Origin of the sequence: Collinsella sp. TM05-38, from assembly GCF_003466445.1 — a bacterium.
Taxonomy (GTDB): Bacteria; Actinomycetota; Coriobacteriia; order Coriobacteriales; family Coriobacteriaceae; genus Collinsella.
Map to the genome: position 1 here is coordinate 252 of NZ_QSPM01000006.1, position 57,671 is coordinate 57,922.

Here is a 57,671-nt window from a genome sequence, read left to right on the forward strand (position 1 = left end):
GCCGCCTCTCGGCGGCCTTGCGAAAAACAAATCCAAGTCAGACCATTTCAAATGGTTCGATGTCTGCCCGGATGCGACACTGAATGTGTCCATCCTCGCAGTATCCGGTTCTCAAGGTGCACGCTTAGCGGCTGATCCGGTCCGACCGGGCCGCGCGGCAAGGAGATATATTGCCAGACCGGAGGGGCCTGTGGAACGTCAAGTCCACTCTTCACAAGTCCTACACAATATATCGCCTTCTATAGCTAATAGAAAGACTGGTGCGAATCTTCCGCACGTATCAGATGATGACCCTTTGGTTCAGGAATATATAGAGATCGGTCACCTGTAGGTGTCTATCTACCCGCGCTTTTAGCAATGTAAACCGCGCTTCAGATAAAAAGAGGGAGCGCCGCGCACAACGCGACACTCCCCTAGCGATTCAAGAGAATCTATTAGGCCTCGAGAGCCTTCTTGGCAATGGTGGCCAGCTCGTTGAAGGACTCGATGTCCTCGTAAGCCATCTGAGCCAGGACCTTGCGGTCGAGCTCAATGCCGGCAACCTTCAGGCCGTGCATGAACTGAGAATAAGAAATGTCGTTCAGGCGAGCGGCAGCGTTGATACGGGTGATCCAGAGAGAACGGATCTCGCGCTTCTTGTTGCGGCGATCACGATACTGATACTGCAGGGAGTGCTGGACCTGCTCTTTAGCATGCTTGTAAGTACGCGAAGCGGCACCGTAGTAACCCTTCGCACGGTGCATAACGGTACGGCGCTTCTTCTTGGCGGCAACAGCGCGCTTAATACGTGCCATGTTCTATCAACTCCTAGACGGTAAGACGAAAAAAGGGAACGCGAACTTAGGCGAGACGCGACTTGATGACCTTGCGGTCGGCAGCGGCGATCTCGGTCTCCTTGCGGAAGCCACGCTTACGCTTGGTGGACTTCTTGCTCAGGATGTGGCTCTTGAAAGCCTTGGCGCGCATGAGCTTGCCGGTACCAGTCTTGCGGAAACGCTTCTTGGTGCCGCTGTGGGACTTCATCTTAGGCATGAAATACTCCTTAATCGGTTACAGAACACTAGTTACTTAGTATCGTTTGCCGCTTTTTCCTCATCGAAAGCGCCCTTAATCGGGGCGAGCAGCATAAGCATGTTACGGCCCTCCATCTTAGGCTTGGACTCGACCGTAGCGTAAGGCTTGAGATCCTCGGCGAGACGCTCGAGAACGTTAAGACCCTGCTCCGGGTGAGCCATCTCACGGCCGCGGAACATGATGGTGATCTTAACGCGTGCGCCCTTCTTGAGGAAACGCAGAACGTGGCCCTTCTTGGTCTCGTAGTCGCCAACATCGATCTTGGGTCGGAACTTCATTTCCTTGACCTCGACCTTAGACTGGTTCTTACGAGCGGCCTTGGCCTTCATGGCCTGCTGGTACTTGAACTTACCGTAGTCCATGACCTTACAGACCGGCGGCTCCGCGTTGGGAGCGATCTCGACCAAGTCGAGACCCTGATCGTCGGCGACGCGCTGGGCATCGCGGATGGCGAACAGGCCGAGCTGAGAGCCATCGACGCCAATCAAACGGCACGAAGATGCAGTGATCTCGTCGTTGATGCGGGTGTCATCAGACTTAGCTATTTTCCCTACCTCCATTCATAAAAAAATAACCCGGCGCTTCTCAGCAACCAGGTCGTACACATAGACATCCTCGAAATGAGGAAGTAAATCTAAGTTGTATGACCAGTCAGCTGCTCATTGGCGCCAAAAGGTGGGAACCCTCGGGTTCCTCTTTAGGGCATTGCGGGAACAACGCCTTGGCGATAATAACACGTACAGCGCGCTATCACATTACGTACACGAAAAAGGGGCCTTGGCCCCCTTGAAGCGCAGGTGCATGCATGGTGCCCGAGGCGAGACTCGAAGGGCTTTCGCTTTGCGAAACCCCGGGCTTCGGGCGCATAGCGCCCTCGCCACGCTCCGCTACAAACAGGCCGCCGGCCTGTTTGCTTAACGTTTCGCGCGCTCACGCGAGTTCGGCACGAAAAAGGGGGCCTTGACCCCCTTGAACGCTCAGCTGCATGTATGGTGCCCGAGGCGAGACTCGAACTCGCACGTTGTTGCCAACGGTGGATTTTGAGTCCACTGCGTCTGCCAATTCCGCCACTCGGGCACGTAATGCGTGAGTTAGTTTATCACAGCTTTCTGTTGATTAGTCCGAAAATGGAACTTCGAGCATTTCGATGAGCTCGACCGAACGGAGCATCTCGCGCCGACGGCATCCACGACCGTCGACCGAGACCTCCCCCATCTGGTTGTCATAGGGATCCTCGCGCATACCGTCGAAGACGGGTTCAAACCCTGCCTGGAACCGGGAATTTGCCACCATGCGCCACGGATCGAGGTTACCAAAATAGTGGCGGCGGCGCCATTCCTCCCCCATCCTACGCGCCGAGGAACCAAACGAGACATCGGCGTTGAGCCAGCCAGTCTGCGGCGTATAAAACTCCGCCCAGTCATGCGGCCCCACCGAGTCGGGCGCAACGTACAGGCCGCTCTGCCAGCGGGCGGGCACACCGGCAATGCGGCACATGGTGATAAACGTGAGCGCCATAACGCCACAATCACCGCGAAGCGAATGCGCACAGTCATCGGCGATGGAGCCCAAAAGCAGATACGGCGGCTGATAGCGATAGTCGATATGCAGCGTCAAGTAATCATAGATAGCCCGAGCTCGATCGAGCTGGTCCTCGAGCCCGTCAACGACACGCTCAGTCAGCTGCTGCAGATACGGCGTGAACGCAATGTGTGGACGGTCCTCGGAAATGTCCTCGGGCAGCGATGTGTCCATACACGGATGCGCTGGAAGCGCACCCCCATAGATATCGTGATAAGCGGCATCGATTTGATAACGATAGATCACCGAGAACGAGCGATCGGTCGAGGAGACCCACGAAGCGGTACGCGCCAAGGCGTTCGCAGGGGCAATGACCCCCTCCGGCGTCATATCAAGAATCTCGATCTGAGACTGCTGGCGGCAGGCAGCGGCAACGGGAAGCCACGCGCGAACGGCCTCTCCTTCCAAAGCCCCGGGGACAGACACGCACGCCTTAAGCGTAATGGTACGAGACAGCCCGCCCTGCGTTTCCATCTCCTCGAGCATCTGGTTGCGCAGCGCAATGCTATCCGTAGGATCGGGGCGCAGGCCCGGAACCTCCTTGGGATACACGCGCAAGGAATCAAGGAAATTGTCGAGGACAAATAGCTCGCCATCGATAAAACGCCAATCGATACGCTTGCGGTCAATCAGGTCGTCAAACTGCTTATCGGTAAACTCGGGCCATTCCTCGCGGATCATCTCAATAGCCCGATCACGCGACACCGAAAAATGAAGCGGCGTCTCGATCATGCGATACCGCTCGGCACGAACGCAGGCGGCAAACGAGGGATCAGGATTCTGCTTCAAAAGACGATCGCAAGCCGCAACCGCCTGTGTCAGATATCCAGCATCCTTGAGACGAAGAATCTCAGGCGGCAATCCGATATCGAGATGACGGAAATCATCGTCGCAAACCTCAACAGAGCACCCAACGGGACCCTCGGCAACAACCTTCCCGTCAGCAGGCAAAATATCAATAACAGCCATAACCACTCCCAAGTAGTACGACAACCTGAGCCCATTGTACCGACATAAAAACAAAGCCCCCAACCAAGGAGCCCTCAACACCGATAAACGGTATCAATTCAATTATCTCAGCCCAGTAACCCTGTAGCGAGTTAACGAAGGAGGCCCCGTTCGCCCGGAGCTTTTCCCATTGCGCGACTTCTGGCAAAGCCAGGCGAGCGCAAGGGAAAAGCGTAGGGCGAACGGGGCCTCCGGCGGGAAAGTTAAACCGCTACTTACGCCTTGTTGACGGAGCCAAACTCCTCCATGAGCTCCCTGGTGCGAGCAACGATGTTATCGCGACCAGGCTTGAGGAGCTTGCGGGGATCGAAGCCCTTGCCCTGCTGATCCTTGCCAGCCTCGATGTACTCGCGGACGCCCTTGGCGAAGACGAGCTGCAGGTCGGTGTTGACGTTGATCTTGGAAATGCCCAGGGAGATGGCCTTCTTGATCTGATCCTCGGGGATGCCGGTACCACCGTGCAGGACGAGGGGCAGGTCACCGGTCTGGGCCTTGATCTCGCCCAGACGCTCGAAGGAAAGGCCAGCCCAGTCGGCGGGATACACGCCGTGGATGTTGCCGATGCCGCAGGCGAGGAAGTCAACGCCCAGGTCGGCAATCTGCTTGCACTCAGCGGGGTCAGCGAGCTCGCCGTTGGAGGTCACGCCGTCCTCGGTGCCGCCGATGCCGCCGACCTCGGCCTCGATGGACATGCCCTTGGAGTGGGCAAGCTCAACGAGCTCCTTGGTGCGGTCGAGGTTAAGCTGGAAGGTCTCCTCGTGAGAGCCGTCATACATGATGGACGTGAAGCCGGCCTCGATGCACTTGAAGCAGTCCTCGTAAGAACCGTGATCGAGGTGAAGGGCGACGGGAACGGTAACGCCCGTGGCCTCGACGGCAGCCTTGACCATGTCGGCGCAGACCTTGAAACCGCCCATCCACTTAGCGGCACCAGCGGTGCACTGAAGGATCAGCGGAGACTTGGCCTCCTCGGCGGCCTGGAGAATGGCCAGGGTCCACTCGAGGTTGTTGGTGTTGAAGGCACCGAGAGCGTACTTGCCGGCCTCGGCCTTCTTGAGCATGTCTGCTGCGTTGACGAGCATAAAAGAAACCTCCTGTAAGGTTGCTCCAATAACGCCTGTGATTTTACCACGGCACACCCAAGCATATACGTTCGTTTGTTCATGAATATGGGTACTTTAGCGAGTTTTTATACCGTTTGCCGCCCCAGAACGGCCGTTAACGAGTTTAGGGGTTGACGTAATTGTCAACCCCTAAATACCAACTGGCTATACGATCACCAAAGATGCGAGTTCAAGCATAATGGGCATGGTGATGAGCGACAAAATCGTCGACAGCGTTACCAAGCCGATTCCAAATTTATAGTTGCCACCGTATTTCTCGGACAAGATGGCCGCGAACGATGCGACGGGTGCACCGAGAGCGATGAGCATCGTGAGGCGGATCTTGGCATCAATCCACGGGAAGAGCGCCAAGATGCCGACAACGATCGCCGGGATGATGACAAGTCGCACCAAGCTGACGAGATAGGCCTTTTTGCTCGTAAGGACAGCGCGCATATCGCTCTGCGCCAAATAGGCTCCAAGCACAAGCATCACAAGGCCCGTATTGAGCGAACCCAGGTCATCGAGAATCGTCGCCATCAACGCAGGCGGATGGATTGAAAAGAAAAAGCAAACAAGACCAATCAAGATCATGATGAGATTGGGGTTAGTAATGCAGTTCTTAAACGACATCTGGCTCTTATCGCCCGAAACCAACCATACGCCATACGTCCAAATGAAAAACGTGAGACATGAGACTCCGATGGAGAGGTAGAAGACGTATTCGGACCCGAACACGCCCATAACAATGGGAACCCCGATAAAGCCGCTGTTGGAGAAGATGGCGCCGTAACGGGCGACGCCATCCTCCTTTTTAAAGAACAGACGCGTGAGCGGAATCGAAATGAGCGTGACCACAACGGTAAGCACAAAGCAAAATCCCGCGTCGCGGATCATGTTGGGGTCGAAGTCGACCATAAGAGTTCTCAGCGTAATGCAGGGATACGCCACGTAGATGACCACATTGGCCATCTGGCTCGTGCCCTTACGGTCGATAATCTTCATGCGGTAGAGAGCATAGCCGATCGCCATCAGGATAAACATGATGACGATCTGGTTGATAAGCGCGGCAACCGCTCCTCCCATTACAGCTCCTCGCCGTTGGTCTCGATAACCTTCTTGTACCAGTAGAAGCTCTTTTTACGCGAGCGCTCCATAGTGCCGGTGCCGTCATCGTGCTTATCGACGTAAACAAACCCGTAGCGCTTGGCCATCTCTCCATCGGCATTGCTCACCAGGTCGATGCAGCCCCAAGGTGTGTAGCCCCAGACCTCAACACCATCCTTGATGGCCTCGGCCATAGCCTTGATGTGATCGCGCAGGTACTCGATACGATAGTCGTCGTCGATAGATCCATCCGGGTTGACCTCATCGCAGCAGCCGAGGCCGTTCTCAACCACCATAATGGGGATTTGATAACGCTCGTACACCTGGTTGAGCATGATGCGCAGACCCATAGGGTCGATAGGCCACTCCCACGCAGTCTCCTTGAGGTAAGGATTCTTGGCGCCCCCGAGAAGGTTGCCGCTCGTCTCCTCAGCAGGGTCAGTGCTTGCGCACTGGCTCTGATAATAGCTGTGCGTATAGAAATCGACTGTACCCTCTTTGAGAACCTTACGGTCCTCGTCGGTGATATCGAGCGTCACGCCTTCCTCATCCCAGATACGCTGGGCAAAGTAGGGGTACTCGCCGCGCACTTGAACATCGGAACAGTAGTAGTTGCGATATTGATTGCGCTCGCGGGCGAGCTCGACGTCGGCAGGATTGGGCGTGAGTGGATAGGCCAGCATGTAGGCGATCATACAACCCATCTTGTTGTCGGGGTCGATCTCATGCCCCGCCTTGACCGCAAGAGCGCTTGCCACAAACTGATGGTGCAGCGCCTGCAAACGCTTCTGCGGGTTGTCTTTCTGATGGCGCAGGTCAAAGGAGCCCGGATTCAGAATGCCGAGACTCATATAGTTGCCAAGGGACATCATGCCGCAATTGATCTCGTTGAACGTAAGCCAGTAGCGGCACTTGCCCTTGAAATGCTCCATGACGGTCTTGGCATACTTCACGTAGCAGTCAATAGCCTCGCGCGAAGCCCAGCCATCGACTTTCTGGCACATGGCAAAAGGCATCTCATAATGACTCAGCGTTACGAGCGGTTCGATGCCGTACTTATGGCACTCGTCCATCACGCGATCGTAAAACGCAAGACCAGCCTCGTTGGGCTCATCTTCGAATCCCGTTGGGAAGATGCGAGGCCAGTTCATCGAGAAACGAAAGACCTTGAATCCCATCTCGGCGAGCAAGGCGATGTCCTCTTTGTAGTGATGGTAGAAATCGACACCATCGTGACAGGGATAGAGCTTGTTGGGGTCGAGCTCGGGCGTGATCTCGCGCGGGTGGTGATGGTTGCCGTTAGTGGCCATATCCATGCAACTCGGACCCTTGCCGTCTACGTCCCAGGCTCCCTCGAACTGATTGGCGGCAGTCGCGCCGCCCCAAAGAAAGTCTTTAGGAAAAACACCCATGGTCGTCCTCTTTTCTATAGGAAACGTGCCGTCATCGCGACGGCCCTCACACTTGTTGAACGAAAGCTAGTCGAGGTCAGCACCGTTGGTGGCAATAACCTTCTGATACCAATCGAAGCTCTTCTTCTTAGAGCGTGCATAGGTACCGTTGCCCTCATTGTCGAGGTCGACATAGATAAAGCCGTACCGTTTGTCCATTTCGCACGTCGACATCGAAACCAAATCGATGCATCCCCACGGGGTATAGCCCATCACGTCGACGCCCTCCTCGATAGCGGCGCCGATGGCCTTGATATGCTCACGGAAGTAATCAATGCGATAGTCATCGTCAATCGTGCCGTCTTCGTTGACTTTGTCGTAGGCGCCAAGGCCGTTCTCGACGATAAAGAGCGGCTTATGGTAGCGGTCCTGCATATCGATCAACGCGTAGGTGAGACCATCGGGGTCGACCTGCCAGCCCCAGTCAGAAATGGGCAGGAAGGGGTTCTTAACGCCGGTAGCAAGGTTTCCGCCAACCTTCTCGCGCTTGTCCGCATCGATAGAGTCAACCATCGACATGTAATAAGAGAAGGAGACGAAGTCGACCGGATACTGCTTGAGAATAGCCTCGTCACCCATGCCGAACTCGACGTGGATGCCCTTGCGCTTCCAATAGTTGAGCACATGCTGCGGATACTCGCCGAGTACCTGGACATCGCTATAGAAGTAGTTATCGCGGTTGTCCTTCTGCGCGAGCAGCATGTTTTTGGGATTGCAGTTCTCGGGATAGGTGAGGGTGCGCGTGACCATGCAGCCCATCTGAGCACTGGGAACCATCTCGTGCAGCATCTTGGTGGCAAGGGCGCTCGCTACAAACTGATTGTGCACGCACTGGTAGATAAGCTCCTCGCGCTTATCCTCGGGATAGCGCTCGGTGCAAACGCCAATCGTGGTCCAGGGGTGACGGAACACAGAGTCGATCTCGTTGAACGTGAGCCAATAGGTCACGTACTTGCCGAACTCACGGAAGCAGACCTCGCAGAAGCGCAAGAAGAAGTCGATGACCTCGCGCTTGCCCCAACCGTCGTAATGGTTTGCCAAATAGAGCGGCATCTCGTAGTGATGAAGCGTCACAAGTGGCTCAATGCCCGCATCTTTCATGGTACGGAACAGATCGCGATAGTAGTCGATGCCGGCCTGGAGCGGCTCTTCCTCTGTACCCGTGGGGAACAGGCGAGTCCATTGGATGGAAACGCGCAGCGTCTTGAAGCCCATCTCCTGGAAAAGCGCAATGTCCTCCTTGTAGCGATGGAAGAAGTCGATGCCGTGACGCTTGGGATACATATGGGTATCGGTCGAAGCCTCGGCCTCCTTGATCTGCTCATCGGTGATCCCGTGCAACGCCGCGTAGTCCTTTTTGTCGACCTTGGGCTTATAAGTGGTGCAATCGGCGACCGAAAGGCCCTTGCCATCCACATCCCAAGCTCCCTCGCACTGGTTAGCAGCGGTGGCGCCGCCCCACAAAAAGCCTTCGGGGAACACGTAGCTCATGGTTATCTCCTTAGGTAGAAAAAGAGGGACGCAGCGCTCCCGTGCACCGCGCCCCTCGAAGTTACAGGCAGTTTATCGAATAATCAATACGCAGAGCCATTAGGCCTCGGCAGCCTCTTCCAGCTCCTTCTTGGCCAGCTTGCTGTTGGCGATCACGAAGGGAATCCAGATGAGCACGCCGACGACAAGCTCGACGACCTGGACTACAACACCCTGCCAGCCATGGCCAACAAAGGCATTGAGAAGGATGGGCACACCAAAGGGAACGTCAACGGTGTTGCAGGGAAGGAAGCCGATAGAGGTGGCGAACATGGCGATGGCGACGCAGATGCCGGAACCAAAGGCAAACGGAATCGCGTAAATCGGGTTAAGAACCAGCGGGATACCGAAGACGACGGGCTCGGAGATGCCGCAGATGCCAGGCAGGAAGCCGAGCTTAGCGATAGCCTTTTCCTCATCGCGCTTGGAGCACAGGATAATAGCAATGATGAGGCAGAGGGTCATACCAGCGCCACCGGGGGCGACGAAGCAGTTCCAGAAGCCCATGGTGAACGGGGAATCGGGCATGGTGCCAGCGGCAAGGGCAGCGGTGTTGGCAGCGATTGCCGCATTGAACATGGGGTTGCGCACCGGGGAAACGATGAGACCACCATGGATACCGAGAACCCAGAAGAGCTGAGACACGACAACGATGATGATAACGCCAGCGGGAGTCTTGAAGGCCGCCTCGAGCGGAGCCTGCATAAGCCCGTAGATCCAGTCGTTGATGTAGGAGCCGGTAAGGGCCTGGAAGCCAAGGCCGAAGACGGCACTCGCGACGAGGACGATAAAGACCGGAATCATAACGTTAAAAGACTGGGAGATACCAGAAGGAACCGAAGGAGGCATCTTGATCTTGATCTGATCGATCGTAGACAGCCAGCAGAAGAGCGAGCCGAACACAACGGCCGTAATCATGCCGACGAAAAGACCCTGGGCGCCCATCTGGGTGGTAAGCAGACCAGACACCGGAGCCTCGAGAGCCGTGCCGGCACCGTCGACCTTGATGGAGGTGCAAATCATGGAGATGTAGGCCGCCACGGAAACGAGCGCCGTCGGATACTCCGGAGCCTTCTTGGCACGGGCCAGGTAAAGGCCAATCAGGAAGGTGATGGGCACCGTCATGAAGGACATGGTGCAGTAGTTGATAGCGGAAAATGCCGGCTCAAGCCCCGCGAGCGCGGGCACCCATTGTGCAAGCCCCGTCGTGGTGGAAGAGACCAACGTCTTGAGCAGCGTGCCCATAGAGCCCACGATAACGAAAGGCATAAACGCGGTAAAGGCATCCTTAATTGCGGAGAGATATACGTTGTCGCCTACTTTTTCTGCGACAACCATCATCACATCTTCGAATTTCTCGGAGAAAGCCATATGATGTACCTGCTTTCGAAAGTTAATGACGTGCTTTCGGATGTAGACCGCTGTCGAGTGCTAGTCGCACAGCGGCGATTTTGGGCTATTGAGCCCTTATGCCTTGGCGACCAGGTCCTCCGCCTGCTTGAGGACCTTGGCGCCATCGCAGCTGCCGTAGGCAACCGGATCGATTACGGCAACGGGAGCTTTGCCGTCAACGACTTTGGTGAGCTTGCGCTGAAGATGGCGGACCTGCGGGCCAAGCAGCAAAACGTCAAAGTTTCCGAGTTCCTCGGCAACCTGGCCTTGCTCGACGGCCCAAATTTTGTAATCATCCTTGCCCTGGGCCTTAGCGGCCTCCTCCATCTTGCTCACAACGAGCGAGGTGCTCATACCAGCGCAGCAAGCCAACATGATGTTCATAACGGACTCCTTTCAAAAGCGCTCATCTTGGGCGCTTGATTGACCAAACTCGATATTTTGGGGCTACTTGCCCTCGTACTTGTCGCGATAAAGCTCGATGAAGCGCTCGGCAAAATCACTCGCCATGATGGCCATCGTCAGATGGTCCTCGGCATGGATCAAGATGATGTTGATATCGACCTCGTTGCCGTTTGCCTCGGCCTGAGTGAGCTCGAACTGCATCTTGTGGGCTGCGCTCATCTCGGACTGCGCCTCGGCGAGCTGCTTCTCGGCCTCTTCGAAATCGCCATCATGGGCAGCGTCGATCGCCATGAGCGCGGCGGACTTGGCGTTGCCCGCATGCAAAATGATCTGAAGGGCATTTTCATATTTGCTCTCGTCCATCGGTGTCTCCTTCTACTCGTTGTCGTCTGTTTTTCCATACATATTCAAAAGCTTGACGACGGTATCCCATCGCTGGTTGTCGACAAGCTCCTGGATAGCCTCTTTGCTGGTAAGCATCTTGGCCATACTGCGGTAGAAACGGTCAAGCTTCTTGTTCTTAGCCTTTGAAACCGATACGAGAAAGACCGCCCGTACCGCCTGCCCGTTCCATTCGACCGGCTCGCGCAGTAGTCCAACGCAAACAAACGTCTCGTCCGTCACGGCCTTGACCGAATGGGGCATGGCGACCTGATTGCCAAAACTCGTTTGCGCGAGTTCCTCACGACGCATGACCAGCTGCTTAAACTCATCAGGCACGTTACGCATGGCAGCGACCTGCTCGCATAGAATTGAGATGACCTCGTTCTTGTCCGCAGCGACTATATCGGAGACAAATAGGTCAGCCGAAAAATAAGGTGCAAGATCACCGGTGACATTTGCACCGGCAAGAATCTCCCGAACATCGTGCATGTCGTCGGCATCGAGAAAGAAACTCACCTCACGCACGGGCACCGGAAGCGCTCTATGCAGGGGCACCGTAGTAAATACGTAATCGATACCCGTCATATCGATACTGTCGATATGGGAAGCATCACAGGTCACGATCTTGTCCACGAGGGCACCGAACTCCTGGCGGTATCGGTACTCGAGAAGCTTGGCGCTTCCCTGTCCGCTTGCGCATACCACGAGGATATTTTTACGCGGAGCCTCGCTCTTCTGGCGCTCAAGCGCCAGGGCAAAGGCAAGTGCGATATAGCCGATCTCGTCATCCGAAAGACGGCTACCGTAGTGCTCGGCAAGGATGACCGACGAATCGAGTGCCATCGAATACGCGAGCGCGAATCGCTTCTTGATATCGGCAAGCAGCGGGTTATCGATATGCATGCGATATTTGAGGCGCACGGCAAGCGGAACGATATGACGCGCGAGGTTCATGCGAAGCTCAAGATCGCCGCGAAAATCAAAGTGATAGGAATCCCAGATGCACTCGAGCATCTCGGTGACCACATCCCAGACTTCGTCGGAAATTACGAGACCTTCATCGGCACCATCAGGGCTAGCATACAGAGACTGCTTTCCCGCAAGGTGAATGGCGATATAGGCAACTTCCTCCTCTGGGAGTCGAATGTCGAAAGCCTTCTCGATACCCAAAGCCACACACCCGGCCACCGCAAACTCGCGCGCCGTACGTAACTTCTCAATATGTTCGGCTTCGAGCGGGACATAGCACTGCTCGCGGATTCGCCAAATGGCGACCGCGATATGAACCAGCAGGTTTTGATAGGCCGCTGAGTTGATTTGGAAGCCTTCCTCGGCAATGACTTCATTAACACAGGCGGCAATCGTGTCGAGGGTCACCTGATTCTGAGAATCGCTCTCACGATGCTCTGCAAGCTTGTCGAGCGTAATGTTTGCCAGGCAGAGACGGCGCGACATCTCCGAGCCGCTCACGCGAATCCCGTAATGAGGACGCCGCTCAAGTTTAAGATCGAACTTAGCAAGCTGCGCCTCGACGCGCTTAAGATCGCCTGAAATAGCGTTGCGGGATACATAGAGGATCTCCGAAAGATCGTCCAAAGTGATCCAGTCAACGCGACTCAACAGGTCGTTCAGCAAGTAATCAACGCGTCCCTCGCTCGTAGAGGGAATTGACTTGAGCCCTCCGTTGGATGCATCGTCCTTAATCGAGCAGTACGCATCGTAATCGATGATATTAAGGGCATAACCCCCGCCACGACGTTTATGGATATAGGCGTCTGGCTCGAGGGCGGCGTTGAGCTTCTTGACGTACGTGCGAATCGTGCGATCACTCACGCCAAACTCTTCGCAAAGACGAGCGGGCGAAACATCGGGATTGACCTCGATATAGCCAAGTACTTTTTGAACCTGCGAATCCAACACCAACGTTCCACCTCCCCGCGCTCATCTGACAATAAAAAAGATACAAGGTTTATGGAGAGGGTTCCACATTCTCGATTTCCCCAGAAGTCGGAAGTCTGTTGGGTGGAAACGGAAAAACCGATTAGAGCATAAACGGGTTGTGCTCAAGCTCTGCTTGCATGGTGGTTGAGGGCCCATGGCCAACGAGGCAAGTCGTGTCGGCCGGAAGCAACCGAGCGAGCTTGGAGAGCGAGCGCATAATTGCCGCCTCGTCGCCGCCGGCAAGATCGGTACGGCCGTGGCTGCCCGGGAACAGGGTGTCGCCAACAAAGGCAATGTTTCCCTGCTTGGTCGCAGCGAACAGGACAATGCCGCCCGGTGTATGTCCAGGCACTTCGATAACCTGCAGGCAAATGTCGCCGAGCTCAACGGTATCGCCCTCGGCAAGCAGACGCGTCGGATCGCCCGGATCGGGCGTCTCGATGCCCCACATCGCTCGCTGTTCCTCGATATTCGCATGCGGCACCGCTGCGTCCTTGTCACACAGCTCGTACAGGGCGCCAGCGCCAATGGCGGCCCGAACTCCTGCGATACCGCCGACATGATCGGCATGACCATGCGTGCAAACGGCACCGAGTACATGCACATCAGGGTATTCTGCTCGAATATGCTCAACGAGACTCTCGCCCTCCCAGGCGGGATCAACAATCAGACACTCGCCGTTCGAAATCACGGCATAACTATTGGTCTGGACGGGACCGTTTACAAGGGTTTCGATTGAGACCGAGCCCCGAGGAGTTAAATCCAAAGCCGTAGCGTCCATACGCGTGCCTCCTTCTATACACGTCGAGGCACCATACGATGCCTCGAACGCAGCCAATATCAATAATGTCGTAAGTCAGCCTACACACGACGCTTGAGCTGAGCTCCACCCTCGCCAGGCATCAAACGACGTGCATCGTAGACCGAGTCAACGCTGCTGATGGAGGCCAGCAGCGGATCCAGACCACTCGCGTCCGAGATCTCGACCATAAAGCGCAGGGTTGCAATACCCTCGCGGTTGGTCGACGTGGCGGCAGAAAGGATATTGCCGCCCGCATCGCCAATGGCAATGGTGACATCCTTGAGAAGGCCCATGCGGTCCAGGCACTCGACCACGATCTCAACCTGGAACAGGGTATCGGCAGCGCCGTCCCACTCCACTTCGATCATGCGCTCGGGATGCTCCATAAGACCCTTGACGTTGGGGCAATTGGCGCGATGCACCGAAACGCCACGACCGCGCGTGATGAAGCCGACGATGTCGTCGCCCGTCACCGGATTGCAGCAATGCGCCAAACGGACCAGCAGACCGCTGTTGCTCTCGCCCTTGACGATGATACCGTTGCTGGCGCTCTTGCCACGCTTTTGTGGCTTGCGGTTTGATCCGCGCGCAGGCTGCTTCACGACCTCGGCAATGGCCTCGGCCTTGGTGAGCTGCTCCTCGGGCTTGGGGTCCAAGATTTGCTCGACCTTGTTACCCACAGCGCGCGGGGCGACTTTGCCCGCACCGACGGCGGCAAACAGGTCCTCGAGCTGCTTGTAGTTAAACTGCTCCGCCACGGCGTTGAGCGCACGCGTGGATCGTGGCGTAGAGATGCCATACCCGCGCTTGCGCAGGTCCTTGGCCAGTATATCGCGGCCGGCGGCAGCGTCGTCGTCCTTGGTCGCGGCGGCAAAATAGCGGCGGATCTTTGACTTGGCGGAAGGTGTCTTAACGATCTTGAGCCAATCACGCGACGGCTTGGAACTCTTGTTGGTCAGGATTTCAACGCGGTCGCCCGTCTTGATTTCGTGCGTGAGCGGCGCCACCGCACCGTTGATCTTAGCGCCGACGCAGTGGTTGCCGACCTCGGTATGAACGGCGTAGGCAAAGTCGAGCGGTGTTGAGCCGGCGCGAAGCGCCATGACCTCGCCCTTGGGCGTAAAGACAAAAATCTCCTGGTCAAACAAGTCGACCTTCAGCGAATGCAGGTATTCCTTGGCGTCGGTGATCTCATCAGACGCAGCCCAATCGAGCGAATGTTTGAGCCAGTTAATCTGGTCGTCCAGACGCTGGGCATCATTGGTCTTTGAAGCAGACGATCCGCCCGACTTCTTATAGAGCCAGTGGGCGGCAATGCCGTACTCGGCCTGCTCGTGCATCTCGTAGGTTCGAATCTGAATCTCGAGCGGGCGGGCCGTGGGGCCGATAACCGTCGTGTGAAGCGATTGGTAGTTATTGACCTTGGGCATGGCGATATAGTCTTTAAAGCGACCGGGCATGGGGTGCCACAGCGTATGCACCGCACCGAGCGTGGAATAGCAATCGCGCACCGAATGGGTGATGACGCGCAGCGCCACCAAGTCGTAAATCTCGGAGAATTCCTTGCCCTTGCGCTTCATCTTTTGGTAAATGGACCAATAGTGCTTGGAGCGGCCGTTGATCTGGAAGCCCTCCAGGCCAATGCGGTTGAGTTCATCGGTGAGCGTCTTGATAGTCTCGGCCAGATAGCGCTCGCGAACCTCACGCGACTCTGCCACCATGCGCGCGATGCGCTGGTAGGCGTCGGGCTCCAAATAGAAGAAGGACAGATCCTCGAGCTCCCACTTAATAGAGCTCATGCCCAGGCGGTCGGCCAGGGGCGCGTACACATCCATAGTCTCGCGTGCCTTAAACAGGCGACGGTCCTCGCGCAGGGCGGCGAGCGTGCGCATATTATGCAGGCGGTCGGCGAGTTTGACGATGATGACGCGAATGTCCTTGGACATGGCAAGGAACATCTTGCGCAGCGTAAGCGCCTGCTTCTCGTCCATGCTGTCGACTTCGATGTTGGTGAGCTTGGTCACGCCGTCGACGAGCTCTGCCACGGTTTCGCCAAACAGGCCGGAAACGTCGGCAAGCGAGGTTTCGGTGTCCTCGACGGTATCGTGCAGCAACGCGGCGCACACCACATCGCAGTCCATCTTGAGATCAGCCAGAATGATGGCCACCTCGACGGGATGGTTAATGTACATCTCACCCGAGCGGCGCTTTTGGTTGCAATGCTTCTCGGCGGCAAAGCAGTAGGCCTGCTCCACCATGGAGAAGTCATCCTCATTCATATATTTGAGGCACAGACGCTCCAGCTTGTCGTAACTGTCCGCCATAATCTCGGGCGGCAGCTCATCGGCATGCTTATAGTGCTCCATCTCAGAAAAAGGCTGGAGGGTGGAATCATGGGCGGTACGGGCTGCGGCATCCATCGAGGTCCCCTTCCCCTAGGCCCGTGGTACGATCGGGCGGTTAACTTTGGCTAGCATATCAGAAGCACACGAATCGAGCGCCCAGCTCCGGAAAGCCGAGAACTCCATGCGCGAGCGCAAGCCCTCCAAATAGCGAATTGACCTGCTCAATTGCACGCGGCCAGGGTTTTCGGCCATCGCGATGCGACGGGTGTCGTCAAACCCCGAAACGCGACAGAAACCAAGCTCTTCGAAGATTCCCAGGCCGCTTTCCACCGAGCGCTCATCGACCGGCGTGCGCGCGTCGATTGCAAGGCACATCTGCGCAATGTCGATATCGCTTGCGCAGAATGAATCGTCCCCCGTCTTGCCACGGTTGGAGCGCCACATGGTCTGCAGCGCTCGATAGAGCGTGACAAGCTCATCGCGCTCGGGCGCGTAACAATCGAGCAGGCGCTCATTAATACGAGCGTCACGCGACGAATAGAGCAGATGAATCACAGCGGGCTGTCCGTCACGACCGGCACGGCCGCTCATCTGGTTAAACTCAATCGCGCCAAACGGCATATGGTAGAGCACGACATGTCGGATATCGGGCAGGTTGACGCCCTCACCGAAGGCCGAGGTCGAGACGATGCAGCTGAGGCTGCCATCTCGAAACGCCTCCTCGACGCGGCGGCGATCGGAACGCGCGAGCCCGGCGTTATAGAACGCGATATGGGTCGCACAGTCTGGCACGCGCTTGCGCAGCGTCTTGGCAAGTGCCACGGACTGGTCGCGCGAATTGACGTAGATAACGGTCTTCTCCCCCGTCGCCACAATCGACACCAGGCGATTTTCGCGGCTTGCGAGGTCTCGGTCATCCTCGAGCTGCAAGTTCTCGCGCACCGTCTCGTCAACCACCGTGCTGGTAATCGGCAATACGCGAGCGAGCTCTGCCACGACCGGAGCCGTCGCGGTAGCCGTTGCCGCCATGACAACGGGATCGCCTAGCGCTTTGAGAATATCGGGCATGTCGAGGTACGCGCTCCGGTCGCCACCTTTGGCAAGACCGGCATGATGCGCCTCATCGATAACGACAAAACCGATGCGCCCCGAACGCGCAAAGCGATCGCGGTGAATGGACAGGAACTCGGGCGTCGTGAGCACGATGCCGGTGCGGCCCGAAGCCAAACCGGCAAACACGTCATCGCGCGCCGCCTCCACGGTCTCGCCGGTCAGCACGCCAACACCAATGCCAAGCGCTGCCATCGTCGACGAGAGGTGATAGGCCTGGTCGGCAACGAGCGCACGCAGCGGATAGACAAAGATGCTCGCACGTCCGCGAAGCACCGCCTCACGCGCGGCATGTACATGGAAGATGAGAGACTTGCCGCGGCCCGTTCCCATAACGGCCAAGACGCTCTTGTGGTCGGCCAAGGCATCGAGTGCCTCAACCTGCGCGCGGTGTGGCTGGTTCGAGCCGATAAAGCTATGGATAAGCGAGCGCGTCAGCTCGGTATAGGAAAGCTGGGCAAGCGTCTCGCGCTTACGCGACTCCAGGCGCGGGCCTAAGTCCGCCGGCCGCACGCCACGACGAAGCTCGCACGCCGGATCGTCGATATTGGGCGCCGTGGTATCGCGCACCAAGACATCTTTGATCATGAGCTTGGGCTTCACGCGTCCCTGCCAATGCTCGGCCACGGCCTCGAACACCAAATCGACGGCGCTATCGCAATTGATGAGCTTATCGATCTGCGGCACGCGGAACATAATAGCCGGCACACTCGCGGCGCCATCGGTCGCCACGAAGCGCATGTGCTCGCCGGTTTTGCCCACCACGGCGCGATCGCACATTGTCACGCCCTCGGCCGCCAACAGCGGCACCTTGTTGCCCTGGCCAAACGGCTCAAGACGGGAGATCTGCTCGATGGTCTCAATATTCAGCTCGGAGAGGTCAACGGTGGCGGCAACCTCGTCGGTGTCCTCAAAGTCCTCGGCGGGAAGCTCGGACAGCACGGCGGAAAGGCGACGACGGAACTCGCCGAGCTTGGACGCCTCGATGGTCACGCCCACCGCACCCGCATGCCCGCCGCGACGAATCAGCAGGTCGGAGCAACGCTCGACGGCGTCGAACAGGCTGACCTTGCCCACCGAGCGACCCGAACCGCGAGCGATACCGTCTTCGATCGAGAACAGCAGCGCCGGCACGTGATAACGGTTGGTCAGACGGCTCGCTACGATACCCTTGACGCCCTCGTGCCAGCCCTCGCCGCCCACGACGATCGCGCGACCGCCGTCATAAGTCTCCTCGACCTTCGCCATGGCATCGCGTGTGAGCTCCGCCTCGATCTCGCGGCGTTGGCGATTGATTTCCTCGAGCTCGGCGGCAAGCGCACTCGCTTCGATGGGGTCGCGGGCAAGCAGCAGGTCGAGCGCCAGCTTGGGATCAGCCATGCGGCCGGCAGCATTCAGACGAGGGATGAGCGAAAACGACAGGCCATCGGCCGTAATGCTAGAGAGGTCGGCCTTGGCGAGCGCTGCCAGCGCGATGTAGCCGGGACGAGCCGTCACGCGCATCTGCTGGATGCCCTCGGCGACCAGTGCGCGGTTCTCGGGCGTCAGCGGCATCATGTCGGACACGGTGCCAAGCGCCGCAACCTCGATCAGCGAACGCCAATACGACGGTTTGCCCAAACGCTCGCCCAGGGCTTGCACCAGCTTGAGCGCCACACCGGCACCGGCAAGCTCGCGCGAAGGGCCCTCGTTCTCAAGCTTAGGGTCGGTCAGGGGCACGCCCTGCGGCACCTGATCGGAGGGCTCGTGATGGTCCGTGACCACCAAATCGATCCCCAGGCTCTCCAGATAGGAGACCTCTTCCTTGGCGGCAATACCGTTATCGACGGTCACGATCAGCTGGGGGCGAGCGAGCTCGTTAACGCGGTCGAGCGCCGCGCGCGAAAGACCGTAGCCCTCGTCAAAGCGATGTGGAATAAACGGCGTGACATCGGCACCAAACGCGCGCAGTGCCTCGGTCAACAGACAGGTCGACGTAATACCGTCAACGTCAAAATCGCCAAAGACCGCGATGTGCTCGTGGTTGCGAATGGCACGCTCGACGCGGTCGGCAACGACCGACATGCCCGGGATAATGAGTGGGTCGGCCCAGTCGCGATCGAGTGAAGGCGTCAAAAACAACTGACCTTCCTCGATGGATGTAATGCCGTGCGCAACCATAATGCGCGCCACCAGCCCGGGTATGCCCAGGCCAGCCGAAAGCTCCTTTTCGAGCTCGGGGTTTTGCTGAGCGACCGCCCAGCGATGCGTCGTCTTAAGCGATGACATAGGCGCCCACCCCCGATAGGGGCAGGTCGCCGCGATACCTCTCACGGTTCATAGCGATGAGTCCTCTGTGTATGCCCGCTTCGGCAGGCAGATCTGTTGAACGGATTTATTATACCGTGCACCGCGGACGCCAATCGCCGCAGCACGCCGCGGTTTCGATAAACGATGCCGGTAATAGCCTCGAAATAATCAAGCGTTTCTGACGCACGGACGCATGCGAGCGTCTAGCATATCCATTCAAAACGGATTCACAAGCAAAGGGAGTCGCAAGCGCATATGAAGCAGTGGGTTGGACTGGGCAAATTTCTCGCGGGGCACATGCAAATCATCGTTCCGATTTGCGTGGCGCTCGGCGTGCTCTTTCCCCAGCAGATCGGCGTGCTCAAGCCCATCGTTCCCGCCCTGTTTGCCTTTATGACGTTCCAAGGTGCGCTCAGCAACACCTTTCACCAGGTGGCCGAGGTGTTCCGCCGTCCACTGCACTTGATTTTGGCACTGCTCGTCTCGGCGGTGCTTATTCCCATAGCAGCTTATGCCATGGGATCACTGTTCTTTGGTTCCAACCCCAACCTTGTCTGCGGCATCGTGCTCGAGTACAGCGTGCCCGTGGCAGTCACTGCCTTTATGTGGATTAGCATGTTCGGCGGCAACGGCCCGCTCGCGCTCACCATCATCCTGACGTCCTCGGTCATCTCACCTGTGACGATTCCGCTTACGCTCAAGCTCCTGCTGGGTGCCACCGTCTCGATCGATGTGCCGAGCATGATGCAAGACATGGCCTTTATGATCGCCATCCCCGCCGTGCTCGGCATCGTAATCAACGAACTCACGCTCGGATGGGGACACGAGAAACTCTCCCCCGCGCTCTCGCCCGCCTGCAAGTTCATGATGATGGGTGTCATCGCGTCCAACTCCACCGCCATGAGCGAGTACGTCCTGCACATGAACGCGATGCGTCTGGAAGTCGCCCTCTTTATTTTGACCTTCGCCATCAGCGGCTTTGTCGTCGGTTTTCTGGTCGCCCGTGCGCTGCATCTGCCGTATAGCGAGACGACTACCATGTGCTTTACCTGCGGCATGCGTAACATCTCTTCGGGCGCCGTCATCGCCACACAGTATTTTCCCGGCGAGGTCGTGTTCCCCGTCATGTGTGGCACGCTGTTTCAACAGGTGCTGGCCTCGATTATCGGGCACCTCTTTGAGCGCCTAACCGGCGAGGAGCGCGCCAAACAGCGCAAGCGGGTCAAGGCCGGCCGCGACGCGATGGCACGCTAGACAGCACGCTTTTCGCAGGCGCTCGCCTTGCTACACGAGCGTTTCCAGATGCGCACACAGGCGCTCTGCATCGATATCGAGCGTGGTCTCAGCATTGACCTGGACCAGACGATAGCCCACAAAGTAGGGCGATACCACCCAACGCGGCAGCGCCTTTGCAATGGTCCGGCCGCCCAGGTGGTAGAAGAACAAGTTGTACGACTCCGCGCGACCGCCGTGGTGCTCGTGCAGAATATAGCGCAGGGCCACCTGAATCGCATCGGCAAACAGGTCCGCTTCGGCTTGGTCGTGGGCGTCGTCGCTGGCGGCGATTCCCTGCGGGGCTGAAACATTGACCTCAAAGAACCCCATGATCGGTTCGGTTGAGATGTTGACCGAGATTCTCCCCTGCTGCCAGACATTGATGCCTTCGAAATTGGCGGAAGTCAACGAAGCATAGCCGTCCTCCTGTTCCAAACCCACAATCTGCATGTGCGGATGGACCAGGCTGCCGCCCGAAAGCGGGCCTTTGTTCTTGTACATAAGCACACTGCGGTACTGTTGGGAATCGATCATCTGCTGCCAACAGTCCAGGGCAAACCGCATCACATGATGCAGCTCATCCGGTTCATAGGTCACCAGGTCGGCGTCGTGATTGGCAGACTCGATCAATACGGTCTGACGTGTGGCCCGCAAGGTCTTGAACTTATTCTCGAGCCAGATGCAGTCACCATCGCGCTGGATGATATTGGCGAGTCCCTCCGTGTCGCAAAAGGGGCACGCGGTACCGGGGCGACGGTTGTCATCGGGTTTGCCGCTCGCCTGCTGGACGTCAAATACCAGCGCCACGGGTTATACCTCCAGCGGCACGATCTTGGTGCCATGAAGCTCGGGGACGCCTAGCGCTGCCGCGACCGCGTCGCGATTTGCCGTAGTGATGCCGCCGCCGGGAAGGATGGTCAAACGATCACCCGCATACTCGATTAAACGAGCCAGGTGATCGAAATTATCCTCGATCGACGTACCGGCCGCGCCGCCATGCGTGAGGATGCGCGTAACGCCGCAGTCGGCAAGTGTATCAATCGCATCGAGTTGAGCCTCGGGCGAGAGCTGGTCAAATGCCATGTGGAAGGTGATGTCAAGGGACTCGCGCTTGCATTCCTCGGTCGCACACCCCGCGGCCATAACGAGGGCGCCGAGCGTAAGCTCGTCAAGCGCCCATCCGCCGGCACAAGGCTTGCAGCAGCCAAAGACCAAGCCGTCGGCGCCGGCGCTCACGGCAAGGCCCAAGTCCATCTCCATCATGCGCAGCTCGTCCTGGTTGTAATAAAAGTCGCCGCCACGCGGGCGGACCATGCACATCACCCGCGCATCGTGCTCGTGAGCATAGCTGACCGTAGCGCTGATAACGCCGGCCGAGGGCGTGGTACCACCGACGGCGAGGTTGTCGCACAGCTCGATGCGCTTTGCACCGGCGTCGATAGCCGCCGGCGCCCGCTCAAAGTTCTCGGCACAAAACTCGTACAGCATAGATAGACCCCCAAAGACAGCAGATGTTTTCCGACGGGCATTGTCGCACGCCCCCATGAAGTTGCGGTGGAATAGGGACTCTTTTGGCCTCTGAGACTCCCATTTAGTCCCTATTCCACCGCAACATAAAGGGAGTAGTCGTTGGCATCTGCCACAACGTCGATGTTTTGGCGAAGTCAGCGAAAGCCCGCCAGAGCGAGCAAGGTGCCTTGAAACAAGGCGGCATTGACCTTCTGGTCATGCCGCCGAAGTTGAAAGGCAGATTGCCGCCCTGGCGGGCTTGCAGCGTCGAGCCGTTACGCGGTTTGGTAAAACCGCGTAACTAGTTAGCCACCGAGATAGGCCTTGCGGACGTTATCGTCGTGCAGGAGCTCTTGGCCGGTGCCGGTCATGGTGATCTTGCCGGTCTCGAGCACGTAGCCGCGCGTGGCGATCGAGAGCGCCATCTGCGCGTTCTGCTCGACCAGAAGCACCGTGGTGCCGGCCTTGTGCAGGTCCTCGACAATCTGGAAGATCTGCTCAATCAGAATCGGCGCCAGACCCATGGAAGGCTCGTCAAGCATGAGCAGCTTGGGGTTACTCATAAGGGCGCGGCCCATAACGAGCATCTGCTGCTCGCCACCCGAAAGGGTGCCGGCAACCTGGCGGCGGCGCTCCTTAAGGCGCGGGAACTGCTCGTAGACGCGCTCAAGACCCGGAGCCACCGTGGACTTGGGCTGCGTATAGGCGCCCATCTCCAGGTTTTCCTCAACCGTCATCTGCAAAAAGGCGCGACGGCCCTCGGGAACCTGAGCCAGACCCTTGCTCACCAGTTTATCGGCGGGCGTATGGGTAATGTCCTCGCCCATAAACTTGATGGAACCGGTCTTGGAGCGCAGCAGGCCCGAGACGGTCTTAAGCGTCGTGGACTTGCCGGCGCCGTTGGCGCCGATCAGGGCCACGATCTCGCCCTCGTTGACGTTAAAGGAGATGTCCTTGATGGCGTGGATGGCGCCGTACCAGACGTTGATGTTGTAGACGGAAAGCATCGGCTCTGCCATTTAGTTCTCCCCCTTATCCTGCTTGCCCAGATACGCCTCGATAACGGCGTCGTTGTTCTGGATTTCCTCGGCCGTGCCCTTGGCGATGACCTTACCAAAGTTGAGCACGCAGATGCCCTCGCAGATGTTCATGACGAGCGACATATCGTGCTCGATGAGCATGATGGCGATGCCGAAGGTGTCACGGATCTTGACGATATTCGCCATGAGCTCCGCGGTCTCGGACGGGTTCATGCCGGCGGCAGGCTCGTCGAGCAGCAGCAGCTTAGGGTTGGTAGCAAGCGCGCGGACGATCTCCAGACGACGCTGGGCGCCATAAGGCAGCGAGCCAGCCTGCTCGTTTGCAAGGTGCTCCATATCAAAAATGGACAGCAGCTCCATAGCGCGCTCATGGGCGGCCTTCTCATGCTTCCAATACGTCGGCAGGCGCAGCACGCCCTCAAAACCGGAGTAGCGCTCCTGGTTGTGCAGGCCGACCTTAACGTTGTCCTCCACCGTCATGGTGTTGAACAGGCGGATGTTCTGGAAGGTACGGGCGATGCCCATGCGGTTGACCTGGTAGACGGACTTACCCGAGGTATCCTCGCCGTCGAGCAGGATGGTGCCGTGCGTGGGCTGGTACACCTTGGTAAGCAAGTTGAAGACCGTGGTCTTACCGGCGCCGTTGGGGCCGATCAGACCGGCGATCTCGGTCTTGCCAATGGTCAGGCTAAAGTCGTCGACCGCCTTAAGGCCGCCAAACTCAATGCCCAAGTGGATGCACTCGAGCGCCGGGCGCTGGCCCAGGTCGCGGTCGGGAACGATGGCGCCAGAAGGATACGGGACCATCTTGCCCTTGTTGAACTCAAACTTACTGGGCATCGGCTGCCACCTCCTTCTTGGGAGCAAAGCGGTCCTTAACGCGACCGAAGAACGCCTTGAGCTGCGGGTTGTTGGTAAAGACCATGACCAGGATCAAAACGATGGCATAGATGAGCATGCGATAGTCCGAGAACTGACGGAGCAGTTCGGGAAGCACCGTGAGCAGTGCCGCCGCGATGACAGAACCGCGCATGTTGCCCAGGCCGCCCAAGACCACGAACACCAGAATGAGGATGGACGTGTTGAAGTCAAACTTGGTGGCGGAGAGCTGCGAGAAGTTACCGCCGAACAGGGCGCCTGCAGCACCGGCGAGGGCGGCAGAAACCACGAAGGCGATCATGCGGTACTGGGTGACGGAGATGCCTACGGACTCGGCAGCGATCTTGTTGTCGCGCACGGCCATGATGGCACGGCCGGTACGGCTACGGACCAGATTGAGCACGATCACGAGCGCGATCATGACCAGGATGGCACCGGCAAGGAAGGTCGAGTAGGTCGACACGCCCGACGCGCCCTGGGCGCCCTTGATGATGGCGGTGCCGTCCTCGAGCAGATGAAGGTCGTCGATCGTGGAGTTGCCCGTGATGTTAAAGATCACGTGAAGGCCGCGGGAATCGACGCCCACGATAAGGCAGGTGACGATCTCTTTGATGATTTCGCCGAAGGCCAGGGTCACGATGGCCAGGTAGTCGCCGCTCAGGCGAAGAACCGGGATACCGATCAGGAAGCCCATAATGGCAGCAGCGACAGCGCCGACCACGATGCTGATGATAAGACGCACCGGATCGGAGGGAACGGCGCTCTCGAGGGCAACGGCGGTGACGATACCCGTATAGGCGCCGACACTCATAAAGCCCGCATGGCCCAGCGAAAGATCGCCCGCGATGCCGACGACGAGGTTAAGCGAGATGGCCATGACGATATAGGCCGTGATGGGAACCAGCTGACCGGCGATCATGCGCGGGATCATATGGTTGGACTGCATAAAGAACACGATGGCGAATGCCACGATGCACATGGCGTACGTGACAAAGTCGTGACGCGTCTGCTTGTCTTTAAGGAACTTCATAACGCTCACCTACACCTTCTCGGGGACGTACTTGCCCAAGAGGCCGGCAGGCTTGACGAGCAGGACGATGATCAGAACGCCAAAGACGATGGAGTTGGCAAGGCTCGTGGAAATGTAGGCCTGTGCCATTGCCTCGATGATGCCGATAAAAATGCCGCCGACAAAGGCGCCGGGGATGGAGCCGATGCCACCGAAGACGGCGGCGTCGAAGGCTTTGATGCCAGGCATGGCGCCCGTCGTGGGCTGCAGCACCGGCGAGTAGGAGCACAGCAGCACGCCGGCGATGGCGGCAAGGGCAGAGCCGATGGCAAACGTCATCGAGATGGTGCGGTTGACATTGATGCCCATGAGCTGAGCGGCGGCCTTGTCCTCGGACACGGCGCGCATGGCCTTGCCCATCTTGGTCTTGCCCGTAAAGAACACCAGGCCGGCCATGATAATCAGGCAAGCGACGATGGTGACGAGCGAGACAGCGCTCACGTTATACTTGGCCAAGAACTCCGGCACCGGGAAGGTGACGAGCGAAGTAAAGTTCTTGGGCGTGGCGCCCCACAGAAGCTGGGCGGCATTCTGCAAGAAATAGGACACGCCGATAGCCGTGATCAGAACGGCCAGCGGGCCTGCCTGGCGCAGCGGCTTATAGGCCAGGCCCTCGATGAGAACACCGAGAACCGTGCAGACCGCACAAGAGAGAATTACAGAAGCCCAGCCCGGGAGGCCGAGATACGACGTGGCGCAGAACGAGACATAGGCACCGACCATGATGACGTCGCCGTGAGCGAAGTTCAGCATCTTGGCGATACCGTAGACCATGGTGTAGCCCAACGCGATGATGGCGTAGACGCTGCCCATGGACAGGCCGTTGACCAGGTATTGGATAAAGACCGTCATGTTCCACATCCCCCTTTCGAATAGGTTTCCAGTTGATGTATGAAACAGGGACGTTACATCGTCCCTAGATACCAAGCAAGCAGGGAAGGCCAAAACCTCCCCTGCTTGGGATCAAAACCGCTCTATGTAAGGCGGTCTATTAGGCCTGTACGTACTTGCCGTCGGTGATGACGTACGCCGTGGGGTCCTTCTGGACCTGGCCCTTGTCATTCCAGGAAAGCTTGCCGGTCAGACCGTCAACGGTGATCTTGAGCATAGCCTCGGGCAGCTTCTCGGCGACCTCGGTGGGGTCGGCGTCGACGCCCAAGCCGGCCTCCTTAAGAGCCTCGACCACAGCGTGCACGCCGTCGTAGGCGTCGGCGGCAAACTGGTCGGGGGTATCGCCGTACTTATCCTTGTAGGCGTTAACGAAGTCGGCGTTCTTCTCGTCGTCGGCGGAGAACGGGGTCATGAGCAGCAGGCCCTCGGCAAGGGAGGTGTCGAAGCCCTCCACGCCCAGGATGCCGTCCATGCCGTCGCAGCCCATCATCTTGACGTCGTAGCCCATGTCCTTGGCGTTCTTGAGCAGGACGGACGCCGGCGTGTAGTAGATCGGCGCGAAGATCATGGTGGCGCCGGCCTGCTTGGCCTTGGTCAGCTGGTTGGTAAAGCTCGTTGCGGAGTCGTCCTTAAAGGTCTCCTCGTCAACGATCTCGAGCTTGGACTCAGCGGCCTGAGCCTTAAAGGAATCCGCGATACCCGAAGAATAGGCGTCGCCGGAGTTATAGAACAGAACGAACTTCTCGTCCGCATACTTCTGGGCCAGGAACTTGGCAGCGTTGACGCCCTGGTTGGGGTCGGTGAAGCAAACCTGGAAGACGCAATCCTTGCCGTCGGTAACGTCCTCGGAGGACGCGGACGGGGTGATCATGAACGTCTTGGGGTCGTTACCGCACTCGGCGGCAACGGCAACCGACGCACCCGTGGTGGTCGGGCCGACGAGGGCCTGCATGCCCCAGTCGAGCAGGGTATTGAAGGCGTTGACGGCCTTCTCGCCGTCGGCCTGGTCGTCCTCGGCCTTGCTGACAAGTGGCAGCTCCTTGGTCGAGAAATCCTTGCAGCCAAGCTCGACGCCCTGGGTAACGGACTTGCCGTAGGACGCGGCAGCACCGGTCAGCGGGCCGATGGTGCCGATCTTAAACGAGGCGTCGCTCGAAGCGGAACCGCTATCGCCGCCGTTGGAGGAGCAGCCAGCTAGAATAGACATCGCCCCCAGACCTGCTGCGCTCGCGATAACGCTCCTGCGATTCATAACAGGGTTCAATGACTTACCGGTGAGGCTCGACATGCGGCTCTCCTCTCAAATCTCGTCGGGTTTCGGTTACCCGACAGGCCATCCTTCGCCGTGTTCGGCGTTCGCAAAATAGTAGACGCTTTAGTTAGGAAAAGTGGCGATTATTTCAACTTTTCTTTTACCTCAGATTTTTATCCATATTTCTGCGTATTTTTGCCGCTTTATGCATATCTGCCACTTTATTGTGTAAAAGTAATGTTTCCATTCTGTTACAAGCATCCTCGCCCTGAATAAAAGAGCCTCACCGGTTGCGTTTTATACGCTCTTAGGCGGCGATGTACTTGCCGTCCTGAATCACATAGGCCGTAGCGGGCTTTTCGACCTGGCCCTCGTCGTTCCAGGTGAGCTCGCCGGTCAGGCCATCGATCTTGATCTTACGCATGGCCTTGGCAAGTTCGGCGGCAATGTCGGCACCGTCGGTCGTCGTATCGATGCCAGCCTTGTCGATGGCCTCGGCGATCGCGTGGACGCAGTCGTAGGCGTCGGCGGCAAACTGGTTGGGGGTCTCGTCGTACTCCTCCTTATATGCCTTGACAAAGTCGGCGTTCTTCTCGTCGTCGGCGGAGAAGGGCGTCATGAGCAGCACGCCCTCGGCAAGCGAGGTATCGAAGCCCTCCACAGAGAGCAGACCGTCCATGCCGTCGGTGCCCATGAGCGTCATGTCGTAGCCCATGTCCTTGGCGTTCTTGAGCAGGACGGACGCCGGCGTGTAGTAGATCGGCGCAAAGATGAGCGTGGCGCCGGCCTCCTTGGCCTTGGTCAGTTGATTGGTAAAGCTCGCGGAAGAGTCGTCCTTAAAGGTCTCGGTGTCGACGATATCGAGCTTGGACTCCTTGGCCTGCTCGGCAAAGGCGTCGGCAACGCCCGAGCTGTACGTATCGCCGGAGTTGTAGAACAGGGCGATCTTGGCGTCTGCGTACTTCTCGGCCAAAAACTTCGCGGCACTCGTGCCCATGGTGGGGTCGGTGAAGCAGACCTGGAAGACCGTGGTCTTGTCCTTGGTGACATCGAGCGACGAGGCGGAAGGCGTGACCATGAGCATGTCGTCGGCAATCTCACCCGAGACGGCAACGGCGGCACCGGTGGTGACGGGGCCGACGAGCGCCTGCATGCCCCAGTCGCACAGGGTATTGAAGGCGTTGATGGCTTTCTCGCCGTCGGCGACGTCGTCCTCGGACTTAAGCGAGAGCTTGAGGTCCTTGGTCGAGAAATCCTTTACGGCGAGCTTGGCGCCCTTCTCGACCGAGACGCCATAGGTGGCCGCGGCACCGGTCAGAGGACCGATGACGCCGATCTTGAAAGACTTGCCGTCATCGGCCGACCCATCGTCCGAGCCACCCGAGGAGCAGCCGGCAAGTGCGACGGTGCTGCCGAGCGCGGCGGCGCCGGCGAGGAAGTTCCTACGGCTGAGCGTGCTGTTGATGTTGAACATGGTGTCCCCTTTTCGCTGGCCGCGGTGCGGCCGTCTTGCGGTACAGGGCAAACCTTATGGCCCAAACGTTGACAGTTTGTTACGGGAGTTCGTTTGTAGCGAGCGTGTTTCCAATATTTCCGCAGCGTTTCGGGGGTAGCGTTTTATGCGGCTCCTGTTGCCTGGCAAGCACGCGCCCTTGGTTCACGCTAGAATGCACTCAACCTTAACTGGTCAATCATCCATACAGATGCACGAAGGAGCTATCTATGAGCGAACCCCTGCGCACCGTGAACGTCGGCCTGATCGGCCTGGGAACCGTCGGCGGCGGCGTGGCCCGTCTGATCAAGAGCCACCACGATGAGTACCTGGCCGCCTACGGCATCGACCTTAAGCTGACCCGCGCCTGCGCGCTTGCCTGGGAGCAGGCCGAAGCCGCCGGTATTGAGCGCGAGGCCTTTACGAGCGACTGGCATGATGTCGTCACCGACCCCACCGTCGACATCGTCGTCGAGCTAATTGGCGGCGAGCATCCCGCAACCGAGATCTTCACCACGGCCTTTGAGAACGGCAAGCACGTCGTCTCCGCTAACAAGGCCCTGCTCGGCCGTCACGTCGAGACGCTCGCCGAGAAGGCGCGTGAGTGCGGCGTGCAGATCAAGTGCGAGGCCAGCTGCGGCGGCGGCATCCCCATCGTCAGCACGCTCGAGCACGACCTGGTGGGCAACAAGATCCTGACCATCGCCGGCATCCTCAACGGCACCACCAACTACATCCTGTCGCGCATGGACGCCGAGGGCGCCGATTACGCCGACGTGCTCGCCGACGCGCAGGCCAAGGGCTACGCCGAGGCCGACCCGTCCGCCGACGTCGACGGCTTCGATGCCGCCAGCAAGACGGCCATCCTCGCCTCCATCGGCTTTGGCACCCGTGTGACCACCGACGACGTCTACCAGCAGGGCATCCGTACCATCGGCGCCGAGGACATCGCCCAGGCCCGCGAGCTCGGCTACACCATTAAGCTGCTGGGCATTGCGCGCAACACCGATGCCGGCGTCGACGTCCGCGTGCACCCCACGCTGATCCCCGCCGACCACATGCTCGCCAAGGTCAACGGCGCCATGAACGCCGTCTACGTGGTGGGCGACGCCGTGGGCGAGACCATGTTCTACGGTGCCGGCGCAGGCTCCTTCCCCACCGCGAGCGCCGTCGTGGGCGATATCCTGTCGCTGTCCGAGCAGATCAGCCGCGGCGTTGCTCCGCTGCCCGAGATTGAGCCCTACGGCCACAACCTTGCCTTTAAGCCCATGGACGAGCTCCAGACCAAGTACTATGTGCGTCTGAAGGTCGCCGACCGCGTGGGCGCCCTGTCCGAGACGGTCGACATCTTTGCCAAGCACAACATCTCGATCTCGCTCATCAACCAGGTCGAGGACGGCAAGTCGGGCGTCAGCGATACCTGCTCGGTCATCTTCCTGACGCACCGCGCGCTCGAGAAGGACGTCCAGGCTGCCGCCGCCGAGCTTGCCAGCGTCGACTGCGTGGCCGAGATCGCCAACGTCCTGCGCATCGAGGACGTCGAGGCCTGGACCGAAGGCGTCATGGCCAACTAGCCCGATTCTCGGCAAATCAAATAACGCATGAGGGGCTCCCATCCGATTGGATGGGAGCCCCTTTTAGTTACATCTTTTGCACGAAGTGGTCGACTAACGTTTGAGCAACTTGACCGTTCGTCAACAACCGTGGATACCGTTTACCGATATGCGGCGTCAGCTGTTTTTTGCCGCCACTATGCTGTGCTGCAAGTATCCATGCACATAAGAGAGGAAGCGATATGCTGCTCAAGGGCAAGAAAGCAATCATCACCGGAGGCACGCGCGGAATCGGCTATGCCATCGCCTGCCGTTTTATCGAGGAAGGCGCCGCCGTCACGGTCTTTGGCTCGCGCCAGGAGACTGCCGACGCAGCCGTTGAGAAACTGGCAGCCGCCTATCCCGAGGCTAAGGTTTGGGGCCGCTCCTGCGACCTCACCTCGCTCGAGGCCGTAACTGAGGCCTTTACCCAGGCTGCCGCCGATATGGGCGGCTTGGACACGGTCGTCAACAATGCCGGCATCTCCCAGCGCTCGCCCCTTTTGGACTACACGGCCGAGGAGTTTGCCAAGGTCATGGACCTCAACGTCGTCGCCGTCTTTAACGGCCACCAGGCTGCCGCCAAGATCATGACCGAGGCCGGCCACGGCGGCACCATCACCACCACGAGCTCGATGGTCGCTAAGTACGGTCAGCCCTCCGGCGTTGGCTATCCCACGTCCAAGTTTGCCGTCAACGGCATGGTCCAGTCGCTCTCGCGCGAGCTCGCCCCCATGGGCATTCGCGTCAATGCCGTCGCACCCGGCGTGACCAAGACCGATATGGTCGCCAACCTGCCCGAAGAGGTCATCAAGCCTATCATCACCACCATTCCGCTGGGCCGCATGGGCGAGCCCGAGGATGTCGCCAACGCCTTCGTCTTCCTGGCGAGCGACATGTCCGCCTACGTCACAGGCGCCGTGCTCCCCGTCGACGGAGCCGCCCGCTCCTAAGGGACCACGAGCTTTGGCCCCTGGCCTCAACATAGCTCAACCAAAGAAGGCGCGCTGTCCACATCAACCGCAGACAGCGCGTCTTCTTCTGTTTGAAGGGAAACTGTATCCCGTTTCGCGTCCGTCCTCAAACGGGAATGCCGCCCCCGCATCAGCGTCGGCTACTTGCCGTCGTCCTCGTCGGCTTCTTCGTGCGCATAAAGCTCAAGCATGCGACGGCGGTACTCATGCACGGCGAGCTTGGCACGCTCTAGGCGGCGACGCTCACGCGGGGTGAGCTCGGACGGATCTATCTCGTCGCCATAGTTCTTATCGGCAAGCAGATGCGCCGCATCCACAATGCGCGCATCGATGCGTTCGCTCGCCGCCCGATCAGAAAGGCGCTCGGCAATCGTATCGAGTGTAGGCAAGCCTTCGAATACGCGACCATGTCCATGCGACGTCAACAGCTCGTGCTCGCGGGCGAGAAGACTTGCAAGGTCGTGATGGGCGCGCAGGATATTGAGCGCATCAGAAGGATGCTCGGCAACCTCCGCCACGGCGGCGACCGGCGCCGCATCGACCACGCGGTAGAAGAGCTGCGCGAGCAGTGGCATCAGGAACACCGTGATGGCGCCGGCGGCAACCATGACCGACGCAATATCTTGAGACAGCGCGCCCGCGTTGACGGCAACGCTCGTCACGGCAACGATGATCGGCAGGGCCGTGGTGCAGTAGAGCGCCACGGTGATGCGGCCATACGCCGAGACGTCACGCGTCGCGGGACAAATGCTCATAGAGATGAGAATGGGCACGGCGCGGATAACCAGCAACGCCACGATAAAGCCCACGAGCAAGCCGGGGCGCGATGCTACAGCCGTCAGGTCGATCTTGGCACCCGACACGGTAAAGAACACCGGGATCAAAAAGCCATAGGCAAGGCCATCGAGTTTAAGCTCGAGCGTATGGTTGCCCTCGGGGATGATGTAGCGCAGGACAAAGCCCGCGGCAAAAGCGCCCAGTACGATATCGAGGCTAAAAATAGCGGAAAACGCCACGAGCGTGACCAGGATGAGCACTGTGAGGCGCACGAACGTCTGAGAAGTCGTATCGGCGCGCTCCTGAATAAAGGCAAAGAAGCGGCTGCCAATACGCTTGGAGCGGCTGGGGACCACGGCAAGCAGCACGCACACCACGGCGAACAGCCCCAAGATCAACAGCGTCTCGACACCCGTACGGGCAGACAGCAGCACCGACATGGCGAGCACGGGCCCGAGCTCGCCCCACGTACCATAGGCAAGAATCGAATCGCCGACGCGCGTCCCAGAAAGCGACCGCTCGCGCAAGATGGGCATGAGCGCCCCAAGCGCCGTCGAGGTCAACGCCAGCGTCACGGCGATGCCATCAAAATGACTGACCGAAAACCACGGGGTAAAGCGCACGGCAAGCCAGGCTATACCAAACGTGACGACCCACGTCGCCATGCCGTAACGCCCCTCGATGCCCGTGATGTTCTTGGGATCGATCTCAAAGCCGGCAAGCAGGAACAAAAAGGCCAGGCCGAGCTCGGACACGAGCGAGACCTCGGCATCCACATGGATAATGCCGAGCATATGAGGTCCCAGCACCGCGCCAAACACGAGCAAAAAGACCGTCTCGGGAACGGGTTTTCCGGGAATCGCCGAGGCGATGAAGGGACTTGCAAAGGCCACGAGTGCGATGATGGCGAGCGAAACAAATGCCATGTGATGCCTTTCTCTTGTTTGCGCTCCACTGTAGCACCCTCGCCGTCCTCAACGCGCCACGAGCTGTCGTATCATAGTGAGGTTTAAAAGTATGTGGCTCAAGGCGATCGCGAGGCTTGCCCCGCAAACCGACCGCTGCCGCATACCGCACCGTACGCCCAACCGATCAGGAAGGCAGGAACCAATGGTCTCTCGTATCTACGTGGAGAAGAAACCCGGGTTCGACGTCGAGGCTCAGCAGCTCAAGGGCGAGCTGAGCGAGATTCTCGGCATCAAGGGCATCGAGGCTCTGAGGATCATCAACCGCTACGACGTCGAGGGCATCGATGAGGAGCTGTTCCGCTCCTGCGTGCCGACCGTCTTTAGCGAGCCCCAGGTCGATGTGACCTACAACGAGCTCCCCGCAAGCGATGGCGCCGTCTTTGCCGTCGAATTCCTGCCTGGCCAGTTTGACCAGCGCGCCGACTCCGCCAGCGAGTGCGTGCAGCTCATCAGCCAGGGCGAGCGCCCCGCCGTGCGCTCCGCCAAGGTCTATATGATCTCGGGCGCCCTGGACGAGGCCGCCATCGATACCATTAAGCACTACGTGGTGAACCCCGTCGAGGCCCGCATTGCCTCACTCGACCTACCCGAGACGCTGCACATGGAGACCCCCGAGCCTGCGCCCGTCGAGGTGCTTGACGGCTTCCGCGAGCTCGACGAAGCCGGTCTTGCCGCCTTTATCTCCGAGCGCGGTCTTGCCATGGACGAGGCGGACATCGCCTTCTGCCAGCAGTACTTCCGCGATGAAGATCGCGACCCCACCATCACCGAGATCCGCGTGATCGACACCTATTGGTCCGACCACTGCCGCCACACCACCTTCGGTACCGTCCTGGATGACGTGACGATCGACGACGCCGTGGTGCAGCAGGCCTTCGACCGCTACATGGAAATGCGCCACGAGCTCGGTCGCGACGCCAAGCCCGTCTGCCTCATGGATATGGGCACCATCGGCGCCAAGTATCTCAAGAAGACCGGCGTCATGACCGATGTCGACGAGTCCGAGGAGATCAACGCCTGCACCGTCAAGGTAAAGGTCGATGTTGATGGTGAGGACCAGGACTGGCTGTTCCTCTTTAAGAACGAGACCCACAACCACCCGACCGAGATCGAGCCCTTCGGCGGTGCCGCCACCTGCGTGGGCGGCGCCATCCGTGACCCGCTCTCGGGCCGCAGCTATGTGTACCAGGCCATGCGCGTCACCGGCGCCGGCGACCCCACCGTCCCGGTTTCCGAGACGCTCGAGGGCAAGCTCCCGCAGCGCAAGCTCGTGACCACCGCCGCCGCCGGCTACTCCAGCTACGGCAACCAGATCGGCCTTGCCACCGGTCAGGTCAACGAACTCTATCACCCCGGCTACGTGGCCAAGCGCATGGAGGTCGGTGCCGTCGTGGGCGCTACCCCGGCAAACCACGTGCGTCGCGAGTGCCCCGCCCCCACCGACAAGATCATCCTGCTGGGCGGCCGCACCGGCCGTGACGGCATCGGCGGCGCCACCGGCTCCTCCAAGACCCAGAACACCGAGTCCATCGAGACTTCGGGTGCCGAGGTCCAGAAGGGCAACGCCCCGGTCGAGCGCAAGCTGCAGCGCCTGTTCCGACGCGGCGACGCTTGTCGCTTGATCAAGCGCTGCAACGACTTTGGCGCCGGCGGCGTCTCGGTCGCCGTGGGCGAGCTTGCCGACGGCCTGTATGTCGACCTCGATACCGTGACCAAGAAGTACGACGGCCTGGACGGCACCGAGCTCGCCATTTCCGAGTCCCAGGAGCGCATGGCTTGCGCCGTCGCCGACGGTGACGTCGAGGAGTTCATGGGCTACGCCGCCGAGGAGAACCTGGAAGCGACCGTTATCGCCGAGGTTACCGCCGAGCCGCGCATGCGCATGGCCTGGAACGGCGTCGCCATCGTCGACCTGTCCCGCGAGTTCCTCAACTCCAACGGTGCGCCCAAGCACCAGGCCGCCCACGTCTGCGCCCGCAGCGTGTGGCAGCCCAGCTGGGCCGGCACCACGCTTGCCGAGCGTATGACCTCGCTCGTCACCGATCTTAACGTCGCCTCCAACAAGGGCCTTTCCGAGCGCTTCGACTCCACCATCGGCGCCGCCACCGTGCTCATGCCCTTTGGCGGCAAGACGCAGCTCACCCCGAGCTCTGCCATGGTCGCCAAGTTCCCCGTGGACGGCGAGACCACCACGGCGAGCGCCATGGCATGGGGCTTCAACCCCTACCTGATGGAGGCCGACCAGTTTGCAGGTGCCTACCTGTCCGTAGTCGAGTCCATCGCCAAGCTCGTCGCCGCCGGTTTTGAGCACAAGCGCGCCTACCTCTCCTTCCAGGAGTACTTCGAGCGCCTGCGCACCGAAGCCGAGCGCTGGGGCAAGCCCATGGCAGCCGTTCTGGGTGCTCTTATGGCCCAGGTCGATCTGGGTGCCGGCGCCATCGGCGGCAAGGACTCCATGAGCGGCTCGTTTGAGGACGAGGCCGGCGAGCTCAACGTTCCGCCGACCCTCATCAGCTTCGCCGTGGCCGTGGGTCGCGCCGCCCGCGCCACATCGCCCGAGTTCAAGGGCCTGACGCACCGCGTCGTCCGCATCGCCCCCGCCACCTATGGCGAAGACTACCGCCCCGATGCCCAGCAGCTGCTCGCCGCGTTTGACGCCGTCGAGGCGCTCACCGCCACCGGCGACGCCCTGGCCATCTCCACGCCCGGCTACGGCTGCGGCGCCGAGAGCCTCTTTAAGATGTGCGTCGGCAACCAGATCGGCATCGAGCTTGCCGAGGACGTGGACGTGGAGAGCCTCTTCACCCCGCTCTACGGCAGCTTTATCGTCGAGCTCGCAGAGGATGCCGAGCTGCCCGAAGTCGCCGACGGCGTTGTCGTCGAGCCCCTGGGCACCACCGTCGAGGGCTATGTCATCGACACCGGCTCCGAGGTCATCGATCTCTCCGAGCTCCAGGAAGCCTGGGAGAGCGGCATCGAGGGCGTCTTTGCCTACCGCAGCACCAGCGAGCAGCCCGAGGCCGAGACCATTGACTATCGCGCCAAGGACATCCATGTGTACGGCGGCGCCAAGATCGCCCGCCCGCGCGTGATTATCCCCGTCTTCCCCGGCAACAACTGCGAGTACGACAGCGCCCGTGCCTTCCGCGCCGCCGGTGCCGAGGCTGACACCTTCGTGATCAACAACCTCACGCCCGAGGCCGTTGCCGAAAGCACCCACGAGCTTGCCCGTCGCATCCGCCAAAGCCAGATCGTCATGATCCCCGGCGGCTTCTCGGGCGGTGACGAGCCCGACGGCTCCGCCAAGTTCATCACGGCGTTCTTCCGCGCTCCCGAGGTCACCGAGGCAGTTCGCGACCTGCTCAAGGCCCGCGACGGCCTGATGCTGGGCATCTGCAACGGCTTCCAGGCCCTGGTCAAGCTCGGCCTGGTGCCCTACGGTGACATCGTCGACGCCACGCCCGACGCGCCCACGCTGACGTTCAACACCATCGGTCGCCACCAGAGCCGTCTGGTGCGCACCCGCATCTCGTCCAACCTGTCCCCATGGTTGTCGCAATGCAGCCTGGACGACCCCTACACCGTCGCCATCAGCCACGGCGAGGGCCGCTTTGTCGCCAATGACGAGGTGCTCGCCCAGCTAATCGCCAACGGCCAGGTCGCCACGCAATACGTGGGCGAGGACGGCAAGCCCAGCATGGATCTTTCCGTCAACCCCAACGGCTCCGCACTCGCTATCGAGGGCATCACGAGCCCCGACGGCCGCGTCCTGGGCAAGATGGGCCATGCCGAGCGTCGCGGCGACAACCTGTACCGCAACGTTCCCGAGCATGTCCCCGGCGATAAGTTCATGCCGATCTTTGAGAGCGGCGTAGCCTACTTCGCCTAAAGACGTTCCCATCGGGTACAATCCCTTCGGGTAACAACACCCGCCGCCGGCACTTCCGGTGGCGGGTTCTTTTTTGCTTCGCGCATACAGGAAGGACATCATGGAAAGCCGCAAGCCGCATCTCGCCACCCTGCCCGGACTCATTCTGGGCTGCCTTATCTGCTGTGCGCTCTGGGGATCGGCTTTCCCCTGCATCAAGATCGGTTACGAGCTCTTTGGCATTCCCGCGCACGATAGTGCCTCGCAGCTGCTCTTTGCAGGCTTGCGCTTCACGCTTGCCGGCGCCCTGGTCATCGTTGGGATGAGCGCGGCGAAGCGCCGCCCACTCATCCCGCAGGCTCGCGACATCAAGCCCATCTTTGTCTTGTCGCTTTTCCAGACGATCGGGCAGTACTTCTTTTTCTACCTGGGACTCTCGCGCGCCAGCGCCATGTCGAGCTCCATCATTGAGGCCAGCGCCAACTTCCTCGCAATCCTCTTTGCCGCTCTGGCGTTTCACACCGAGAAGCTCGATACAGCCAAGGTGCTTGGCTGCGTGTTGGGCTTTGCCGGTGTAGCGCTCGTCAACCTTTCGGGCGCGGATGGCACCTTTGGCTTTGCGCTCGACGGCGAGGGCTTTATCCTGGCTTCCACCGTTGCGGGCGCCCTGTCGACCTGCCTCATTGGCATTTTCTCGCGCGAGCATGACGGCGTTTTACTCGCCGGCTGGCAGTTTTTAGTCGGCGGTCTGGTCCTTACCGCCATCGGGCTTTTGATGGGCGGCGCGCTATCCCCCACCAAAATCGTCCCCGCCATCGCGCTCATCATATATATGGCACTCATTTCCGCCGTCGCATACTCGCTGTGGTCTCGCCTGCTCGCCGTCAACCCCGTCAGCCGCGTTTCGGTCTTTGGCTTTATGAACCCGGTCTTTGGCGTAGCGCTAAGCGCGCTGCTGCTCGGCGAGGGTGCTGGCACAAGCCCCGTTACCGTCATTGTGGCCCTGTTCCTGGTCTGCGGCGGCATCATCATTGTCAACAAACCTAAACAGGCCTAACAAGCCAGGCCCTTGCATATGCCGCACCTGCAGCGGACATTCGCGTGGTCGCTTTTTTCTAGCGTATCTGGACGCCGGCTTTTTTCTTCTCGTGCTTTACGCGGTAGAGCTCCGCATCGGCAGCGCGAAGCAAATCTTACCAGGTATCGACACCATCACCCATCCGTGCGTAGCCGATAGACATCCGCAACAGATACGGCACCTCGGTACGCGCGAGCTCGTCGTTGATTGCCTCGCACAGGCGCATGATGTCCTGCTCTGCTATCGCCTTTTGGAGCACTACGAACTCATCGCCGCCATAACGTGCGATAAAGCCACCAGACGCCGAGCAGACATCTTTGGGCGCGGTGGAGATGAGCTGAAGAGCGCGGTCACCCTCCACATGTCCGTAGCGATCATTAATCTGCTTAAAGCCATCAGCGTCCATCATGAGCAGATACACATCGCCCGTATGATCCGCATTCGAGAAGAGCGACAGCATATAGGTCTCAAATCGGTTTCGATTGTTGAGGCCAGTCAACGGATCGGTCGAGATCAGCTGCTCCTGGCAGACGATGTAGAGCAGCAGCATGCTAATCATTATGCCGACACAAAGCCCGGGCACCGAAAACACGACCTGAAAGGTGCCGCCCACCAGGACCGGAATGGCGAAAAATGCCAAGGTTCGATAGATGGCCTTCTTTTGTAGACTCTCGACCCTGCGCGATTGCACAAACGCGTGCAGGGACGTATGAATAACGTAGCAGTAGCTGACGATGGGCTGGATCATATAGGCAAAGCAGCGATGATACACGCCCTGCGCATCGATATAGAACAGGGCGTGCGTCCAGCAGCTCGTAAACGCCAGCACGACCACCAGCACCGTAGGCAACGTTACGAGCGCCACCTTATAGCGCGCGGTCAAAAGGCGAGAGCCCTGCACTGTCTCGGAATAGATAAACCAAATGAGGCACGCGATGGCAAAGAGTGAAAACGAAACCGCGTTGGAAATCCAGTTGGCGGCAATGCCCAGCGTGCCGTCCACACCATCCGAGAGCGTCCAGATCATATCGAATAATATTTACGCGGCAGAGGTATAGCCGAGCATGCTAAACAATAGCTGCTGGGTACTCGAGAATAAAGAGCGACGGCTTCGCGCGGCAAGCCCGATAAGAACAATCATGCAGAGCAGGAATATCTCAATCTTGAGTGCCTTAACCACTAGACGCCATCCCTTCAATATCCAAGTGGTCAGAATCGCCCGATTCGGGTCTGGGCAACAAACACCCCTACCCGCAGGGGTAAGGGGAATAGTAGCAGAGCGTCCGAACATTACTGCAAGACAGCTTCCGTTCGGACGCTCGAGCGGCGCGAATTGCGCGCCGGCATCATTGATGAATGATGATTGCTACTCGCCATAGATGTCGGTCGCGACGGCTTCCTCGATGGCCTCGACACCGGCGGGCGACAGGTCCTCCTTGCCCTGGCAGAACTTCTTATCGACCCAGCCAGTAAGAATCGGAGCCATGATCGCCGTGATGATAACAGCGGTGGCGATCTGGGCGTACGCGGCGGGCGCAAGCTCTGCATAGCGCGGCGCCACCTCGGCAAGAGCAACCGGCGTGGTCATAGCCGTGCCGGCGATGGTGGAGCAAGCCACGGCGGTCTTGCCGTTACCACCGCACAGGCGCTCGAACGCAAAGGTGATGGGACCGACGACAAACAACGTAACAAGGCCCAGCAAGATGCCGGAAATGCCACCAGTGACAAAGCTCGACAGGCTCATGGATGCACCAAGCTGAAATCCGATGACGGCAATCGCGGGATTGGTGCCGGGAACCAGCAGGTTCTTTATGAACGGGAAGAGGTTGCCCAAAACCATACCGATGACAAGCGGCAGGATGGAGCCGACGATGGTGCCCAGCGGGATGTTAGCAAGACCAGAAACGCCCAGGATGATCATGGTGACGGCGGGGCCGGCCGTAAAGAACAGGATGCCCACGGCGCCCTGCTCGGACTCATCGCCAAACTCGCCCATGATGCCCGTATAGAGCGCCATGTTGCAGAAGGTGATGCCGCCGATAATGGAGACCGAGCTCAGGCCCAAAAAGTTGTCGTTAAAGAAATACGCAACGCCCAGGCCCAGCGCGGCTGCCACCACAAGCTTAGGGATCAGTACGACGACGCCGGTCTTGATAGCGCCCGGCGTGGACTTAAAGCTGATGCCGGCACCCACGAAGAGCAGGATCGCGGCGACGATGGTATTGGAACCGCCGCGACAGGCGGCGGTAAAGAAGCCACCGATCTCGAAGACCTGCGGGCAGAAGGTATTGAGCAAAAGACCGACGATCATCGGGTAGATCATGATGTCGCCCGGGATTCGCGGTACTTTGAATTTCTTTTGCTCGTTGGCGGTCGCTTCCTGTGCCATGAAACCCCCATTTCCGTTGACGGGACACAAAAGCCCACGTCATACTTTGCTACAGTAAAGTTTGACCATGGTACCAGAAGAAGCAGACAGGCTCGGTGAGAAATTCGATTCGCAAAGTCGAGACGGTAAACGCGCCCTGCTCTTATACGAGGCTCAAAACGATATAGAGCACGATGCCCGAGACGCAGCACCACAGCATCGACTTTGTCTTGATTGCCACCGCCACGACGCCGGCAGATGCGATCCAGGGAATCAAGCCCTGCCACAAGCCGGCATCGAAAGCGCCGGGGCTTATCAGGTCGTTAGCGACTAGCGCCGCAAAGGCAGCGGGCGGAATATAGCCCAAGGCCTCGGTAACGCGGGGTGAAAGCGTTCTCCCGCGCAAGGCAAACGCCGGAGCAATGCGGAAAAACGCGATGGCCGCCCACGACGAGAGCCACAGGACCAAAAACTCGTTAACGGGCATCGCGAGCACCCCTTCCTTCGGCGAGGGCATCGCACGCGAGCGCCGCGGCAACGCCGGCGAGCACGCTTACCGGCACGACGACATTCGTCCACCCCAAGAACTTGCATACGGCGACGGACACCGCAGCCAAAACGGCAGCTACGGCATTGCCACGCGACAGTCGCTGCGAAAAGAGCAGACAAATAAAGAGCGATGTGCAGACAAAACCTGCAAGAGCGGTGGGGACATCGACAACGGCACCGACAACGGCGCCCGTTGTGCACGAAACGCCCCATGTTGCGACGAGGATCACGTTGAGCGCAAAGGACTCGCGCGGACCCCAATCCTGCCCCTCAATCAACTTGGCAAGCGAGATGCCATATGCCTCCTCGGTGAGCGTCGCGGCAACGGCCAGCGTCTGACGCTTCGAGGCACCCGCCAGATGCGGTGCGATCGATGCCGAGTAAAGTGCAAAGCGCGAGGAGATTGCGGCGACGCTGGCGACAATCGATGCCGCAGGCACGCCCGCCAGCCACAGGTTGCAGACCATAAACTGTCCGCAGCCCGTCACAAACGTGCTGCTCAGGGCAAAAACCATCCATGGTTCCATCCCCGTCTGCGCCATAATCATTCCGCACGGCGCACCTATAGCAACATAGGTAAGCATCACCGGCCAGACGGTTTTAATGATTTTGAGCACCATAACGCTCCTCGTCCCGACAAGTTATCCGTTCTGCATTCAACGACACGGCAGAATCATCGTCCGGCAGCAACCGACATCACCTACAATTGCCACCGGATCGAAAGATACAGAAAGACACAACTTTTTAGGAAGTCATTATGACAGCTATCGATCGTGTGCGGGCAGCTGCGGCCTTTAAGACCTATACCGATGCCTACGATGCCGCCAATCCACGTATCGCACTCAAAATCGAGCATACGTATCATGTTGCCGAGGCATGCGATGCCGTGGCACGTAAACAAGGTTGGTCACCGCAGGACATTGACCTGGCGTGGTGTGCGGACTGCTGCACGATATGGGTCGTTTTGAACAGCTGCGACGCTGGGACACGTTTAAAGATGCCGAGAGCATGAGCCATGCGGCGTTGGGCGTCGAGGTTCTCTTTGGCGAGAATCCCGCCGATGCGCCCGCCGTAACGAGCATTCGCGACTTTATCGATGACCCGGCAGAAGATGAGCTCATCCGAGCGAGCATTGCCTATCACAGTGATTTCCGTCTACCCGCGCAGCTCGACGAGCGCACGCGGAGCTTCTGCGATATCGTGCGCGATGGCGACAAGATCGACATTATGCGCACCATCGCCGACAGCACTGTCGACACTATCCTCAAAGTGGATGAGGACGCGTTTGTAGCCAGTCGCTTCTCGGCACCGACGCTGGCCGCCTTTGACGAGCACCGCTGCGTCGCACGCGATGAACGCAACGAGCCCGCAGACTACCTGGTGGGACTCATCTGCTTTATGTTTGAGCTCGTCTATCCGACAAGCCGTGCGCTGGCGCGCGAGCAAGGCGATATCTATCGCCTGCTCGACGCGCCCTTTGGCATTACGCGGCCCTTTATCGACCCCACCACGCAGGCAACCTGGAGCCGCCTTAAGGACGAGCTGCGCCGCTGGCTGGCAAGCGCTTAGCACTCGAGCTGAGCCAGCAACTCCTCAACGACCTCGACGGCGTTTCCAACAACCTTGTACTGGGCGGCGCCAAAGATGGGGGCATCCGGGTCCTCATTGATGGCGATAATGCACTCCGCCCCACCGATGCCGGCGAGATGCTGGATAGCACCCGAGACACCGATGCTCACGAGGAGCTTGGGCGAGACCGATACACCCGTCTGGCCAATTTGATGGCGATACTCCAGCCAGCCGGCCTCCACCACGGGGCGCGTGCAGCCAAGCTCGGCTCCCAGAGCCTCGGCAAGCTTTCGCATCAGCGGTAGGTTTTTCTTGGAGCCAATGCCGCGGCCCACCACGACCAGACGCTCGGCATCGGCAATTGAGGCCTGCTGTCCCCACTCCTCGGCGGGAATCGAGATCTCGACACGGGCCTTAGCATCATCCGCAAGCGATATCTGGGTGATCGTGCCGAAACGGCCGTAGTCGAAGTCGGGAGCCTTAAAGATACCGGGACGCACCGTTGCCATCTGCGGACGGTGGTTGGGGCAAATGATGGTGGCCATCAAGTTGCCACCAAACGCCGGGCGCGTCTGCTGCAGCAAGCCCGTCTCCGCATCCATCGAAAGCACGGTGCAGTCGGCCGTGAGGCCCGTCTGCAGGCGCACGGCAACGCCAGGCGCCAGCTCGCGGCCAAACGCGGTCGCGCCGTACAGAATTGCCTCGGGCTTGCGCTCGGCTACCAAATCACAGATCAGCCGGGCGTAGACCTCCGCGTCGTTCTGACACAGGCGCTCGTCGCGACAGACCAGGACCTCGTCTGCACCGGCGTAAACCAGATGCTCCAGGTCACCGAGAGAACCCTCGGGGCCCATACCGACCAGTGCGACCAGACGGCAGCCGCGAGCATCGGCAAGCTCGCGGCCCTTACCCATGAGCTCGTAGGCCACAGGAGCCACGGCGTCGTGCTCGTCAGTCTGCACGAAGACCCAAATGTCTCGATATGCATCAAGGTCCACCGCGCCAGCGGCCTCGTCGCGCTCAATCGAGATAGCGCTGACGGGGCAGGCGTCGACGCACCCGCCGCACAGGATGCAGCCGTCGGTTACGCGGGCGCAACGGTTGGGGCGCTCGCCCTCCACCACAATGCCACCCGAGGCGCAGGCGCGAACGCAGCGGCCACAGCCAACGCAGGCCTCGCTATCGATTATCAGTCCGCTCATCTATGCCATCTCCTCGATAATCTTGGCAAGTTTTACCGCCTGCTCGGACGCCGTTCCCTCAACGGCCTCGCACGTTTGGTCACGGTCGGGCACAAACGAACGCACGACCTGCGTCGGTGATCCGGCAAGGCCGCAACGCGAGGGATCGGCGTTTACGTCGGCAGCGCTAGCCACGCGCACGTCTGCATCCTCGGCCGCGCGAATACCGGCAATACTCGGCATGCGCAGCTGGCCAATCTCCTTGGCGGTCGTCATCGCACACGGCATCTCCAGGTACACCGTCTCCTCGCCGGCATCGCAGCCGTGGACGAGCGCCAGCGAGCCACACGTCGTAAATCCCGCGCTCTGCACACAGCTCACGTCGGTCACGCAGGGGATCTCAAAGGCGCCGGCCAGCTCGGGGCCGATCTGGGCCGTATCGCCGTCCACTGCCATCTTGCCGCAGATGAGCAGGTCAAAGTCCTCATCGAGTGCCTCGATACCGCATTTGAGGGCATAGGTGGTGGCTAGGGTATCGGCACCCGCAAAGGCTCGGTCGGTCAGCAGCAGCGCGTCATCGGCACCGCGGGCGATGCAGTCGCGCAGCAGCGATTCGGTCGCGGGGATGCCCATCGACACCACCGTCACACGCACGTCCATGCCAAAGCCGATAAAGTCGTCCTTCAGCGCCAGCGCGCATTCCAGAGCGCTTGCATCGAACGGGTTAATGACCGCCTGCTTGCCATCACGCACGATAGTATTGGTTTTGGGGTCCATCTTGACCTCGGTGCTTCCGGGCACCGCCTTGACGCACACCACCATATGGAAATCACTCATCTTCACGCGCCCCCCTTCTGGACGAGTCCATCCAAGAACTTCTCCGCAAACAGGTTGCCGCGACCCAGCTGGCCGGCAGGATCGAGCTGGAGTTTGAGACGCGCCGACTCGACCATGGCCTCGTGGCCGTACATCGTCTCCAAGAAGCCCGCCTTGATCTTGCCGACGCCGTGCTCGGCAGAAACGGCACCGCCCATGGCCGTGACCTCGGAAGCCCACTGGGCAAAGAGTTCTCCACCGCGACGGTAGTCTTGCGCATCGCGCGGCAGGATGTTCACATGCAGATGGTTGTTACCGATGTGACCCCAAGCGGCAGATTCAAGCCCACTTTCGGCCAACGTGCGACGATAAAGAGCGATGACATCGGCCAAGCGTGCATTGGGCACCGACATGTCCGAGCCCAGCTTGGTGATGGTAGGATCCATACGGCGGCGCTCGTCGATAAGCATGTTGACGCTCTCGGGGACCGCATGGCGGAAGAACCGCTGGCACTCGCGATCAACCTCGGTGCGCGCGACCCATGTCGCATCGTCGCGGCCGCCCGCAAGCTCCAGCACCCACCCCAGGTGGTACAGCTCCTCGGTCGCCTGGGCCTCGTCATCGCAGTCGAGCTCCACGTAGACACAGACCTTGGCCTCTTTGTCGAGCACCGGCAGCGAGGCAAACGCCGTCGACTGCTCGCGCTGGCGACGCAGAATATCCAGGGCGCTAGCATCGAAGTACTCGATGGCAACCGCATGGGACAGGACAGGGCGCACGGAATCGGTAAAGGACACGGCCTTGTCTTCGCTATCGAAAAAGCAGCTCACACCCCAAACGACCGCAGGTGCCGCTTGCAGGGCAATCTCGAGCTCGGTGATAACGCCGAGCGTGCCGCAAGCGCCGATAAAGAGGTCGATGGCGTCCATATCGTCCGCAACAAAATAACCCGAGGCATTTTTGGTCTTGGGCATGGTGTAGCCAGGAAGATCGAGCTCGAGTGTGTGGCCCTCTGCCGTCACGAGCGACAGGTGGCGGCCCTGGGCAAAAGCCTCGCCGCGCTGAAGCTCAAGCAAATCGCCATCAGCCAGCGCGACGTGGAGTCCCGTGATATGCGGGCGCATGGGGCCGTAAGCGTAGCTGCGGGCGCCGGAGGCGTTGCATGCCGCCATGCCGCCCAGACAGGCAGATGCCTCGGTGGGATCGGTGGGAAAGAACTGCTCGCGGGCCTCTTGAAACTCATCGTAGGCCTTAAGCGATGCCTGGTCCCAGCCATCGGCCGGCAGTACCTTCTTGCCCAGCTGCTTGCGCAGTTCCGAAAGCACAACGCCCGGCTCCACGCGCAGCAGAAAGCGGCCTTGTTCATCGCGGCGAAGGCCCAAGTAGCGATTCATGCGGGAAGTATTGAGAATGTGACCGCCATGAGGCACAGCGCCGGCGGCAAGACCGGTCCGGGCGCCCTGAACCGTCACCGGGACACGCTCGGCATGGAGCTTTTTCAAAATGGCGCGGACCTCGTTCTCCGTTGTCGGAAACGAGATGCTTGAGGCCTCGCCCGATGTGCGAGACTCATCGCGGCCATACTCTTCGAACTCGTCGGTGAAGGGTTTGATGGTTGCAGACACGCGAACTCCCCCTTTAGCTAACTACAGTGTTTGCAGGGAGATGTTACCGCATCGTTTCGTCGACGTGTTCGAGACCGTCTCCATAATTGGCGTTTTTTACGTTCGTGCAATTCGGCGAACGGCAAGTCTTCCTCGACAGACGATGCTTTTAACACATATGGCCACGCCGTCGCCGATTGCTCGATTGTCGCTCGAAAAAAGTTGAAGTAATTTTTGCTGCCTTTTACCTGCGGAGAAACCAATCCGTCAAGCATTTGGTCAGAAATTGGTCAAGTTGCGACTGATAGGGTCGGCGTCGACAGCCAAAACCGATAGAAGTTTTGGCCCAAGAGCAGGGAGGTTCCCATGGCATATTACTGGCCCCAGTACGGCGTCGCCATCGAGGTCGACGACGATCCCTATCTCCTGCCTTTCGACGAAGAGGCGTTCCCCGATACGGCGGTCTACCATGTCACCACCGATGTTATCTGCGACCCCGAGTCGTTCTCGGCGCTCGCCCACCACATCGCGCGTATCCACGACATCGAGCTCCCTCACGACTTCGACGAGCTCATCTACTCGCGCCGCCTGATGCTTCACATGCTCTTTGGAGCGGACCCGTCCACGTTCGCACGTGTCTACACCACCAAGGATGCCGCATGAGTGCGAAGAAGCCGCCCCGCCTCGCAGGACTGGGACGTCGCAAGAAACTCGTCGTTGTCTGCCTGGCTATCGTCTGCGCCCTCATCGCCGTAGGGCTATACGCCTGGCAGTCGCAACCCGTGCCCGAAGCGGGTGCCTCAGTCACGACGGCAGAGGGTAAATCGCGCCAAGAAATCCAAGATGAGCTCGATGCCATCGTCCGCGACAACATGATGACGATCTCGGTCGCGCCGGTCGCTCAGCTGCAGGAGAACGGCAAGCTGCGCATCAACGTGCAAAACGTCCAAGACAATAAATTTCCCCAGCGATTCCGCGTCATCCAAAACGACGAGACCATGTACGAATCCGGTGTGGTCGAGACCGGCAAGACAATCGAGACGTGCCCCGCCGGCAACATCAAAGAAGGCGAAGCATACATCGAGATCCAGGCACTCGATGCAAAGACCCTCGACAGCCACGGCAATCCGACACGTGTCAAGGTACGGGTTGAGCAAGCCGAGAACTAGCTTTCCGGCCGACGCGGCACCGCACGCAATTCACCGGCATTTGTCCAATCATCGCGGGGACGGCCCGCGGCGAATAGAAAGGAACGACCATGGACATCACCAGGAACATGAACGGAGCCAGAGCGCTCGTCGTGGGCGCAGGGCTCGCGCTCGCGCTCGCAATGGGCGCCGCCCCGACGCCAGCTATGGCAGCCGGGCGCGTTGGAACCACGAAGGTAATGGTCAGGACCGAGATCGACAACGTTGAGTTCAAAGTTCCGACGGTTATTCCCTTCGTCGCCAAGCCCGACGGCACGCTTCAGGGCCCCTCAGAAGACGCGACCACCATCGACAATCATTCGGCCTACGGCATCCATGTCACCAACATGAAGATCGACGCCATGAACACCTGGACCATTGCCGCCGACGCCAAGGCCGGAACCGCGCAGAACTCCATCGACTTTAAGGTCGGCCCCGACGGCGCACTCCAGAACGCTAGCACCGCAATGCAGGAGACGGGCCTCGATCTTTCCAAGAATGCAGCCTTCGACATGGGTTACCAGGGCATTGCCGGTGGCACGGACAAAATTAAGCTCAAGACAAGCGGAAACGTCGCCCGCGTCACGCGCGACATCTTCCGCGTAACCGGCGAAGGCGATCAGGTTGCAACGATCACCTGGACGGTCGAGCCCGGTGCGCACACGGCATAAGGCCGTCGCCCTGGCCGCCGCCGTCAGCATCCTAGCATTTGAGCCAGCCATGGCCTTTGCCCAGCAAGAACAGGCACAGGCCGCCACGCAAGTGACGGTCGACCTCTCGGAGCTCGACCGTGGCGACCGCGAGGAACCGTTGGCGCAGACAGGCGACAGACGATGGCTCTTGGCAGCAGGCGCCACAGCAGCAGGCGCGGGGACCGCCGGCCTCGGTCTGCACATCAAACGCAGCCAGAAACAAAACACGGACAGGCCGCACTAAATTAGCTAAGGAGACCCCATGGCATCGAAGAACCTTTTGCCCGTCGTCGCACTCTGCGGCGCGCTCGCAACCGGAACGCCTGTCGCCGCCTGGGCGACTCCCGTCATGGCGGACTTCTTACCGGCAGCCCTAAGCTCCGCACCAAATCCGTCGAGCGCCATTGCGTGCAAGCGTTTTTCGTTCGCACAGGCTGCAATCTCAACCTCGGGATGCCTTCGCCGTAATACGGACGGCTCGATAGTCGTGGATATCAATCGTTCGAACAAGGCAAACGGCTCCCAGGCGGGGTGCGCCGTCTGCACGTGGCGCTCGGTTGTGCTCGATGCAGATGGCGATCCATGCAATTTAGAGCTGCGCATCGACATCGCTTCGGTCGATGACTCGGCGAACGGAGCGAAGGTCGCCTTCGACGGTGCGTTTTTCGAGAAAGGAGGTGGTATATGTCTGGGCTGCGCCGCCGCGAATGCAGACGACACGCAGCCCACCCTCTCATTCACGGCATCGTTGCGGCTGACCAAAGCCGGCACCGATGCCATCGCGGCGGGAGAAGCGTCCCTGCTGTTCTACGCCGTCAGCACCAAAGACACAGATGCTCATTTCGAGAAGCCAGCCGGATCACTCAGCCTTACACGAGGGATAGAAGCAGGCCCTATTGAAATCGATGCCCACGCGCAAAGCAGGCAACGCATTCTTGCCGACCCGGCGCTTCTCGAAATGGAGTGGAACGGATCCGGAGCCATCGGAATTCTCCCCTCCGCGCTTGACGCCAAGACGCTCTCCTCAAACGACGAACCCATCAACGCAACCATACAAGAAGAGAGCGCGGACAAGGAAGCGGGTGCGGGCGACACGCCGTCGCCGACAAACAGCGTCCCAGCTTCTTTCGAAGCACCGAATGAGCCCGCTACCGATCAAAACGATCCCGAGCTCGCGGACAGTCTGGGGCTTGCTGATCCTCAAGAGATCGATGAAGGTAACTGCTGCGTGCTTGCCGCGCTCGACCACACGGAGGTCATCGACGCTGCGAACATCGAAGTTGCCGCCGCCAATCAGCCCGTCCGCAAGTCGGCCATCATCGCATTTCCTGAATCCATCGAAGTCGTCTTTTTGCCATCGGGCGAGGTCGTGGCCCCAACACTGCTCACCTTGTTGGGCGCCAAGAATACTCGAAACGAAATTAAAAAGGTCACGGTTGTCGACCCTGCAACCACCGCTAAACTGCGCCTATACGCCGTTGCCCCAGACGGAGGCAAGACCTTGGAATTCGATGGCGACACACTCCTAGCCTGGCGACGTCTGGACATTATGCAAGACGTCTCGTATCAGATCGAACTCGAAGGGTTTGATCGTGCCCGCGATGCCAATATCATCGCCGCGGCTATTGAATCCCCACAGCGGCTTATGACACTGCGCTTTGACTACTATCCCTATGTCCCGACAACCACCTGAGGCTTAAATACTGCGCATCATTCCTAATACCACTTATATAACGTATTAGATGAGTCGCGATGTGCCTCGCATTCCATTCTGCTACGATTGCCACGTTGGCATCAATACAGGAGGGCTCATGCCGGGCTTGGGAACAATCATCAACGTTGTCCTTTTAGTTGCGGGCGGTCTTTTGGGATTAGCGGGCGGTCGCTTTATCACACCGCGTATCCAAGACACGCTCATGAAAGCGTCGGGGCTGTGCGTCCTGTTTATCGGCCTTGGCGGCACCATGCAAAAGATGCTCCTTATCGATGGGAAGGCGCTGGCGACCACTGGTACCACCATGCTCATTGTCTCGTTCGCCCTCGGCTCGCTCATCGGCGAGGCCGTCAACTTGGAGGCCGCCATTGAGAACCTTGGCGAATGGCTCAAGCGCAAAACCGGCAGCGAGGGCGATAACGAGTTCACCAACGCTTTTGTCTCGACTTCACTCACCGTGTGTATCGGCGCCATGGCCATTGTGGGATCGATCCAGGACGGCCTGCTCGGCGACTGGTCAACGCTTGCCCTCAAAGGCGCACTGGACTGCATCATCGTCTGCACCATGACGGCCTCACTTGGCCGCGGCTGCATCTTTTCCGCCCTGCCCGTCGCCGTGTTCCAGGGGACGATCACGCTGTTTGCCGGTGCACTCTCCCCCATCATGACCACGGCAGCCCTCGACAGCCTTTCGCTCGTAGGCTCCATGCTCATCTTCTGCGTCGGCGTCAACCTCATCCGTCCTCAGACCTTCCGCACTGCCAATATGCTTCCCTCCGTCATCATCGCCGTCATCTACGCCCTCCTGTTCTAAATCTATCTACGCAGCGGTATCTCGAACATCTGTTTGATGCTGTGCTATGATATGAGGTCACCGTAGCTGCGTTCGAGAGGAGGAGCGGTGGCCGACCAGGACATCAAGATGCTCATCGAGCGCATTATGGCCGAGGCCCGGACCCATCAGTCCGCCCGCTTCTCAAACAAAATCTACGCAGACGAGCCGATTCTCAAGACCGGCCGACAGATGCAGAACTTCCTCCCCGACCAATACCGCAAGATGCGTGAGATATCGCGTTGGCAAGAAGACCCAAAGGGCGGCGCGGGCCGTTGGCTTTCGGAAGCCGAGCTTTTCTACCGCCAAGGCCTGCTGATGGCCGACTTTGAGGACGACTGTCCCTACAACGGCACCTTTAAGTCGTACTTTCCCACCTACAACGCCATGAGCGACCGGCAGCTGCGCGGCTACTTTACCTGGCGCGCCCAAGTGCGCCGCGGGAATATTGAGGAGACATCGACCTCGTTTGCCTTTCTGTATCTCTATGAGTTGATTTGCGGCATTGGCGTAGATGACCCGCTCGATGGTTTTAACAAGATCAAGGCTTTTTGGGATGTCTATCGCGCCTTCGAGCCCGGCATCGACAGGTTTGCGCGCGTGTGGCTGCAGGACTACGCCGTGTTCCACAGGCTCGACCCCAAGCTGCTTCGTGACTCTAAAACCGTCATGTTCGATAACGCCCTTATCGAGCTGCGGCGCGCGGCACGAGACCTTGTACCAGCACCGGCACCGTCCGGCCAGCCCCCCAAGCGTCGCAAAACCTCCGAGCCCACGCTCCCCCTTCCGCCCGATGAGGTGCGCGAGGAGCGACTCATGGCCGCTATCAATGCCCTCTCCACGTATAACCTAAGTAACTCGCTGCTCGACCGCAGCCACCACCGCGATCTGCGCCACGTGGCGTGCGCCGTGTATGTCCGCATGGCGCGCTACTATGACACGCACCGAAAGACCGGCATCGTGGCGAGTTTATTTGGGGAGGAGACGGCCATGCCCTACACCATGTTTGCCTCGGCCGTATTCTTTGCGCCCGAGCGCCACGAGGACTGCGAATATCGCCTAGATCCTATCCATATCTACCGTTGCCAAAACGGCTTTTGGGAATGCATGCGTATCCACGGTAGTAGGCAAAAGAGCAGCAAGCTCGGTGAAATGATGCGCGCCTGCGACCAACGCCTGCGCCTGGCGCTGGACCCCGCCCATCCCCTTAAGGAAGAAAAGGTCCCCAAATATCTGGCCAAGATTATCGATGACGAGATTGTGGCATGGCTTTCATGGGACGCCGCACACCAGCCCGTCAAGATCGATATCGATCTGAGTCAGCTGGGGCACATTCGGAGCGCCGCCGCGCAAACGCGCGAGGCGCTTTTGATCGACGAGGAGCGCGAGGACGGTATGCTCGCAGAGGTCGATACGGCAGGCTCCGAACGGTCGAAAGCCGAGCCCGTGGCAGACGCGACGGTCGAGGCGGTCGCGGCACCCATTCGGCAGGACGAGGCCGACGAGCCAACCATTTCCACCGAACAGTTTGGTGTTGTGGCGCCGCTTCTTGTGCCGACGCCCGCGTTCACAGCTGCTGCGCCCGTTGACGCCACGAACGAACTCGCGCCTGCTGCAGACGCCTATCTCCGCGCGCTGCTCGAGCACAATGCAGTAAAGGCGGAATCGGCGGTAGCGCAATCGGAGCAGAGCGAGGACATGCTCGTCGATACCATCAACGAGGCGCTCTTTGATCTGGTGGGCGACACCGTAATTGAATTTAGCGCGGCAGGACCGCAGATTATTGAGGACTACGAAGCAGACGTGAGAGGATACCTAGACCATGAGTGATACCGCATCCGCAGCACCCCGCGTGCCCAAGCGCGTCGCCGCCGTCATTCTCAACTCGCTCAAGGGCGGCGTGGTCCCGCGCATCGGCCTTCCCTACATCACCGTAGGACGTGAGGTCGAGATCCGCGCCCTGCTCACCGATCTGAGCCTCATCGCCGACGGTGGCGCGAGCTTCCGCTTTCTGGTCGGTCGCTACGGCGCCGGCAAGAGCTTTTTACTCCAAACCATCCGCACGCACGCCATGGGCGAGGGGTTCGTCGTCGCCGATGCCGATCTATCCCCTGAGCGCCGTCTCCAGGGCGGTCAGGGACAGGGCCTTGCCACCTACCGCGAGCTCATCCGCAATATATCGACTAAAACGCGCCCCGAGGGCGGTGCGCTCAACCTTATCCTGGATCGTTGGGTCGCCTCGTGTGCCGACGTCGACGAGTCGGTCGTCAATGCCCAACTAGCCCCGCTCGAGGAGATGGTCCACGGCTTCGACTTCACCCGCATGCTCCGCCGCTATCGCGCGGCCGTATCCGAGGGCGACGAAGAGGCCATGAGCCGCGTGACCAAATGGATCCGCGGCGAATACCGCACCAAGAGCGAGGCTCGCGCCGAGCTGGGCTCCTCAACCATCATCAGCGATGACGACTGGTACGACTACGTCAAACTCATCGCGCGTTTTTTGGTTTGCAGCGGCTACAAAGGCATGCTGGTGCTCATTGACGAGCTCGTGAATCTGTATAAGATTCCCAACGCCATCACGCGCCAGTACAACTACGAGAAAATCCTGACCATGTACAACGACACACTTCAGGGCAAGGCGCAGTACCTGGGCATGATCATGGGTGGCACGCCGACCTCCATCGAGGACCGCCGCCGCGGTGTGTTTTCCTACGAGGCCCTACGCAGCCGACTCGCCCAGGGCCGCTTTGCACGCGAGGACCTTAAGGACATGCTCGCGCCCATCATCCGCCTGCAGCCACTCACCTATGAGGAGCTGCTGGTGCTCATCGAAAAACTCATGCAGATCCATGCCGGCTACTTTGGCTGGACGCCCACGCTTACCGAGAACGACCTGGTGGACTTCCTCAAGATTGAGTTCGGTCGCGTGGGAGCCGATACGCACCTGACGCCGCGTGAAGTCATTCGTGACTTTATCGAGTTGCTCGATATCCTGTGTCAGAACCCCGACGCTAGCGTAGCCGAGTTGCTGCAAAGCGTCGGTGGCGACGCGCTGGCGCCGACAGCCGCAACAGACAACACCGGCACCGCAGGCGGCGACCGCAACTTCGCCGAGTTCACCATCTAACCTGCCAAAAAGGGACAGGTTTATTTTGGTAGGTTTTATCTGGGCAAATGCCGATATTGCAATTCGACGACCCATTGCCCGTTGCGTTTGATAACCCGTTGTTGAAAGGAGGCCCCGTGAACGCCTTTGACCGCTACGCCCCGTTTATCCAAGACTTCATCTACTCCCACGATTGGGAGAGCCTGCGCTCTATCCAGGTTGCGGCGGCAGACGCCATCTTTAACACGCAAGACAATGTCCTCCTAACGGCATCCACCGCTTCTGGCAAAACCGAGGCAGCCTTCTTTCCCATCCTGACCGAGTTTTGGGAAAACCCGCCCACAAGCGTAGGCGCCCTCTACATTGGTCCCCTCAAAGCACTCATCAATGATCAGTTCGTCCGCCTCAACGACCTCTGCGAAGAGGCCGATATCCCCGTCTGGCACTGGCATGGCGACGTCTCGCAGTCGCACAAGGCAAAGCTCATTAAAAAGCCGAGCGGCATCTTGCAGATTACGCCCGAATCGCTCGAGGCGCTCCTGATCCATAAGCACATGGCGATCCCGCGCATGTTTTGCGACCTGCGCTATGTGGTCATCGACGAGGTTCACTCGCTTATGCGTGGCGACCGCGGCGGGCAGACGCTCTGCCTTATCGAGCGCCTCTCGCGCATGGCAGGTGTGCAGCCCCGACGCATTGGCCTTTCGGCTACCATCGGCGACCCCGAGCGCACGGGCGCCTTTCTCTCGCAGGGAACGGGACGCAGCTGCGTTATTCCCCGTTTTGAGGAACCGCGTCGCGTGTGGCGCATCTCCATGGAGCACTTCTACAACTCGGGCCCCCAGGCGCAGCAGCGAGGATTCGAGAGTGCTGGTCCCCAAGAGGCCGAGGTGCTTGCGTGCGAGCGCATCGAGGCGGCAACGTCCACGGCACTGCCCGCCGGCACCCAAGACAGACGTCACAGCGGACAGCTCACGCAGGAGGAGCGCCGTCAGCGTCGCGAACAGGCACGGGGCAAGGTTACCTCTAGGGATCGTCGCACTTCCTCGGCCCCCGAGGGCGAAGTCGATATCCCGCGGGCGACCGAGCAGGCGCTTCTCAACCCCACCGACACCGCGCCCGAAAACGCCGACCCCGGCATGGGCTACATCTTTGAACATACGCGCGGCCGCAAGTGCCTGGTCTTTGCCAACTCGCGCGAGGAGGCAGAGGCCGTATGCTCCATGCTGCGCAGCTACTGCGAGAGCCGACACGAGCCCGACCGCTTTCTCATCCACCACGGCAATCTTTCGGCATCGCTGCGCGAGACCGCCGAGGAGCTGATGCGTGACGAGGAGCAGGCACAGACAACCGTCACCACCTCCACACTGGAGCTCGGCATCGATATCGGTCGCCTGGAGCGCGCATTCCAGATCGATGCACCGTTTACCGTCAGCTCCTTTTTGCAGCGCATGGGCCGCACAGGACGCCGCGATCTTCCACCCGAGATGTGGTTTGTCATGCGCGAGGAAGAGCCCGAGCCGCGCACGATGATGCCCGAGACCATTCCGTGGAAGCTCCTGCAGGGCATCGCGCTCGTACAACTCTATCGTGAGGAAAAGTGGGTCGAGCCACCCGAGCTCGATCGACTCCCCTATAGTCTGCTCTATCACCAGACCATGTCGACACTTGCCAGCACCGGTGAGCTCACGCCGGCAGAACTTGCCCAGCGTGTGCTCACGCTCAGCTATTTTCACCGCATCTCGGCCGATGACTATCGCGTCTTGCTCCGTCACCTCATTACCATCGACCATATTCAGATCACCGAGGGCGGCGGGCTCATCGTGGGTCTCGCAGGCGAGCGCATCATTAACAACTTTAAGTTCTACGCCGTGTTTCAGGAAAACGAGGAGTTCACCGTTCGCAGCGAGTCGGCCGAATTGGGCACGATCGTCAATCCGCCACCGCCCGGTGAGCGCATCGCCATCGCCGGACACTGCTGGATTGTCGAGGAAGTGGACTGGAAGCGTCATACCGTCTTTGCCACACAGGTCAAAGGTCGCGTGCCGGCCTACTTTGGCGACTGCCCCGGCGACATTAATACACACGTACTCGAGCGTATGCGCAAAGCGCTTAACGAGCACGCGGCATATCCGTACCTCATGGGTAACGCGAGAGCCCGCTTGGCGCAGGCTCGTCATACGGCCGAGATTTCGGGCGCAGGAACCAAGCCGCTCATCAACCTGGGCGGCGATACCTGGGTGCTCTTCCCCTGGCTGGGCAGCTACGCCTTTTTGGCGCTCGAGCGCATGCTCAAGATTAAATGTGCCGCTGAGCTGGGCCTTCGCGGACTCGACCCGTCGCGACCGTACTATATGCAGTTTAAGATGAAGGCCGACGAGGAGACGTTCTTTGAGGTGCTCGCCGCCGAGGCCGAGAAGGACTTCGATCCCATTGAGCTCGTCTATCCCGGCGAGGTGCCTTACTTTGATCGTTACGACGAATTTGTTCCTGAGGAACTCGTGCGCAAGGGCTTTGCCGAAGGCGTACTCGATATCGAGGGCATGAAGCAGCGCATCCGCAGCTGGACCAGCTAATTTGGGACGGGGCTCTTTTAGCTATCCCTGCCGTTAATCAGCCAAACCGTTCGCGTTACCTGCCGGGGTAGCTAAAAAGCCCAAAAAGACTGGTCGAAAGAGGCCCGCCCCGAATAGGCTAGTCGCGGAAGGCCGTGCCGAAGAAGTCGGCATCGAAGGGCACGGCTTCGGCAAAGGTGTAGTCACCGTCGCTGGCAATGAGCAGGTAGTTCTCTTCGCCGCCAAATTCCGCGTCGCCGCAGGGAACCACCCAAACATGCGCAAACACCTCGAGCGCCGTGGCAACGCAATCGCGCAGGAACGTCACATCGCTCCCCTCGTTTGCACTCACGATATTGGCAGCATAGATACCGCCGGGGTTCAGGCTGCCCCGCACCAAACGCAGCGCCTCAATCGTCGCCAGCTCGCGCACGGGTTCGGCACCGCCAAAGCAATCGCTCACGACGACATCGTAGCGACGATGCCCCACGCTCGTCACGCCCAGATACGAGCGAGCCTCGGCGGTAATCACCCGCAAGCGGTCTCCCACCGTGCGCTCCAGCTCGTCCAGATAGAACCAACGACGTGCTAGACGCGTAATCTCGGCGTCGTACTCAATGACGTCCATGCGCAAGTTCTCGTGCGACATCAGCGCAAACTTGGGATAGGCAAACCCGCCGCCGCCCAGCATAAGCATGCGGTCGATGCCATGACTACAAGCATCGCGCATGGCATCCTCGGCCTCAAACACATCGTCAAACGCACGATAGTACGCAAAGACGGGCTCTGCCCAACGCTCGCCAACATAGGTCGCGCTTTGGTACACGCCGCCTTGCACCAACACGCGGACTTCGTCGCCGTTCTCATCGTGCACGCGCTTCACGCGCGCCAGCCCATTGCGGGTCCTCGCGACCTGCAGACGGGCAGCGCGAACAGCAACGGCGGCCGCACCGAGCGCCGCGGCTCCCAGGGCAACGCCGGCAACGACACCGGCAGAAACACTCGGCTTGTTCATCTAGAGCTCCTTTTGCAGATAGAGTCCATGATCATAAAAACCCAAATGGCGATAGTACTCACGCGTGCCAATCGCGCTAATCACGTTGATGCGCGCATAGCCCGCATCCCGAGCAATTTCGCACGCGCGCTCCACCAGCGAGCGCCCCAATCCATGATGCTGAGCCGCCTGGCCTTGATCGCCCACGCGCGCGGCCATACCATACACGTGCACCTCACGAATCATCGCCTCGTCCGGCGTCGTCGGCAACTCGTCCGCATGCGCGGCAACAAATGCGCGGTCGGGCAGCGATAAGCG

The 57,671-nt window shown here is 59.5% G+C and carries 49 protein-coding genes and 1 tRNA gene (1 of these 50 only partly in view); 15 read left to right on the top strand and 35 right to left on the bottom strand.

The window, feature by feature from the left end; all coding sequences use genetic code 11:
• Nucleotides 1-331 (top strand): hypothetical protein (locus DXD49_RS09890; protein WP_233541747.1); only part of this gene is annotated, 331 nt, incomplete at its 5' end.
• 103 nt (nt 332-434) lie between these two features.
• On the opposite strand, the gene rplT is transcribed toward DXD49_RS09890, so the two are convergent.
• The 16 genes from rplT to recJ form a co-directional block, all read right to left on the bottom strand.
• Nucleotides 435-794, bottom strand: coding sequence for a 50S ribosomal protein L20 (gene rplT, locus DXD49_RS04385; protein WP_006234421.1), 360 nt, complete (start codon nt 792-794; stop codon nt 435-437).
• Between the two features lie 46 nt (nt 795-840).
• The gene (gene rpmI / locus DXD49_RS04390) at nt 841-1,032 is read right to left on the bottom strand and encodes a 50S ribosomal protein L35 (protein WP_117734492.1); all 192 of its coding nucleotides are present in this window, start codon (nt 1,030-1,032) and stop codon (nt 841-843) included.
• Nucleotides 1,033-1,064: 32 nt separating this feature from the next.
• Nucleotides 1,065-1,634 carry a translation initiation factor IF-3 gene (gene infC / locus DXD49_RS04395; protein ID WP_117734493.1) on the bottom strand — a complete coding sequence of 190 codons (570 nt, stop codon included), beginning with the start codon at nt 1,632-1,634 and terminating at the stop codon, nt 1,065-1,067.
• Between the two features lie 430 nt (nt 1,635-2,064).
• Nucleotides 2,065-2,151, bottom strand: a tRNA-Leu gene (locus tag DXD49_RS04400).
• A gap of 39 nt (nt 2,152-2,190) precedes the next feature.
• Entirely contained in the window at nt 2,191-3,624 is a 1,434-nt protein-coding gene (locus DXD49_RS04405) for a transglutaminase-like domain-containing protein (protein WP_117743996.1), read from the bottom strand.
• Nucleotides 3,625-3,878: 254 nt separating this feature from the next.
• Nucleotides 3,879-4,745 carry a class II fructose-1,6-bisphosphate aldolase gene (gene fba, locus DXD49_RS04410; RefSeq protein WP_117743995.1) on the bottom strand — a complete coding sequence of 289 codons (867 nt, stop codon included), beginning with the start codon at nt 4,743-4,745 and terminating at the stop codon, nt 3,879-3,881.
• 186 nt (nt 4,746-4,931) lie between these two features.
• Nucleotides 4,932-5,852: an AEC family transporter gene (locus DXD49_RS04415; protein ID WP_117794321.1), complete on the bottom strand. Its 921-nt coding sequence runs from the start codon at nt 5,850-5,852 to the stop codon at nt 4,932-4,934.
• The gene (locus DXD49_RS04420; protein ID WP_117794322.1) at nt 5,852-7,285 is read right to left on the bottom strand and encodes a glycoside hydrolase family 1 protein; all 1,434 of its coding nucleotides are present in this window, start codon (nt 7,283-7,285) and stop codon (nt 5,852-5,854) included. Before DXD49_RS04420 ends, DXD49_RS04415 begins: the two co-directional genes overlap by 1 nt.
• Nucleotides 7,286-7,351: 66 nt before the next feature.
• Nucleotides 7,352-8,815 (bottom strand): glycoside hydrolase family 1 protein, encoded by a 1,464-nt coding sequence (locus DXD49_RS04425; RefSeq protein WP_117794323.1) that lies wholly within the window; start codon nt 8,813-8,815, stop codon nt 7,352-7,354.
• A 99-nt stretch (nt 8,816-8,914) separates the two neighbouring features.
• Nucleotides 8,915-10,225 (bottom strand): PTS sugar transporter subunit IIC, encoded by a 1,311-nt coding sequence (locus DXD49_RS04430; protein ID WP_117794324.1) that lies wholly within the window; start codon nt 10,223-10,225, stop codon nt 8,915-8,917.
• 96 nt (nt 10,226-10,321) lie between these two features.
• A complete protein-coding gene (locus DXD49_RS04435) occupies nt 10,322-10,630 on the bottom strand; it encodes a PTS sugar transporter subunit IIB (RefSeq protein ID WP_117655170.1) in 309 nt (102 codons plus the stop codon).
• 63 nt (nt 10,631-10,693) lie between these two features.
• Nucleotides 10,694-11,014, bottom strand: a complete 321-nt coding sequence (locus tag DXD49_RS04440; protein ID WP_117794325.1) for a PTS lactose/cellobiose transporter subunit IIA — start codon at nt 11,012-11,014, stop codon at nt 10,694-10,696.
• Between the two features lie 12 nt (nt 11,015-11,026).
• Nucleotides 11,027-12,955, bottom strand: coding sequence for a BglG family transcription antiterminator (locus tag DXD49_RS04445; RefSeq protein ID WP_233541748.1), 1,929 nt, complete (start codon nt 12,953-12,955; stop codon nt 11,027-11,029).
• Nucleotides 12,956-13,076: 121 nt separating this feature from the next.
• Nucleotides 13,077-13,757: an MBL fold metallo-hydrolase gene (locus DXD49_RS04450; RefSeq protein ID WP_117794326.1), complete on the bottom strand. Its 681-nt coding sequence runs from the start codon at nt 13,755-13,757 to the stop codon at nt 13,077-13,079.
• Between the two features lie 80 nt (nt 13,758-13,837).
• A complete protein-coding gene (locus DXD49_RS04455) occupies nt 13,838-16,198 on the bottom strand; it encodes a bifunctional (p)ppGpp synthetase/guanosine-3',5'-bis(diphosphate) 3'-pyrophosphohydrolase (protein ID WP_117794327.1) in 2,361 nt (786 codons plus the stop codon).
• A 15-nt stretch (nt 16,199-16,213) separates the two neighbouring features.
• Entirely contained in the window at nt 16,214-19,501 is a 3,288-nt protein-coding gene (gene recJ, locus DXD49_RS04460; RefSeq protein ID WP_117794328.1) for a single-stranded-DNA-specific exonuclease RecJ, read from the bottom strand.
• Nucleotides 19,502-19,777: 276 nt separating this feature from the next.
• Here recJ and DXD49_RS04465 point away from each other — a divergent pair, with 276 nt between their 5' ends.
• Nucleotides 19,778-20,776 (top strand): bile acid:sodium symporter family protein, encoded by a 999-nt coding sequence (locus DXD49_RS04465; RefSeq protein ID WP_117794329.1) that lies wholly within the window; start codon nt 19,778-19,780, stop codon nt 20,774-20,776.
• A 30-nt stretch (nt 20,777-20,806) separates the two neighbouring features.
• Here DXD49_RS04465 and DXD49_RS04470 read toward each other — a convergent pair whose 3' ends face one another.
• The 8 genes from DXD49_RS04470 to DXD49_RS04505 all read right to left on the bottom strand — a co-directional run bounded on the left by DXD49_RS04470 (nt 20,807) and on the right by DXD49_RS04505 (nt 28,911).
• Entirely contained in the window at nt 20,807-21,604 is a 798-nt protein-coding gene (locus DXD49_RS04470; protein WP_117794330.1) for a DUF4931 domain-containing protein, read from the bottom strand.
• Between the two features lie 3 nt (nt 21,605-21,607).
• A complete protein-coding gene (locus tag DXD49_RS04475) occupies nt 21,608-22,285 on the bottom strand; it encodes a copper homeostasis protein CutC (RefSeq protein ID WP_117794331.1) in 678 nt (225 codons plus the stop codon).
• Nucleotides 22,286-22,611: 326 nt separating this feature from the next.
• On the bottom strand, nt 22,612-23,313 hold the full coding sequence (locus DXD49_RS04480; RefSeq protein ID WP_117734727.1) for an ABC transporter ATP-binding protein: 702 nt from the start codon (nt 23,311-23,313) through the stop codon (nt 22,612-22,614).
• Nucleotides 23,314-23,325: 12 nt separating this feature from the next.
• Nucleotides 23,326-24,186: an ABC transporter ATP-binding protein gene (locus DXD49_RS04485; protein ID WP_006234439.1), complete on the bottom strand. Its 861-nt coding sequence runs from the start codon at nt 24,184-24,186 to the stop codon at nt 23,326-23,328.
• A complete protein-coding gene (locus DXD49_RS04490; RefSeq protein WP_117734503.1) occupies nt 24,176-25,255 on the bottom strand; it encodes a branched-chain amino acid ABC transporter permease in 1,080 nt (359 codons plus the stop codon). Before DXD49_RS04490 ends, DXD49_RS04485 begins: the two co-directional genes overlap by 11 nt.
• 9 nt (nt 25,256-25,264) lie before the next feature.
• Nucleotides 25,265-26,146 carry a branched-chain amino acid ABC transporter permease gene (locus DXD49_RS04495; RefSeq protein ID WP_117794332.1) on the bottom strand — a complete coding sequence of 294 codons (882 nt, stop codon included), beginning with the start codon at nt 26,144-26,146 and terminating at the stop codon, nt 25,265-25,267.
• 139 nt (nt 26,147-26,285) lie between these two features.
• Nucleotides 26,286-27,473, bottom strand: coding sequence for an ABC transporter substrate-binding protein (locus tag DXD49_RS04500; RefSeq protein ID WP_117734505.1), 1,188 nt, complete (start codon nt 27,471-27,473; stop codon nt 26,286-26,288).
• A 271-nt stretch (nt 27,474-27,744) separates the two neighbouring features.
• The gene (locus DXD49_RS04505) at nt 27,745-28,911 is read right to left on the bottom strand and encodes an ABC transporter substrate-binding protein (protein ID WP_117794333.1); all 1,167 of its coding nucleotides are present in this window, start codon (nt 28,909-28,911) and stop codon (nt 27,745-27,747) included.
• Between the two features lie 248 nt (nt 28,912-29,159).
• Here DXD49_RS04505 and DXD49_RS04510 point away from each other — a divergent pair, with 248 nt between their 5' ends.
• Together DXD49_RS04510 and DXD49_RS04515 are read left to right on the top strand one after the other, a co-directional pair.
• Nucleotides 29,160-30,503, top strand: coding sequence for a homoserine dehydrogenase (locus DXD49_RS04510; RefSeq protein WP_117763725.1), 1,344 nt, complete (start codon nt 29,160-29,162; stop codon nt 30,501-30,503).
• Between the two features lie 221 nt (nt 30,504-30,724).
• Nucleotides 30,725-31,474, top strand: coding sequence for an SDR family NAD(P)-dependent oxidoreductase (locus tag DXD49_RS04515; RefSeq protein WP_117734508.1), 750 nt, complete (start codon nt 30,725-30,727; stop codon nt 31,472-31,474).
• Between the two features lie 161 nt (nt 31,475-31,635).
• Here DXD49_RS04515 and DXD49_RS04520 read toward each other — a convergent pair whose 3' ends face one another.
• Nucleotides 31,636-33,198 carry a cation:proton antiporter gene (locus DXD49_RS04520; RefSeq protein ID WP_117763724.1) on the bottom strand — a complete coding sequence of 521 codons (1,563 nt, stop codon included), beginning with the start codon at nt 33,196-33,198 and terminating at the stop codon, nt 31,636-31,638.
• Nucleotides 33,199-33,382: 184 nt separating this feature from the next.
• Here DXD49_RS04520 and DXD49_RS04525 point away from each other — a divergent pair, with 184 nt between their 5' ends.
• Together DXD49_RS04525 and DXD49_RS04530 are read left to right on the top strand one after the other, a co-directional pair.
• Nucleotides 33,383-37,129, top strand: coding sequence for a phosphoribosylformylglycinamidine synthase (locus tag DXD49_RS04525; protein ID WP_117794334.1), 3,747 nt, complete (start codon nt 33,383-33,385; stop codon nt 37,127-37,129).
• Nucleotides 37,130-37,229: 100 nt separating this feature from the next.
• Entirely contained in the window at nt 37,230-38,165 is a 936-nt protein-coding gene (locus DXD49_RS04530; protein WP_117734511.1) for a DMT family transporter, read from the top strand.
• A 136-nt stretch (nt 38,166-38,301) separates the two neighbouring features.
• On the opposite strand, the gene DXD49_RS04535 is transcribed toward DXD49_RS04530, so the two are convergent.
• The 4 genes from DXD49_RS04535 to DXD49_RS04550 all read right to left on the bottom strand — a co-directional run bounded on the left by DXD49_RS04535 (nt 38,302) and on the right by DXD49_RS04550 (nt 41,723).
• Nucleotides 38,302-39,213 carry a GGDEF domain-containing protein gene (locus DXD49_RS04535; RefSeq protein WP_117794335.1) on the bottom strand — a complete coding sequence of 304 codons (912 nt, stop codon included), beginning with the start codon at nt 39,211-39,213 and terminating at the stop codon, nt 38,302-38,304.
• Nucleotides 39,214-39,552: 339 nt separating this feature from the next.
• The gene (locus tag DXD49_RS04540; RefSeq protein ID WP_117734513.1) at nt 39,553-40,575 is read right to left on the bottom strand and encodes a 2-keto-3-deoxygluconate permease; all 1,023 of its coding nucleotides are present in this window, start codon (nt 40,573-40,575) and stop codon (nt 39,553-39,555) included.
• Between the two features lie 142 nt (nt 40,576-40,717).
• Nucleotides 40,718-41,041 carry an AzlD domain-containing protein gene (locus tag DXD49_RS04545; RefSeq protein ID WP_117734514.1) on the bottom strand — a complete coding sequence of 108 codons (324 nt, stop codon included), beginning with the start codon at nt 41,039-41,041 and terminating at the stop codon, nt 40,718-40,720.
• Nucleotides 41,031-41,723, bottom strand: coding sequence for an AzlC family ABC transporter permease (locus tag DXD49_RS04550; protein ID WP_117794336.1), 693 nt, complete (start codon nt 41,721-41,723; stop codon nt 41,031-41,033). The genes DXD49_RS04545 and DXD49_RS04550 overlap by 11 nt, the downstream gene beginning before the upstream one ends.
• A 310-nt stretch (nt 41,724-42,033) precedes the next feature.
• Between DXD49_RS04550 and DXD49_RS04555 the strand changes: the two genes are divergently transcribed.
• Nucleotides 42,034-42,672: an HD domain-containing protein gene (locus DXD49_RS04555; RefSeq protein WP_117794337.1), complete on the top strand. Its 639-nt coding sequence runs from the start codon at nt 42,034-42,036 to the stop codon at nt 42,670-42,672.
• Here DXD49_RS04555 and DXD49_RS04560 read toward each other — a convergent pair.
• Genes DXD49_RS04560 through DXD49_RS04570 form a run of 3 tightly spaced genes read right to left on the bottom strand, consistent with a single transcriptional unit; the run spans nt 42,669 to nt 46,294 of the window.
• On the bottom strand, nt 42,669-43,874 hold the full coding sequence (locus DXD49_RS04560; protein ID WP_117794338.1) for an electron transfer flavoprotein subunit alpha: 1,206 nt from the start codon (nt 43,872-43,874) through the stop codon (nt 42,669-42,671). The two genes, DXD49_RS04555 and DXD49_RS04560, sit on opposite strands and share 4 nt — an antisense overlap.
• The gene (locus tag DXD49_RS04565; RefSeq protein WP_117794384.1) at nt 43,875-44,690 is read right to left on the bottom strand and encodes an electron transfer flavoprotein subunit beta/FixA family protein; all 816 of its coding nucleotides are present in this window, start codon (nt 44,688-44,690) and stop codon (nt 43,875-43,877) included.
• Between the two features lie 2 nt (nt 44,691-44,692).
• Complete coding sequence (locus tag DXD49_RS04570; RefSeq protein ID WP_233505210.1) at nt 44,693-46,294, bottom strand: FAD-binding oxidoreductase; 1,602 nt, start codon at nt 46,292-46,294, stop codon at nt 44,693-44,695.
• Between the two features lie 345 nt (nt 46,295-46,639).
• On the opposite strand from DXD49_RS04570, the gene DXD49_RS04575 reads away from it, so the two are divergent.
• The 3 genes from DXD49_RS04575 to DXD49_RS04585 all read left to right on the top strand — a co-directional run bounded on the left by DXD49_RS04575 (nt 46,640) and on the right by DXD49_RS04585 (nt 48,131).
• Nucleotides 46,640-46,936 (top strand): hypothetical protein, encoded by a 297-nt coding sequence (locus tag DXD49_RS04575; protein WP_089573322.1) that lies wholly within the window; start codon nt 46,640-46,642, stop codon nt 46,934-46,936.
• Entirely contained in the window at nt 46,933-47,442 is a 510-nt protein-coding gene (locus tag DXD49_RS04580; protein WP_117734518.1) for a hypothetical protein, read from the top strand. Before DXD49_RS04575 ends, DXD49_RS04580 begins: the two co-directional genes overlap by 4 nt.
• A gap of 89 nt (nt 47,443-47,531) precedes the next feature.
• Nucleotides 47,532-48,131: a hypothetical protein gene (locus tag DXD49_RS04585; RefSeq protein ID WP_117734519.1), complete on the top strand. Its 600-nt coding sequence runs from the start codon at nt 47,532-47,534 to the stop codon at nt 48,129-48,131.
• Between the two features lie 31 nt (nt 48,132-48,162).
• On the opposite strand, the gene DXD49_RS09600 is transcribed toward DXD49_RS04585, so the two are convergent.
• Complete coding sequence (locus tag DXD49_RS09600) at nt 48,163-48,354, bottom strand: hypothetical protein (protein ID WP_147336914.1); 192 nt, start codon at nt 48,352-48,354, stop codon at nt 48,163-48,165.
• Between the two features lie 60 nt (nt 48,355-48,414).
• Here DXD49_RS09600 and DXD49_RS04595 point away from each other — a divergent pair, with 60 nt between their 5' ends.
• The 5 genes from DXD49_RS04595 to DXD49_RS04615 all read left to right on the top strand — a co-directional run bounded on the left by DXD49_RS04595 (nt 48,415) and on the right by DXD49_RS04615 (nt 56,380).
• Nucleotides 48,415-49,845 (top strand): hypothetical protein, encoded by a 1,431-nt coding sequence (locus DXD49_RS04595; RefSeq protein ID WP_117794339.1) that lies wholly within the window; start codon nt 48,415-48,417, stop codon nt 49,843-49,845.
• A 118-nt stretch (nt 49,846-49,963) separates the two neighbouring features.
• Nucleotides 49,964-50,680, top strand: coding sequence for a DUF554 domain-containing protein (locus tag DXD49_RS04600; RefSeq protein ID WP_199407129.1), 717 nt, complete (start codon nt 49,964-49,966; stop codon nt 50,678-50,680).
• Between the two features lie 87 nt (nt 50,681-50,767).
• Nucleotides 50,768-52,528 (top strand): TerB N-terminal domain-containing protein, encoded by a 1,761-nt coding sequence (locus DXD49_RS04605; protein ID WP_233541749.1) that lies wholly within the window; start codon nt 50,768-50,770, stop codon nt 52,526-52,528.
• Nucleotides 52,521-53,825, top strand: a complete 1,305-nt coding sequence (locus DXD49_RS04610; protein ID WP_117734522.1) for an ATP-binding protein — start codon at nt 52,521-52,523, stop codon at nt 53,823-53,825. Before DXD49_RS04605 ends, DXD49_RS04610 begins: the two co-directional genes overlap by 8 nt.
• Nucleotides 53,826-53,941: 116 nt before the next feature.
• Complete coding sequence (locus tag DXD49_RS04615; protein WP_117794340.1) at nt 53,942-56,380, top strand: DEAD/DEAH box helicase; 2,439 nt, start codon at nt 53,942-53,944, stop codon at nt 56,378-56,380.
• Nucleotides 56,381-56,498: 118 nt separating this feature from the next.
• Here the strand turns inward: DXD49_RS04615 and DXD49_RS04620 are convergent, their stop codons facing one another.
• Complete coding sequence (locus DXD49_RS04620) at nt 56,499-57,374, bottom strand: spermidine synthase (RefSeq protein ID WP_117794341.1); 876 nt, start codon at nt 57,372-57,374, stop codon at nt 56,499-56,501.
• A protein-coding gene (locus DXD49_RS04625; RefSeq protein WP_117763707.1) for an elongator complex protein 3 crosses the window boundary here: on the bottom strand, nt 57,375-57,671 show its end. It continues 1,611 nt past the right edge of the window; the window shows 297 of its 1,908 coding nt (coding positions 1,612-1,908); the start codon falls outside the window, past its right edge; it ends in the stop codon at nt 57,375-57,377. It abuts the gene before it with no gap.

Excerpts from the sequence above, each read along its gene's own strand:
- rplT (WP_006234421.1), bottom strand. The coding sequence starts at position 794 with ATGGCACGTATTAAGCGCGCTGTTGCCGCCAAGAAGAAGCGCCGTACC.
- rpmI (WP_117734492.1), bottom strand. The coding sequence starts at position 1,032 with ATGCCTAAGATGAAGTCCCACAGCGGCACCAAGAAGCGTTTCCGCAAG.
- infC (WP_117734493.1), bottom strand. The coding sequence starts at position 1,634 with ATGGAGGTAGGGAAAATAGCTAAGTCTGATGACACCCGCATCAACGAC.
- DXD49_RS04405 (WP_117743996.1), bottom strand. The coding sequence starts at position 3,624 with ATGGCTGTTATTGATATTTTGCCTGCTGACGGGAAGGTTGTTGCCGAG.
- fba (WP_117743995.1), bottom strand. The coding sequence starts at position 4,745 with ATGCTCGTCAACGCAGCAGACATGCTCAAGAAGGCCGAGGCCGGCAAG.
- DXD49_RS04415 (WP_117794321.1), bottom strand. The coding sequence starts at position 5,852 with ATGGGAGGAGCGGTTGCCGCGCTTATCAACCAGATCGTCATCATGTTT.
- DXD49_RS04420 (WP_117794322.1), bottom strand. The coding sequence starts at position 7,285 with ATGGGTGTTTTTCCTAAAGACTTTCTTTGGGGCGGCGCGACTGCCGCC.
- DXD49_RS04425 (WP_117794323.1), bottom strand. The coding sequence starts at position 8,815 with ATGAGCTACGTGTTCCCCGAAGGCTTTTTGTGGGGCGGCGCCACCGCT.
- DXD49_RS04430 (WP_117794324.1), bottom strand. The coding sequence starts at position 10,225 with ATGGCTTTCTCCGAGAAATTCGAAGATGTGATGATGGTTGTCGCAGAA.
- DXD49_RS04435 (WP_117655170.1), bottom strand. The coding sequence starts at position 10,630 with ATGAACATCATGTTGGCTTGCTGCGCTGGTATGAGCACCTCGCTCGTT.
- DXD49_RS04440 (WP_117794325.1), bottom strand. The coding sequence starts at position 11,014 with ATGGACGAGAGCAAATATGAAAATGCCCTTCAGATCATTTTGCATGCG.
- DXD49_RS04450 (WP_117794326.1), bottom strand. The coding sequence starts at position 13,757 with ATGGACGCTACGGCTTTGGATTTAACTCCTCGGGGCTCGGTCTCAATC.
- DXD49_RS04455 (WP_117794327.1), bottom strand. The coding sequence starts at position 16,198 with ATGGATGCCGCAGCCCGTACCGCCCATGATTCCACCCTCCAGCCTTTT.
- recJ (WP_117794328.1), bottom strand. The coding sequence starts at position 19,501 with ATGTCATCGCTTAAGACGACGCATCGCTGGGCGGTCGCTCAGCAAAAC.
- DXD49_RS04465 (WP_117794329.1), top strand. The coding sequence starts at position 19,778 with ATGAAGCAGTGGGTTGGACTGGGCAAATTTCTCGCGGGGCACATGCAA.
- DXD49_RS04475 (WP_117794331.1), bottom strand. The coding sequence starts at position 22,285 with ATGCTGTACGAGTTTTGTGCCGAGAACTTTGAGCGGGCGCCGGCGGCT.
- DXD49_RS04480 (WP_117734727.1), bottom strand. The coding sequence starts at position 23,313 with ATGCTTTCCGTCTACAACATCAACGTCTGGTACGGCGCCATCCACGCC.
- DXD49_RS04485 (WP_006234439.1), bottom strand. The coding sequence starts at position 24,186 with ATGCCCAGTAAGTTTGAGTTCAACAAGGGCAAGATGGTCCCGTATCCT.
- DXD49_RS04490 (WP_117734503.1), bottom strand. The coding sequence starts at position 25,255 with ATGAAGTTCCTTAAAGACAAGCAGACGCGTCACGACTTTGTCACGTAC.
- DXD49_RS04495 (WP_117794332.1), bottom strand. The coding sequence starts at position 26,146 with ATGACGGTCTTTATCCAATACCTGGTCAACGGCCTGTCCATGGGCAGC.
- DXD49_RS04500 (WP_117734505.1), bottom strand. The coding sequence starts at position 27,473 with ATGTCGAGCCTCACCGGTAAGTCATTGAACCCTGTTATGAATCGCAGG.
- DXD49_RS04505 (WP_117794333.1), bottom strand. The coding sequence starts at position 28,911 with ATGTTCAACATCAACAGCACGCTCAGCCGTAGGAACTTCCTCGCCGGC.
- DXD49_RS04510 (WP_117763725.1), top strand. The coding sequence starts at position 29,160 with ATGAGCGAACCCCTGCGCACCGTGAACGTCGGCCTGATCGGCCTGGGA.
- DXD49_RS04515 (WP_117734508.1), top strand. The coding sequence starts at position 30,725 with ATGCTGCTCAAGGGCAAGAAAGCAATCATCACCGGAGGCACGCGCGGA.
- DXD49_RS04520 (WP_117763724.1), bottom strand. The coding sequence starts at position 33,198 with ATGGCATTTGTTTCGCTCGCCATCATCGCACTCGTGGCCTTTGCAAGT.
- DXD49_RS04525 (WP_117794334.1), top strand. The coding sequence starts at position 33,383 with ATGGTCTCTCGTATCTACGTGGAGAAGAAACCCGGGTTCGACGTCGAG.
- DXD49_RS04530 (WP_117734511.1), top strand. The coding sequence starts at position 37,230 with ATGGAAAGCCGCAAGCCGCATCTCGCCACCCTGCCCGGACTCATTCTG.
- DXD49_RS04535 (WP_117794335.1), bottom strand. The coding sequence starts at position 39,213 with ATGATCTGGACGCTCTCGGATGGTGTGGACGGCACGCTGGGCATTGCC.
- DXD49_RS04540 (WP_117734513.1), bottom strand. The coding sequence starts at position 40,575 with ATGGCACAGGAAGCGACCGCCAACGAGCAAAAGAAATTCAAAGTACCG.
- DXD49_RS04545 (WP_117734514.1), bottom strand. The coding sequence starts at position 41,041 with ATGCCCGTTAACGAGTTTTTGGTCCTGTGGCTCTCGTCGTGGGCGGCC.
- DXD49_RS04550 (WP_117794336.1), bottom strand. The coding sequence starts at position 41,723 with ATGGTGCTCAAAATCATTAAAACCGTCTGGCCGGTGATGCTTACCTAT.
- DXD49_RS04560 (WP_117794338.1), bottom strand. The coding sequence starts at position 43,874 with ATGAGCGGACTGATAATCGATAGCGAGGCCTGCGTTGGCTGTGGCCGC.
- DXD49_RS04565 (WP_117794384.1), bottom strand. The coding sequence starts at position 44,690 with ATGAGTGATTTCCATATGGTGGTGTGCGTCAAGGCGGTGCCCGGAAGC.
- DXD49_RS04575 (WP_089573322.1), top strand. The coding sequence starts at position 46,640 with ATGGCATATTACTGGCCCCAGTACGGCGTCGCCATCGAGGTCGACGAC.
- DXD49_RS04580 (WP_117734518.1), top strand. The coding sequence starts at position 46,933 with ATGAGTGCGAAGAAGCCGCCCCGCCTCGCAGGACTGGGACGTCGCAAG.
- DXD49_RS04585 (WP_117734519.1), top strand. The coding sequence starts at position 47,532 with ATGGACATCACCAGGAACATGAACGGAGCCAGAGCGCTCGTCGTGGGC.
- DXD49_RS04595 (WP_117794339.1), top strand. The coding sequence starts at position 48,415 with ATGGCATCGAAGAACCTTTTGCCCGTCGTCGCACTCTGCGGCGCGCTC.
- DXD49_RS04600 (WP_199407129.1), top strand. The coding sequence starts at position 49,964 with ATGCCGGGCTTGGGAACAATCATCAACGTTGTCCTTTTAGTTGCGGGC.
- DXD49_RS04610 (WP_117734522.1), top strand. The coding sequence starts at position 52,521 with ATGAGTGATACCGCATCCGCAGCACCCCGCGTGCCCAAGCGCGTCGCC.
- DXD49_RS04620 (WP_117794341.1), bottom strand. The coding sequence starts at position 57,374 with ATGAACAAGCCGAGTGTTTCTGCCGGTGTCGTTGCCGGCGTTGCCCTG.